This window comes from Nocardioides ultimimeridianus, from assembly GCF_054777895.1.
This window is the reverse complement of sequence record NZ_BAAHAB010000013.1, coordinates 278023-326946: the sequence shown is the minus strand read 5'-3', so window position 1 is coordinate 326946 and position 48924 is coordinate 278023. Positions and strand designations below refer to the sequence as shown.

The following is a 48924-nucleotide window of genomic DNA, read 5'->3' as shown; positions in this document are numbered from 1 at the left end:
CCGCGACGACCGCGGCGACGACGACCGCGGCGGCGACCGGCCCACCGACCGCCGAGCCTGCCGACCCCGACGAGCCCGCCGCGCCGGACGATCCCGCCGCACCCGTGCTCGCGGCGCCCCCGACCCCACCGGCCACAGCCGTGCCGCCGGCGGCCGCAGCCAGCCAGACCACGACCTTGCCGGAGGCGGGGACGATGCCGAGCAGCACCAGCGGCAGCACGTACGCCGCCAGGCGCTGGTTGACCGTGCCGACGACCAGGAAGGCCGCGGCGCAGTCGTCGCACTCGGCAACGTGCTGGTCGAGCTTGCGCTGGGCGCGGGCACTGAGGTCGCCGCGCGCCGACTTGCTCATCCGCGCATGGACCCACTGGCACTCCTCGGCCGCGGGCTCCGGGCCGGCGTGCAGGTCGAGGTAGGCCTGCTTGAGACCCTCGCGGGCGCGGTGCGCCAGGGACGAGACCGTCCGCGGCGAGAGGTCCATCAGCTCGGCGACCTCGGCCGGCTTGCGCCCCTCGACCTCGACGTGCCAGAGCACCTGCTGCCAGCGCTCGGGCAGCGTGGTCAGCGCCTCGGTCGCGACGGTCTCGTCGAGCCCGTCGACCATCTCCTCGACGGTCGGGGTCGCCTCGTCGAGCAGCCAGGGCTGGTCCGAGACCGGCGCCTCCTGGGTCGTGCGGAACGAGTCGCGGTAGCCGTTGCGGATCGTGACGTGCAGGTAGGCCCGGAAGTTCGAGGTCGGGCCGGCGCCGCCGGAGAGCGCGGAGAGGACGCGGGCGAACGACTCGGAGACGAGCTCGTCGGCACCATCACGACCGACCAGGATCCGGGCCAGCTGGAGCGCACCGTCCAGGTGCTCGTCGTACAGGTGCTGGAAGGCCCCGGGATCGCCCGCGCGGACGCGCTGGAGCAGCTGCTCCTCCTGCGCGACGCTCGCGTCGTCCGACATGGTTCTGACCCCCCGGTCCCGGTCGTGTGGTGACTCGATCTTGCCACTTCACGAGATTTTCGTGGATTCCCCGGAAAACCGCGTGATGTTCCGAAAGGTCACGCGTCTGGTCCGGTGTGAGGCCCGCACGGGGCCGATGACGAGAGGAGAACCGATGAGCACACCGGCTCACCGCGTCATCGACCTCCGCCCTCACGCGCTCGCCCGGCGGGCGAGCGCGCAGCGGGAGCTGCTGGTGGCCCGGCGACGGAGGGTGGCGCCGGGCCACCAGCGGCCCCTCACCATCGTCGCCGAGGTGCTCGACCGGGCCGCCGTCGTCCGTCCGCGCGACCTGGACGCCTGGGAGCGCCTGCTCGACGTCGTCGCCGAGCGCGACGGCGCGCACCCGATCGCGACCACCGCCGCGGCGGCCAACCTCTTCGCACTCGCGGCCTTCGACGACGTCGTGGATCACGAGGCCCTCGCGGATCTGGTGGGCCTGCTGGGCCACGACCGCCTGGCCCGGCTCCAGCACGTGTCCTCCACGCGCCTCGACCGGCACCTCGCCCTGCCGCTCACGACCCGGGCGATCCGCCGGATGATGGCGCCCCGGGTGGGGGCGCGGCTGGTCGCCGACGGATGCCCGCGCGAGGACGCGACGGCCGTCGCCCACACCGCCCTGCGCGGCGGGCACGCACTGCTGACCCAGGGCCTCGACCCGGGCTGGAGCGTGCCGCTCATCGACGCGCCCGAGGAGATCGTCGACATCGTCCGGCACGGGACCGTCGTCGAGTGGCGCCACCACATGGCGCTGCTGGTGGCCGACCCGTGGTCGGCGTACGCCGCCCGGCTGACGCTGCTCGCCGAGCGCACCGGCGACACGCACATCGCGGGGGTCGTCGCGACCCTCGTCGAGCTGTGTCGCGAACAGACCACCCGGAGCGGCCGTGGGGCGCCTCTTCGGGTCATCGAGGGCCAGCTGGTCCTCGGGGGCAGCACCGGGGTCCCTGCGGATGGGTCTGCGAGGCATCTGGGGGGTGCCACGCAGCACGGATGAGCCACTCTCGGGTTGGCTCATCGCATCCGTAGGGCCCCGGCGCTGTGTCAGCGCGCCGGGGCGAAGCCGAGCACGTGGCGGGCGACCGCCGACGGCTGCTCGAGCTGGAGGAAGTGCCCGGCGCTGGGTACGACGACGGTGCGGCTGCCCGTCGGCAGCCGGTCCGCCACCACGCCCGCCCACCGCGGGTCCAGGCACCCGTCGAACGCGCCCTGCAGGTAGAGGACCGGCACGCGCGGCGGCCGGGTCCAGGCCGGCTGCAGGTCGGCGTACGTCGCCGGCAGCCGCCAGGGCCGCGCCTGGGCGCGGTAGTAGCCGATCACGGCGCTGCGGTGGGCCCGGTCCGGGACCGACCCGGCGAGCAGCGCGAGGTCGTCGGAGACGTCGTAGTGCGGCGACCAGCGCCGCCACAGGTGCGCGACCAGGCGCTCGAAGGTCCGCTCGGGGAGCACGGGGAGCTGGTTGAACAGCGTGTACCAGCTCATCGTCGCCTGGCGGGGAAGGAGGGCGAGACCGGACCCCGACGGGGTCATGGCCGACAGCGGCGGGACCGCCAGGGCCGCGATCGCGCCGAAGGGCTGGTCCTCGAGCGCGGCGATCCCGTTGGCCGTGATCGCGCCCCAGTCGTGGCCGACGAGGAGCGCGCGGTCGTCGCCGTCGTACGCCTCGTGCAGGGCGAGCGCGTCGCTCATCAGCGCCGGTACGTGGAAGCTGCCGTCCGCCGGGATCGCCGAGGGCGCGTAGCCGCGGGTGAACGGCGCGACGACCCGGTACCCGGCCTCGACGAGCAGCGGGGCGACGTACCGCCAGGTGTGGGCGGTGTCGGGGAACCCGTGCAGCAGCAGGGCGAGCGGGCGGGCTGTGTCGTCGGTGTCGCCCCCCCCAGCAGCGAGGTGAGGACGACGGTCCCGAGGTCGGTGGTGCGCGACGGCTGGTCCACGCGGCGAGCCTAGTTGTCACGGCCCAGCCGGATGTCTTGACATCGAGAATCTTTGCTGCCGTTAGGGTTGGGCCATGCGCGACGAGGTGGACGAGCTGGTCGAGGCGTGGGAGCGCGAGCGCGCCGACCTCGACCTCGCGCCCGTCGCCGTGTTCAGCCGGATCTCACGGCTCGCGCACCACCTGGACCGCGAGCGCCGGGCCGCCTTCACCGCCCACGACATCGAGTCCTGGGAGTTCGACGTGCTGGCCGCGCTGCGCCGGGCCGGAGAGCCCTACGAGCTCTCCCCCGGGCGGCTGCTGCGCGAGACCCTGGTGACCAGCGGGACGATGACCAACCGCGTCGACCGGCTCGCCTCCCGCGGCCTGGTCGAGCGGCACCCCGATCCGACCGACCGGCGCGGCGTGCTGGTCCGGCTCACCCCGGAGGGCAAGGACGCCGTCGACGGCGCGTTCGCGGCCCTGCTCGATGCCGAGCGGGGGCTGCTCGGCGGCCTGTCGGCGGCCGACCAGAGGGCGCTGGCCGGGCTGCTGCGCCGGCTGCTGCTTCCGTACGCCGACCGGTCACCGTCCGAGTAGCCCTGCGTAGCCCTACCGCTCCACGCGCAGCGCCAGGCGGGGGCAGTCCGCCACGGCCGCCCGCACCTCCTCGGGGTCCGAGCCCGCGAGCGGGCCGACCACCGGGAAGCCCCACTCGTCCAGCGCGATCGCGGTCGGCAGGACCCGGGCACAGACCCCGTGCCCGTCGCAGCGCGTCCAGTCGACGACCAGCCGGCTCATCGGGGGCCTCCGACCGGCAGGACGCCGCGCACCGGCCGGCCGCAGTGCCCGCGGGTGTGCCGCGCCACGTCGTCGGCGAACACCTCCAGCGCCGAGGCCACGAAGCCGCTGACGCCGGTGGGGTGGTGGCAGGCACCGCGGCCCACGACCACGCCGAGCCGGACGGCGAGCCGGTCCAGGTCGAGGTGTCCGCCACCGGCCAGCGTCGCCACGTCGGCCGCGATGGACCGCAGACCGAAGACGCACGGCCCGCACTGCCCGGCCGACTCCGCGGCCAGCCAGTCGGTGACGCGCGCGAGCTCGCCGAGCGGACAGGTGTCCTCAGGTAGCACCGCGAGCACCCCGGCACCCCAGCCCAGGCCGCGCTCCCTGTTCGCGAGGCGGCCCGCCACCAGACCGGTCGCGCGGGTCCAGCTGCCGTGATAGCCGCCGACCAGGACCGGACGTCCCGCGGCCCGCAGCAGCCCGTCGAGCCGCTGGCCGTGCGCGACCTCGACGACACCGGCGGTCGGCACGTCGCCGAGGAGGGTGACCAGGCTGGTGCCCGGCTCGTCCGGCGTACCGTGCTCGCGGTAGCCGTCGGGCCCGAGCGCCGCCAGCAGGGCGAGCTGGGCGAAGGTCTCCACGTTCGAGGCGTACGTCGACCGCTCGTCCAGGCCGCGCTCGTGCGGGAGGACCCGGCGGCCGTTCGGGGTCGGGGACCCTCCGTTCACGCCGTTCGCCAACGCGCCGATCTCGCCGCCGACGAACCCGTGCCGGACCACCCGCACCTCGAGCGGCGCGCCCCGGAGCCGGGCCGCCTCGCGGAGCAGGTACGCGCAGGCGTCGTCGCTCACCGCGACCACCGTGCGCGGGCTGCGCAGCGCGCGCGCCACCAGCGTCACACCATCGACGACCAGGTCGGGGCTCTGCCGGATGAGGATCCGGTCCTTCCAGCTGGCCGGCTCGCTCTCGGTCGCGTTGACCAGGACGCGCGCGCGGCGGCGTACGGCGGACAGCTTGGTGGCCACCGGGAACGCGGCGCCACCCCGGCCGAGCAGGCCGACCTGCGCGGCCGCGGCGACCAGCCACTCCTGGCTGCGCTCGGGCACCGGCGCGTGCTGCCCGGCGAGCAGCCGTGCGACGCCGAGGGTGTAGGAGCCCGGGACCTCGCCGGCGACCCGGTCCGCGACAGTCATCGGACGGCCCTCGCGCTGAACCGGCCGTCGGCCTCACGCCGGAACGGCCGCCGGGCGACGGTCGCGCGGCGCCATCCCAGGGCGGCCGCCACGACGACGACCCCGGCGCCGTACACCGCCCACGACCAGGGCCGGCCGGCGTCGGTGCCGGACAGGATCCCGTGGCCCAGGCACAGCACCCAGCCGACGTACGCCGCCGCGTGCAGCCGGCGCCAGGCCCGCTCCGACAGCGCCGCCGCGACCGCGGTGCGGGTCCAGCCGACGATCGCGGCGAGCACGAACGAGTAGAGCGCCAGCGTGCCCAGGGCCAGGGCGAAGGGCCGGTACGTCGCCGTCATCGGCACCAGGACCTGCGATACCGAGGTGGGCACGAAGCTGTCACGCACGACGAGCAGCAGGTGCAGGAACAGGGCCACCAGCGCGAGGACCGCTACCGAGCGGTGCAGCAGCTGGCGGACGACGCGACGGTCGATCGCGGCACCGCCCGTGGCGCTGATCGCGCTCGACGCGCCCAACGCGAGGCTCAGGCTGAAGGCCAGGTAGGCGACCAGCCCGAGGGAGCGGATGAGGTACCAGGTCGTCATGACGCCAGCCCGGTGATCGGCGTACCGGCCGGCCAACCCGCCACCCGTTCGACTCCTCCGTCGCGGTGGACCAGGCGGGCGAGCGAGCCGCGGGCGAGGATGTCGGCGCGCGCCGCGACCGGATCGACGAGGGTCCAGGTGCTGAGCAGGTTCGCCGCCACCGTGGTGGGCGCCCACACGGTCGCGGTCCGGTAGGCGCCGTCCGCACAGCGTCCCGTCCGTGGATCCACGATGTGGTGTCCGCTCTCCCAGCGTCGCCCCGTCGACGACGAGGTCGCGAGGGCTCCGGCGTCGAGCGTCACCAGCTCGCCGGGCCCGTCGCGGGTCTCGGCCACCGCGATCTCCCAGCCGTCCTCGGGCGCACCGCGGACGGCGAGATCGCCACCGATCGACACCAGGACCGCGCCCTCGACCCGCTGGGCCGCCAGATCGAGCGCCTCGTCGACGGCCCACGCCTTCGCGAGGGAGCCGAGATCGAGCGCCGCGCCGGGCGGTACGCCGACCAGACCCAGGTCGGCGTCGACCCGCACGGAGCGCCAGCAGCCGCGCGGACCGACGTCGACCGGGCGGGTCGGGACCCGGTCGCGGACGACGTCGATGTCGGCGTCGTACCCGAGAGCCAGCAGGGCGGCGCCGACGGTGGGGTCGACGGCGCCGCCCGTGGCAGCCGCGGCGTCGAGCGCGATCTCGACGAGCTGGACCGTGAGCGGCTCGACCGCGACGAGACGACCGCTCGCGGCGTTGACCCGGCTCAGGTCGGAGTGCGGACGGAACCGGTCGGCGGACAGGGCCACCTCGTCCATCACCGCGCGCACGACGTCGACCGCCACGGCGAGGTCGCGGTCCCGCTCGGTGCGGACGACGACCGAGCATGACCAGTCGGTCCACTCCTGCTGGCCGGTCATGACGCGTGTGTCTGCGGCGGGGGCGGCGGCGTCGGGCTCGGCGTCGCGGTGTGGGTCGGCGACGGCGCGTGGGTCGGCGACGGGGTCGGCGCAGCGGAGTGGGTCGGAGCCGGGGCGCGCGTCGGGCTGGGAAGGGCGTGGTGCGTGGGGGCGGTCGCGGTCGGCGTACGCACCGGAGCGGGGGGTGGGGGCGTCGTACCGGCGACCGTCGGCACGGCGCTGGACGGCGTGGCGGACGGCGTGGCGGACGGGGTGGCGGACGGCACCGGAGCCGGGTGGACCGGGCGGTGCCGGCGGTGGTGCGCGGTACGGCGGGCGGGGTGCGGCGTGTCCGAGCCGGTGGTGTCGGCGGCGGTGTGCGCGGCGGCGGACTCCAGCCGCGTGAACCCGACGCCTGCGGCGATCGCCGCGCTCAATGCCAGCAGCGCGTAGGCCCGCGAACGTGCCACGAGCCCACTGCGGCCGGCGTCTCTCCCCGTCATGGATCCAGGGTGCAACGGAGAACCGCTGGATGCCTTCAACGAAGGGTCAAGGATTCGTCAAGGTTCGCGGGACGTTGGTCCCGGTGGGGGGTGGATCTGCCGGCTAGTCCAGCACCTCGGCGGCCTCGAGCCACTCCAGCTCCAGCTCGTCCTTCTGCTCGCTGAGGGCGCCCAGCCGGGTGGCGAGCTCGCCGAGCTTGGCGTGGTCCTGCGCGTGCGCGGCCATCGCGGCCTCCAGCTCGGCCTGCTCCGTGGCGATCCGGGCGAGCTGCTTCTCGATCCGCGCCACGGCCTTGCGGGCGTTGCGCTCCTCGGCACCGCCGGCCTTGGCCTTCGGTGCAGCAACCGGCGCGGGCGCGGCCGCGGCGGGCCGGGCCGAGGAGGTGTTGCTGGCCGAGGTGGCGGCGTACGGCGCCGCGCGCACGCCGGCCGCGCGGCGCTCGAGGTACTCGTCGACCCCGCGCGGCAGGTGCCGGATCTGCCCGTCGCCCATCAGGCCCCAGACGGTGTCGGTGACCCGCTCGAGGAAGTAGCGGTCGTGGGAGACCACGATCAGCGTGCCGGGCCAGCCGTCGAGGAAGTCCTCGAGGACGTTGAGGGTCTCGATGTCGAGGTCGTTGGTGGGCTCGTCGAGCAGCAGCACGTTCGGCTCGTCGAGCAGGGCGCGGAGCAGCTCGAAGCGGCGCCGCTCGCCGCCGGACAGGTCGGCCACACGGGCCGTCAACCGGTCACCCGTGAAGCCGAACCGCTCCAGCATCGAGGTCGCCGAGATCTCACCGTCGGCGGTCTTGGTGACCCGGCGGATGCCCTCGACGGTGGCGAGCACGCGCGCGTCGGGCGCGAGGTCCTCGCGGGCGGACTGGGCCAGCTGGCGCAGCGCGATGGTGCGGCCGCGGCGTACGCGACCGGCGCTGGGGGTGAGCTCCCCCGACATCAGCTTGAGCACCGAGGACTTGCCGGCGCCGTTGACACCGACGATGCCGACCCGGTCGCCCGGGCCCAGCCGCCAGGTGGCGTGCTTCAGCAGCTGCTTCTCGCCGCGGACCAGGTCGACGTCCTCGATGTCGATGACGTCCTTGCCCAGCCGCTGGGTCGCGAAGCGCTGCAGCTCGAACCGGTCGCGCGGCGGCGGGACGTCCTCGATCAGCTGGTTGGCCGCGTCGATGCGGAACTTCGGCTTCGACGTACGGGCCGGGGCGCCGCGGCGCAGCCAGGCGAGCTCCTTCTTCATCAGGTTCTGGCGGCGCGCCTCGGAGGCGGAGGCCTGGCGGGCGCGCTCGGCCTTGGCCAGGACGTACGCCGCGTAGCCACCCTCGAACGAGTCGACCTCGCCGTCGTGGACCTCCCACGTGGTCTCGACGACCTCGTCGAGGAACCACCGGTCGTGGGTGACGACGACGAGGGCGGAGGACCGGTTGCGCATGTGCTGGGCGAGCCAGGCGACCGCCTCCACGTCGAGGTGGTTGGTGGGCTCGTCGAGCACCATCAGGTCCCACTCGTCGAGCAGCAGCGCGGCCAGCGAGCAGCGGCGCCGCTCACCGCCGGACAGACCGTCGACGACCCGGTCGAGGTCCAGGCCCGCGAGCAGCACCTCGACGACCTCACGGGTGCTCTGCTCGGCGGCCCACTCGTGGTCGGCCTTCCCGCGCAGCACGGCCTCGCGGACCGAGTGGTCGTCGTGCAGGCCGTCGCCCTGGTGCAGGTAGCCGATGAGCAGGCCGCGGTTCATCGAGACGCGCCCCGTGTCGGGCTCCTCGAGGCCGGTCATCACCTCGAGCAGCGTGGTCTTGCCGCCACCGTTGCGGCCCACGATGCCGATCCGCTCTCCGGCCCCGACGCCGAGGGAGACCTCGGCGAGGAGCGGGCGGACGCCGTAGGACTTGGACACCTTCTCGAGATTCAGCAGATTAGCCATAGGTCACCTGGTGCGCCCCCGCGACCGGCCCGGTCGCGATCGCACAGTCGAGGCCCCGCTCCTGCAGCTCGGCGAGCGCGCCGCGGGCGGAGAAGCCGTTGTCGTAGAGGCCGAGCATGGTCGGGCCCGACCCGGAGAGGACTACGCCGAGGGCGCCGGTCGCCCGCAGCGCCTCCTCGGTCGCCGCGAGGTCGGGCCGCAGCGCCAGCGCGGCGGCCGCGAGGTCGTTGTCGAGGTGGCGGGCCACGGCGGCGACGTCGCCGTCAGCCAGGGCCGCGAGGAGCTCCTGGGCGATCGCCGGCTCGGGGTCCGCGTCCGGCACGACCACGTCGAAGTGGCGGTAGACCTGCGGCGTGGCCAGGCCCTCGCCGGAGAAGACCGCCACCCACCAGCACTGCGTCGCGTCGGGCACGGCCGCGACGATCTCGCCCCGCCCGATGCCGGTCGCGGTGCCGCCGAGCAGCGCGAACGGGACGTCGCTGCCGAGGGTCGCGGCGATGGCGAGGAGGTCCTCGTCGGAGGTCTCGAGGTCCCACAGCCGGTCGAGCGCGACCAGCGTCGCGGCGGCGTCGGCGGAGCCGCCGGCCATCCCGCCCGCGACCGGGATGCCCTTGGCGATGACGATCTCGGCCGCCAGCGCGGAGTCGTGGTGCGCGGTCAGGGCGCGGCCTGCCCGGATCGCGATGTTCGTGTCGTCGAGGGGGACGCCGTCGATGGGCTCGGCCAGCCGGACCGACCAGTCCTCGGCCTCGCAGACCGTCACGTCGTCGTACAGGGCGACGGCCTGGTAGATCGTGGCGAGCGGGTGGAAGCCGTCGGGGCGGGGCGCGCCCACGCTCAGCTGAAGGTTGATCTTCGCCGGTGCGCGGACCGTGACGCTCGGCTCCGGGTCGTCGAAGACGGCGGCGCTCACGAGGCGCCCGCCAGGGCCTCGGCGATGGCGACGAAGCCGTCGATGCCGAGCGACTCCCCGCGCGCCAGCGGATCGATGCCCGCGGCGATGAGGGCGGCCTCGGCGGCCTCGGCGGATCCGGCGAGCTCGCGCAGGGCGCCGCGCATCGCCTTGCGGCGGTGGGCGAACGCGGCATCGATGACCACGAAGACGGCCTCGCGGGACACCGCGGTGGTCGGCGGCTCGCGGTGCGTCCAGGCGACCAGGCCGCTGTCGACGTTGGGCGCGGGCCAGAAGACGTTGCGGCCGATCGCGCCGGCCCGGCGTACCTCGGCGTACCAGGCGGCCTTGGCCGACGGGACGCCGTAGGTCTTGGAGCCGGGGGGCGCGGCGAGCCGGTCGGCGACCTCGGACTGGACCATCACCAGGCCGTGGCGCAGGCTCGGCAGCAGCGCCATCAGGTGCAGCAGGACGGGCACCGAGACGTTGTAGGGCAGGTTCGCGACCAGGGCGGTCGGCGGTTCGCCGGGGATGTCGGTCACGCGGAGCGCGTCGGCGTGGACCACCCGGAGGCGGTCGGCGGCGTCGGGCGCGAAGTCAGCGATGGTGCCGGGCAGCGCGGCGGCGAGGGCCTCGTCGAGCTCGACCGCGGTCACGCTCGCCCCCACCTCGAGCAGGGCCAGGGTCAGCGAGCCGAGCCCGGGGCCGACCTCCAGCACGACCTCGCCCTCGCTCACCCCTGACTCGCGCACGATCCGGCGCACGGTGTTGGCGTCGATGACGAAGTTCTGGCCGCGCTGCTTGGTGGGCCGGATGTCGAACCGGGCTGCCAGCTCGCGCACCTCCGCGGGACCCAGCAGCCGAACCATGCGGGTCAGCCTAGGGCCGGCGTACTCCCGTCGAGCATCCGGAGACGCCGAATCAAGCCTTGTGGCCCGCCGAGATCATGATCTCGACGGGCCACAAGGCTTGATTCGGCGGGCCAGAGCCCTTGATTCGCGGGGTCAGGCAGCGTGCGCGCAACCCCAGGGCGAGAGGCCGCGGGTGGCGTAGATCCGGTTCGCCACGGTGATCTGCTCCTCGCGGCTGGCCAGGTCGGCGCGCGGGGCGAAGTCGCCACCGCCGGCGCCCAGCCAGGTGCCGCTGTCGAACTGCAGGCCGCCGTAGTAGCCGTTGCCGGTGTTGATCGACCAGTTGCCACCGGACTCGCACGCGGCGATCCGGTCCCACATGGCGGCGTTCGCCAGGTTGATGCCGCCGCCGGAGCTCGACTCCTTGGTGCCGACGCTGACGACCTCGGGCACGGCCGGCTTCAGCACGTTCGCGGTCACCAGCACGCGGCGGAAGACCCGGCCGTTGTGCCGGATGATGCGGTACGTCGCGTTGCGGGTGCCCGGCTTGCCCTGGCGCACCACGGTCTCGGTGCCCTTCCAGGCCGAGGAGTCGTCGTGCGTGATCGTGCCGGCGGTGTAGCGCTCGCCGTCCACCTTGACGACCTTGACGGTCACGTTGGTGAACCTGATCAGCTCGTGCTCGTGGACGCGCGTGGTCCGTCCCGGCTTCACGATGTCGCGCTTGTCGACGTGCACGCCGGCGGCCGCCAGCGCGTCGCCCACGGTCAGGGCCGGCACGTTGCGGGTGACGGCCTTGTGGCCGGCGATCGCGAAGCGCAGCTTCTTCGGGGTGATGACGTCGATCGAGGCGCCGCTGCGGTCCAGCGACATGCCACGGCTCATGGAGAGGTGGGCATCGGCGTACACGGTGCCGATCTGCTCCAGGGCGCCCTCGACGGAGGTCGCGGTGACGTAGTGGGTGGACGTCTTGCCGTCCACGGTCAGCGTGACGGGCTTGCTGAAGAGCACGGCGACCTTGGAGCCGTCGTGGACGGGCTCGTCCACGGAGGGCTGCACGAGGTCGCGGCTGCCCAGGGAGATCCCCTCGGCGGACAGCACGTCGCCGACGGTGTCGCCGAACACGCGGACCTGGCGGTCCTGGCCGTCGACGGAGAGGGTGACCGTGGTGGTCATGGCCCGGTATCCGGCCGTCACACCCGCTACGGCGACCAGCACGAAGGCGGCGGTCACGGCGAACGCGGTGCGGCTCTGGATGAGGCGCTTGAAGGTGGTGGTGGAGGTGCTGAGGATGCTCGTGGTGATGGTCCGCGGATGTCGCACGGGGCTCCAGACGTCGTACTCCCCGGGCCTCGGGCAACCAGCTGCCCTCCCCGAAGAAGGCTCCCCCTGCGCCGCGGGCGATGGGCCACGGAACGCTGGGTTGCTGGCTGGAGATGGTGCTTCCCGATCCCGGCCGATGCCTCAAGACCAGCGGAGTCGCCGCCCAAATGCAAACTCCAGCAAGCACTTTGGGGGGTCCGGGTGAGCGGAGTCACGCCCGAAAGGGCACTCCTGTCACACCGGTCACACGTTCCGGGCGCTCTCGCGTCTCACCAGGCGCCGCCGAAGGCGGCCTCGGTGTTGGCGTCCACCGCCGCGCATAGCTCGGCCAGGTCGGCGTCGCGCTCGGCGGCCATCCGGCGCATCGTCAGCGGGATCAGGTACGACGCGTTGGTACGGCCGCGGTAGGGCGTGGGCGTCAGGAACGGCGCGTCGGTCTCGACCAGGATCCGGTCCTGCGGGGCGAGCCGGAGCGCCTCGCGGATCGGCTCGGCGTTGCCGAAGGTGACCGTCCCGGAGAAGGACAGGTACGCGCCCCGGTCCAGGCACCGTCGGGCGAAGTCGGCGTCGCCGGAGAAGCAGTGCATCACCCAGCGGTCCGGTGCGCCGACCGCGTCGATCAGCTCCAGCACCTCGTCATGGGTGTCGCGGTCGTGGATGACCAGGGTCTTGTCGAGCCGCTTGGCCAGGTCGACGTGCCACGCGAAGCTCTCCCGCTGCACCGCGCGGCCGTCCTCGCCGGTCCGGAAGGCGTCCAGGCCGGTCTCGCCGACCGCGCGCACCTTGTCGTGGGTGCGGGCGAGGCGCTCGATCTCGTCGTACGCCGCCTGCAGCTCGCCCCGGGCGGCCAGCCGGGGCGCCTCGTTCGGGTGCAGGGCGACCCCCGCCACGATCGGGTCGAAGCGCGCGGCGGCGTCGACGGCCCAGCGCGCGGTCGGCAGGTCGCAGCCGATCTGCACGATGCGGGGCACCCCGACCGCGGCCGCCTCGGCGAGCACCTGCTCCGGCGGCGTGGCGGGCTCCTCGCCCCGGGCGAGGTCCATGTGGCAGTGGTTGTCGACCACCGGGTGCGGCAGCGGCTCGGGCGCCGGCGGCCGCTCGTCGCGCGACGAGCTCACCCGCGCACCCGCTCCAGGATCGCCTCCACCAGCGCCTCGGGCGCCTGCGTCGGGATCCAGTGGCTGACGCCGGCCAGCTCGACGAATTCGTACTCGGCGCTCACGTAGTCGGCGCAGTGCTCGGCGCCCCAGCGTCCGAGGGCGACGTCGTCGTCGCTCCAGACGTACGTCGTCGGCACGGTCACCTGCCCGCGGATGTAGCGCGGGTCGCCGAGCGGCAGGGCCCGGTACCAGTTGAGGGCGGTGGGGAGGGCGCCGTCGTGGACGACCTCCTCGTAGACGCGACGGATCTCGTCGTGGGTCATGCCGGCCTCACGCAGCGAGCGCCGGAAGATCGGGCCCTTGCGGGCGCTGAGCTCGGGCAGGCGCGGGAGCTGGAACAGCAGCATGTAGTACGACTTCAGGCCCTGGGTGGAGCGGACCATCGCCTTGAGGAACGCCTGCGGGTGCGGCACCGACACCGCGGTGAGCGTGCGGACCCGGTCGGGGTGGTGCAGCGCCAGCATCCACGCAGGCATGGCTCCCCAGTCGTGGCCGACCACGTGCACGCGCGCGTCGGGACCGACGAGCTCGTCGACCACGGCCAGCACGTCCGCGGTCAGCTCCGGGACCCGGTAGTCGCGACGCCGCGGCGGCCGCGCGCCGGGCGCATAGCCCCGCTGGTCCATCGCGAGGGTGCGGTAGCCGGCCGCGTTGAGGGCGGGAGCGACGTACCTCCAGCAGGTCGCGCGCTCGGGGAAGCCGTGCAGGAGCACGACCACCTCGCCGTCGCGGGGTCCCTCGTCGAGGACGTCGAAGACGAGCCCCTCGCGCTCGACCTGGATCAGCTGTGTCTCAGTCAACGTGCACCACCTGGTAGACCTCGCGCTTCGGCAGTCCGGCCCGGACCGCCACCTCGGCGATCGCGTCCTTGCGCCGCAGACCCTGGGCCTCGAGCGCGGCGACCGCCTCCTTGAGGCTATCGGGGTCGGTGGCGAGACCGGCGACGGCCTCGGCGCCGGACACGACCAGGGTGATCTCGCCCTTGACCCCGTCGGCGGCCCAGGCCGCGAGCTCGGCGAGGCCGCCGCGGCGTACCTCCTCGTAGGTCTTGGTGAGCTCGCGGCACACGGCGGCGCGGCGCTCGGCGCCGAACGCGTCGGCCAGCGCCTCGAGCGAGGCGGCCGTGCGGTGCGGCGACTCGAAGAAGACCATCGTGCGCTGCTCGGAGGCCAGGTCGGCGAGCCGCCGGGTCCGCTCCCCCGCCTTGCGCGGCAGGAACCCCTCGAAGCAGAACCGGTCGACCGGGAGGCCGGACACGGCGAGTGCGGTGAGGACCGCGGACGGGCCCGGTACGGCGGTGATCGGCAGCTCGGCCTCGACGGCGGCCGCGACCAGGCGGTAGCCGGGGTCCGACACGCTCGGCATGCCGGCGTCGGTGACCAGCACGACCCGCTGGCCCGCCTGCAACGCCTCGACCAGCTGCGGGGTGCGGGCCTGCTCGTTGCCCTCGAAGTAGGACACGATCCGCGCCGTCAGCTCCACCCCGAGGTCGCTCGCCAGCCGGCGGAGCCGCCGGGTGTCCTCCGCGGCGATCAGGTCCGCGCCCGCCAGCTCCTCGGCCAAGCGGGGCGACGCGTCGGCGGGCCGACCGATCGGGGTACCTGCGAGGACCAGCACGTGCCGATCATCGCAGCAGCGAGTTGGGGACGAAGCACGGCCGGCGGTCGTGGTCGTCGGCGCTCGGCCGCACGAACTCGAAGCCCGCCGTGTGGGTCACCCGCCACGCCGGGTCGGCGTCCGCGCCCCGCAGCAGGGCCTCGGCGCACTCCGCGTGCAGCGGTGGGGCGTGGAAGGCGTTGCGGCCGATCTCCTCGGGCGTGCCGAGGAAGGCGATCGGGCGGCCCAGCGGCCGGCCGCACTCGCCGCAGATCCGGCTCAGCGCGCACTGCGTCACCCAGGAGCGGGTGGTGATCACGAGGCCGACCGGTAGTAGCCGCCCGTCTCGGTACGCCGCGAGGGACGCTCGCTGTCCCGCTTGCGACCGTGCTCGACCTGGACGTCCTCGCTCACCTCGAGCTTGTCCGGCGAGGTGAACCGGTTGGGCAGGGAGAGCTTCATGATCGTGCGCAGGGCCTGGCCGTACTGCCGGTGCAGCGGCCCGGTCGTGTAGGGCAGGCCGTACTTCTCGCACAGCGCCCGCACCTTCACCGCGATCTCCGGGTAGCGGTTGCTCGGCAGGTCGGGGAAGAGGTGGTGCTCGATCTGGTAGCCGAGGCTGCCGGAGACGATGTGCAGCAGCCGGCCGCCCTCGAAGTTGGCCGAGCCCAGCATCTGGCGCAGGTACCACTCGGCGCGGGTCTCGTCCTCGAGCTCCTCCTCGGTGAAGACGAGGGCGCCGTCGGGGAAGTGGCCGCAGAAGATGATCACGTAGGACCAGACGTTGCGCATCAGGTTGGCGGCCGCGTCGGCGGTCATCGTGGTCCGCCAGCTGCGCCCGGACAGCGCCGGGTAGACGACGTAGTCCTTGAGCACCTGGTTGCGGCCCTTGCGCCAGATCTGCTTGAGCTGGCGCTTCATCTCCTTCGGGTCCTTCTGCCGGTGCCGGATCGCCTCGATGTCGAGGTCGTGCAGCGCGACGCCCCACTGGAACAGCGTGGCCAGCAGCGCGTTGTAGACCGGCTGGCCCAGATTGGCCGGGCTCCACCGCTGCTCGCGGGCCATCCGCAGGACGCCGTACCCGATGTCGTTGTCGTGGCCGAGCACGTTGGTGAACTGGTGGTGCACGTAGTTGTGGCTGTGCTTCCACTGCTCGGCGGGCTGGGCGGTGTCCCACTCCCAGTTCGAGGAGTGGATCTCGGGATCGTTCATCCAGTCCCACTGCCCGTGCATCACGTTGTGGCCGATCTCCATGTTCTCCAGGATCTTGGCCAGCCCGAGGGCGGCCGCGCCGCCGGTCCAGGCGAGCTTGTTGCGGCTGCGCAGCAGCAGGATCCTGCCCGCGAAGGCGAGGCCGCGCTGGACGGCGATCAGGCGCTGGATGTACGCCGCGTCGGCGGCGCCTCGTGACTCCTCGATCTCCGCCCGGATGGCGTCGAGCTCGCGTCCGAGCTGCTCGACGTCCTCGGGGGTGAGGTGGGTGTACTCCTTGACGTCCGCGATGGCCACGGCTTCCTCCAATGGGTGTCGGGTCAGATGTCCAGCACGCAGTCGCCTGCGGCTGCGGTGATGCAGGTCTGGACCTGCTCGTTGGGCTGGTCGGAGACGGCGCCGCTGCGCAGGTCGCGCACGGCGCCGGACACGAGGGTCACGGTGCAGGTGTGGCAGATGCCCATCCGGCAGCCGTAGGGCATGCCGACGCCGGCCTGCTCGCCGGCCTCGAGGACGGTGGTGGCGCCGTCGGCCTCGACGGTCTTCCCGGAGTTGCGGAAGGTGAGCGTGCCGCCTCCCTCGGCGTCGCCACCGAGGTCGAGGGAGAACCGCTCGAGGTGGAGCTGCTCCTCCAGCCCCGCGTCGGCGAAGTGCCGATCGACCGCGTCGAGCATCGGCGCGGGGCCGCACGCCCAGGTCTCGCGCTCGCGCCAGTCGGGGCAGATCCGGTCGAGGTCCGCCATCTCGAGCATGCCCTCGGTGTCGGTGTGCAGCCGGTGGAGCACGAGGCCCGGGTGCCGCTCGGCCATCGACGCGATCTCGTCGCGGAAGATCATCCGCTCCGCGGTCGGCGAGGAGTAGTGCAGGACGACGTCGGGCATCGTGCCGCGGCGGTCCAGCGTCCGCAGCATCGACATCACCGGGGTGACGCCGCTGCCGGCGACCAGGAACAGGATCTTCGCCGGCGGCGGGTCGGGGAGCACGAAGTCGCCCTGCGGCAGGGCGAGCCGGACGATCGTGCCGGGCTCCAGGCCCGAGACCAGGTGGCTGGACAGCCTCCCCTCGGGCATCGAGCGGACCGTGATCGCGATCGTGCGGCCGCTGCGGTGCGGCGGGGAGCTGATGGAGTACGAGCGCCACACGAAGCGGCCCTCGACCTGCACCCCGATGCCGACGTACTGACCCGGCCGGTGGTGGTAGCGCCAGCCCCAGCCGGGGCGGATCACCAGCGTCGCGGCGTCCTCGGTCTCCGGCACCACCTCCTCGACCCGGCCGCGCAGCTCGCGCGAGCTCCACAGCGGGTTGACCAGCTGGAGGTAGTCGTCGGGCAGCAGCGGCGTCGTGAGCTTGGCGCCTGCCTTGCGCAGCCGCTCCCACGGCACCGCCTCGAGGATCCCGGTCGCCATCATCCCGCCTTTCAGTGAACACATGTGTCCTGACCGTTACCCACATCTGGCGGACGTACACGGCACACGCATGAACACGCGCACACACGCACACAGACGCGCCGGTCTGCGTCATCCGCCCGCGGCGGTGCGGACATGCGCCCTAGGGTTGTCCACCGTGACCGTCGTCCAGGACCCCACCGCCGTGCCGGCGACGGGCCTGTCGAGCGTGCCGCCGGCCCGCGTGCGGGCGATCAACCCGATCCGGCACGCCTCCCGCCAACAGAAACTGGTGGGCTGGCTGGCCCCGATCGGCGTCGCGCTGGTCGCCTTCGGGCTGCGCCTGTGGCACCTGGGCACGCCGCGGCTGTTCGCCTTCGACGAGACCTACTACGCCAAGGACGCGTGGTCACTGCTCAACAACGGCTACATCCAGACCTACAAGGCCGACGCCGACGGGCACCCCAAGACCGACATCAACGCCGACATCCTCGCCGGGCACGTGCACAACGTGTGGACCGGCGACCCCTCCCTGGCGGTCCACCCCGACGTCGGCAAGTGGCTGATCGCGCTCGGCGAGCACTTCTGGGGCATGGACCCGTTCGGCTGGCGGATCGCCTCGGCCGTCGTCGGGTCGCTGATGGTGCTCGTGATGGCCCGGATGGCGCGGCGGATGACCGGCTCGACGCTGCTGGGCTGCGTGGCCGGCGTGCTGCTCATGGTGGACGGCCTGGAGTTCGTGCTCTCGCGCCTGGCCCTGCTCGACATCTTCCTGGCGTTCTGGCTGCTGTGCGGCGTGGCCTGCGTGATCGCCGACCGCGACTGGTACCGGGCGCGGCTGGTACGCCGGCTCGAGCCGGCGTACGACATCGCGCTGGACCCGATCGTGCCGGCCTCCGCGTTGCCGATCCGGTGGGTCCAGAGCGCCCTGCGCCGGACCTGGCTGACCGGCCGCCGGTTCAAGCGCTTCTGCCGCCGCACGATCGTCTTCCGGCCCTGGCTGATCGCCGGCGGCGTGGCGTTCGGGCTCGCGTGCGGGTCGAAGTGGGACGCGGCGTACAGCCTCGCGGCCTTCGGGGTGATGACCGTGGTGTGGAGCATCGGGGCGCGCCGCTCGCTGCGGCTGCCGCTATGGTTCCTCAAAGGCGCGCTGGACGGCATCCCGGCGTTCCTCTCGCTGGTCGTCCTCGCCTTCATCGTGTACGTCGCGACCTGGGCCGGATGGCTCGCGCACGCCGGCCAGTACGAGGAGCACCTGAGCGCGACCCAGTACCACCAGTTCACCGGCGGCGGGCACTGCGACAAGGACCACAACTTCGTCGACTACAACACCGACCCGAACAAGAAGTGGCCCACCGCGCTGACCGAGGGCGAGCAGCGGCCGGGCGGCCTCGCCGGCTTCGAGCGGTCGCTGCGCTCGCTCTGGTACTACCACCAGGACGTCTACACCTTCCACACGCACTTCCTGAACTGCGCGACGCACTTCTACCAGTCCATGCCCTCGAGCTGGCTGCTGCTCAACCGGCCGGTCGGCGTGGCCGTCACCAACGACATCAAGCCCGGCACCGACGGGTGCGATGCGGCGGCGGGCGACACCTGCATCCGCCAGGTCCTGCTGCTCGGCAACCCGGTGATCTGGTGGGGCGGCTGCCTGGCCCTGCTCGCGGCGGCGGCGATCTGGATCGGCGCGCGCGACTGGAGGTACGGCGTCGCGGTGGTCGGCGCGCTGGTCACCTGGCTGCCGTGGCTGCAGTTCGACGACCGGCCGATCTTCATCTTCTACGCCATCGCCACCCTGCCGTTCATGGTGCTCGCGCTCACCCTGCTGATCGGCCAGCTGATCGGGCCGAGCCGGCTGCCGTCGTCGCGGCGCACGACCGGGGTCGTCGTCGGTGGCGCCTACGTGATCCTGGCGATCCTGTGCTTCGCCTGGTTCTGGCCGATCTACACCAACGGGCTGATCACGCACTCGGAGTGGCTGCAGCGGATCTGGTTCTCGCGGTGGATCTGACCCGGCGGCGTACGCGCCCGGCGGTCTTCAGGAAACCTGGTACCGAAAATACCGATCGGACATCCGAAGAAAGGACTAAGGTCCTAGTAACAGCTGCCGAACGGACCCGTTGAGATCAGCAGGAAGGCCCGCCCAGGGCCTGTGCTCCACCGGGAGGAACCATGCAGCAGGTCCGCGCGACGCTGACCCCGTTCACGATCCGTAGCGGATCGCTGCGGGTCAGCCACACGGCCTCCCTCCTCTCCCGCGGCCTGGACCATGGCGAGCACGTGCTGGTGCACGACCCGGAGACCGGCATCGACCACACCGCCGTCGTCGCCGACGTCGACTTCGAGCTCGAGGACACGACCTACCGCCTGGAGCTGGGCAGCCGGATCACCGCCGAGCAGGCCGCCGAGTGGTCGCGGCCGAACGGCTCCCTGCCCTCCGAGTGGGTCACGACCAGCGACATCGTCGAGCTGCTCGGCGCTCTGCGGAAGAGCTCGGCCAGCGTCGAGACCGCCTTCGCCGAGCTCATCTGAGGCCGAACCAGGACCCGTTGAGGCCTGATTCCGACCGACCGGCCGGTCGGCATCAACCGTCCGGATCGGGCACCTAGTCCGAACGGACGATACGTAGAAAGTCATCCGCCCAGTCCTGGGCCGACCCGGGTCCAAAGGCCCGTTTCCGCAGGCAGAATCGCTGACGTGGAACCCTCAAGCGCTGTCCGTGTCTACCTGGTCGACGAGCACGAGATCGTACGTCGCGGCATCACCAGCCTCTTCGAGGCCGCCGACGACCTGGTCGTCGTCGGACAGACGGGCAGCTACGCCCGGGCCCTGCCCGAGATCCTCGAGCTGCGCCCCGACGTCGTCATCCTGGACTCCCAGCTCTCCGACGGCAGCGGCATCGACCTGTGCCGCGAGATGCGTGCGGTCGACCCGAGCATCAAGGCGCTGGTCCTCACCGCGCAGGACGACCCCGACGCCATCTCCGCAGCGATCCTCGCCGGGGCCTCGGGCTATGTGCTGAAGCGGATCGAGGGCGCCTCGCTGGTCAGCGGCGTCCGGCTGGTCGCCGGGGGCCACTCGCTCATCGACCCGACGGTGGCCGCCCGCGTGCTGGAGCAGATGGAGCTGCAGAAGCGCTCCCTGGACGTCATCTGCGAGCTCACGCCGCAGCAGCGCCGGATCTTCTTCCTCATCGCCGAGGGACTCACCAACCGGCAGATCGCCGAGAAGATGTTCCTGGCCGAGAAGACCGTCAAGAACCACGTCACCGGCCTGCTGGCCCGGCTCGGGCTCGAGCACCGCACTCAGGCCGCCCTGCTCGCCGTGCGCCTGCGCGAGTCGCAGTCGCCCGCGCCCGCCGCGTCGCAGGCGCCCATGACGCCCACGCGCAACATCGCCTCGGCGGTCTAGCTCCCGCTCCGGGCTCAGGCAGCACCGTGCCGGTGCTGCTGGTCCCTGTGCGCCTCGCCGTGCTCGTCCCGGTGCGCCTCGTACTCGGCCGCCGTGTGGACCTCGCGCGGGTGCACGTCCCGGTGGAGCTCCTCCTCGCGGTAGGCCATCGCACCCTCGACCCGCTCCGGGATGGCGTCGTGGACGTCCTTGACCCGCCGCCGGTCGATCACGAAGGCCGCCGCGAGCATCACGCCGATGAACAGGAAGGCGAACAGGCCGAACACGATCGTCGCGCTGACACTCGGATTGCTCATGAGGACCCGTACCCGGCGTACCCCCAGGCATGCGCGAAGGCCCCCGAGAGCGGACTCTCGGGGGCCTTGCTGTGCCGTGCCAGACCCCTCGGGCACGGCGGTCTCGGCCGACGACCGGACACAGTTGGGGGGTCGTGTGTGTCCGGCCGCCGGGCGTCTCAGGTCGTCACAGCTGGAAGCGGGCGACTAGGTCCTTGAGCTCGCCGGCCATGCCGGTGAGCTCGGTGGCGGAGGTGAGGGTGTCCTCGGCTCCGGAGCGGGTCTCGGCGGCCGCCGTGGCCACCTGGGTGACGTCCTCGGCGATGCCGTTGGCGCCGGCCGCCGCCTCGGTGACCGAGCGGGCGATCTCGTTGGTCGTGGCCGTCTGCTCCTCGACCGCGGAGGCGATCGTGGACTGGATGTCGTTGATCCGGGCGATCACCTCGGCGATCCGGCTGATCGCCGAGACCGCGCCCTGGGTGTCGGACTGGATCGCCTCGATCTTCTGACCGATCTCCTCGGTCGCCTTGGCGGTCTCCTTGGCCAGCTCCTTGACCTCGTTCGCGACCACCGCGAAGCCCTTGCCGGCGTCGCCGGCGCGGGCCGCCTCGATGGTGGCGTTGAGGGCCAGCAGGTTGGTCTGCTGGGCGATCGAGGTGATCACCTTGATGACCTGCCCGATCTCCGCGCTGGACTCGCCCAGCGAGGCCACGGTGCCCTGCGCCTCGGAGGCGACGGTCACGGCGTCGGTGGCCACGGTGGCCGCCTCGGTCGCGTTCTTGGCGATCTCACGGATCGACGCGGTCATCTCCTCCGCGGCGGTCGCCACGGTCTGGATGGACGCGGAGACCTGGACCGAGGCGGACGAGGCCGAGCCGGCCCGGTCCGACGTCATCGCGGCGCCCTGGCCCATCCCCTGCGCCAGCCCGGTCAGCTGGTCGGCGGCGGCGGCCAGCGTCTCCGCCGTCCCGCCGATGTTGCCCATCGACTCGCGCAGCGTGGTCATCAGGCTCCGCAGGCCGTCCGCCACCTGGCCGACTGCATCGTCGCCCTCGACGGTGAGCTCGCGGGTCAGGTCGCCGGTGGCGGCGGCCGAGACGACGTCGAGGATCATCTGGACCTTCGTCGCCAGGTCGGCGGCGGCCGCGCGGTCGTCCGCCTCGCGGCGGATCCGCTCGATCGCCTGGGACACCAGGCGCCCGACGTTGCGCAGCGCCGCGAGTCGCTGCTCGCTCGGCTGCAGGGTCTCGGTGGCGAAGAAGTCCATCGTGCCGACGACCTCGCCGTTGACCATGATCGGGAAGCAGACGCCCGACTTCACGCCGGCCGCCTGGGCGACGGGTGCGCGGACACAGTCGGTCATCTCGCCGATGTCCTGGGTGAAGTAGAGGTCGCGCTGCGCCCACGCCCGGCCGGACAGGCCGACGCCCTCGGCGAAGGTGGCGGTCAGCGTCACGGCCCGGAACTCCGGGCCGGCGTCGCCGGACTCGCGGTCGAACTTGAGCAGCCGGTCGGTCTGGTCGACGGTCCAGTACGAGCCGTAGGCCCAGCCGAACTCGCCCCGCACGGTGTCGAGCGCGGTCTGGACGGCGCTGTCGATGTCGTTGGCCGCCGAGAGACTGGACAGCAGCTTGTTGACCGCGGCGGTGTCCGCCTCGGCCTCGGCGCGGAACTGCTCGTCGCGCAGCCGGTCGGTGATGACCTCCCAGGTCGCCATCGCGCCGATGTAGGCGCCCTCGTCGTCGCGGATCGGGCTCACCAGCAGGTCGAGCGTCTCCGGGCCGACCTTGATGTTCGCGCGACGCGGGAGCTGCTTCTCGTCGGCGAGGATGCCACGCTGGTACGACGGGGTCTTGTGGAAGATGTCCAGGCTCGAGCCGACCACGTCGTCGGCCTTGACCGGCAGGTGCTGCTCGAGCTTGCGCAGCGTCTCCAGCGAGGTCGGGTTCATGTAGCGGATGACGAACTCGCGGTCCGCGAACATCATGTTCGTCGGGGAGTTCTCCATCATCGAGCTGATCCGCGCGACGCGCTTCTCGAGCTCCAGCTTCTCGGTGACGACGTCCCACGTGGCCATCGCGCCGACGTACTCCCCCGACTCGTCGCGGATCGCGGCGACGTTGAGGTCGAGGGTCTCGGGACCGACCTGGATGTAGGCGCGGCGCGGCAGGTGGTCCGCGGTCGCGAGGAGGCCGCGCTGGTAGGCGGGGTTCTTGTGGAAGATGTCCACGTTGGAGCCGACCACCGCCTCCGGAGTGACCGGCAGGAACTCCCGGAGCTTCTCCAGACCCTCCAGCGTGGCCTTGTTGGCGTAGGTGATGGTGAAGTCGCGGTCGGCCAGCATGACGCGGGTCGGGATGGACTCCAGGACGTCGGGCAGCCGGGACAGGTCCACGCCCTCCGTCACGACGGGCGCGGACTTGCCGCGCGAGGACGGCCGGGTGCCGTTCGCGGACGCCGGGCTGTTGAGGATCTCGGTCACGGTTTTCCTCCGCTGGTGTCGGGCACGGTCGAGACGTCGACCGCGCGGTCTGCGTCCAGCACCAGCAGGATCGAGTCGGTCAGGGGACGGACCCCGGAGACGACCTCCTGCAACTGGAACGGCATGTTCGAGGGGACCGGCTCGGGTTCGATGCCGGCAGTGTCGATGACGTCGCCGATGTCGTCGACGAGGATGCTGACCACCTCGCCACGACTGCGCACGATGACGTTCATCGGCGGGGTCTCTGGGTCGCGCGGCGGCAGGCCGAGCCGCACGCGCAGGTCGACCGCGGTCACGATCTGGCCGCGCAGGTTGATCAGGCCGGTCACGGCCTCGGCGGCTCGCGGGACCGGGGTCATCGGCTGGGTGCGGAGGACCTCCTGGACCTCTGCGACGGAGACCCCGAAGAACAGGTCGTCCACCCAGAACGTGCAGTATTTCTGCGCGAGGGAGTCCAGTACGGCGCTGCTCATGCCGCACCTCCCAGCGACGCCACCACGGCGGCCAGGTCGACCAGGTCGGTGACCCGCTCCTGGACGATCGCGCTGCCGAGCACTCCGCTGCGCCGGCCCACCTCGGTGGGGACCACGGAGGTGTCGACCACGTCGAGGACCCGGTCGATGACGATGCCGACCGCACCCTCGTCGCGCTCGTGCACGACGACGCTGAGCTGGTCCTGCAGGTGGCTGGTGTCGGGCAGGCCGATCGCGGAGGCCAGGCGCACCAGCGGCAGGATGCCGTCGCGGTACTGCACGACCTCGGCCGCGCCCGAGCGCTCGATCCGGTCCAGGGCGAACTCCTCGAGCCGGGCGACCGCCCCGAGGGGCAGGGCAGCACGGCGGCCGTCGGCGACCTCGAGCACCAGGAACGAGGCCAGGTCGGCCGCGACGTCGGTCCGCGCGTCGGCCGACTCGGCGACCACGCTGCCGATGCCGGCGTCCACGCCCATGCCGGCGACGTCGAGGATCAGCGCCACCCGGCCGTCGCCCATGATGGTCGCGCCGGCGTACATGCCGAGCGACTTGAGCTGGCGGCCGATCGGCTTGACCACGATCTCCTGGGTGTCGTGCACCTCGGAGACGCACAGCCCGAAGCGCGTGTCGTCGGACTGGAGCACGACCACGGTGAGGGCCTCGGCGTTGTCGACGGACCCGCCGAGCGCCTCGGCGAGATGCACCAGGGGCAACAGGCGTCCACGCAGGCGCAACACGGGCGCCCCGGCGAGCCGCTCGACCTGGCGGCGCAGGTCCTCGCCCTCGAGGCGGACCAGCTCGACCAGGTTGGCCTGCGGGATCGCGTAGCGCTCGGCCCCCTCCCCTACGACCAGCGCGGGGATGATGGCGAGGGTGAGCGGGATGCGGACCCGGACCGTCGTACCGCGCCCGGCTTCGCTCTGCAGGTCGACGCTGCCGCCGATCCGCTCGATGTTGGTGCGCACGACGTCCATGCCGACGCCACGGCCGGAGATGTTGGAGACCTCGCTGGCGGTGGAGAAGCCGGGGCGGAAGATCAGGCTGAGCACCTCGCGGGTGTCCATCCGGGCGAGCTGCTCGCGGGTGGCGACACCCTGCTGCAGCGCGACGGCGGCGATCTTCTCCGGGTCGATGCCCTTGCCGTCGTCCTTGATCTCGACGACGACCTGGCCGGACTCGTGGAAGGCCCGCAGGACCAGGGTCCCCTTGGCGGGCTTGCCGGCGGCGACGCGGTCGGCCGGGAGCTCGATGCCGTGGTCCATCGAGTTGCGGACCAGGTGCGTGAGCGGCCCCTTGAGGGCCTCCAGCAGGCTCCGGTCCAGCTCGGTCTCGTGTCCCTCCATGACCAGCTCGACCTCGCGGCCCAGCTGGTGGGCGAGGTCGCGGACGACGCGCGGCATCTTGGACCAGACCTGGCCGATGGGCTGCATGCGGGTCTTCATGACCGACTCCTGCAGCTCGCTGGCCACCAGGTCGAGCCGCTGGCTGGCGCGCACCAGCTCGACGTCACCGGCCGCGAGCGTGCGCTGCAGCAGCTGGTTGCGGGTCAGGACCAGCTCGCCGACGAGGTCGACGAGGGTGTCGAGCAGGTCCACGTCCACGCGGACCGAGGCGTCGACGACGGTACGCCGGTCCGTCCCGTCCCACGGCTCGGCGGACTCGCTGGCCTCCGGGGGCTGGACGCCGCGGCGCTCGATGCCGTCCCAGCCGGACGAGCCCTCGGGCCGCTCCGACGCCTCCGGGACGTCCGACGGCTCCGGGACGTCCGCGGTGTCGGCGTCCGCGTCCGCGTCGGCCTCGGGCGAGCCGTCCGCGTCGCTGGTGGTGGTCCCCTCCCCTGCGACCGGCGGCGCCGGAACGCTCCCGTCCGGGGACACGGTTGCCGGGGCGCCGACCTCGATGGGTTCCTCGGCGCTGCCGGTCGCAGGGGTGGGTGCAGGCTCCTCGGTCGCGGTCGCCGGCGCGGGATCTCCGGCGAGCAACCGCTCGATCACCTGCACCACGGGGTCGACCGCGACCGATGGGTCGGTGTCGGCTCCCGTGCGCTCGATCGCCTCGAGCAGCGCACGGGTCACGTCGACCATGTGCAGCAGAGCCTCCGCGATCTCCGGGGACATCTGCTCCACGCCGTCGCGCAAGCGCGACAGCAGGGTCTCGCCGACGTGCGTCAGCTGCTCGAGCCGGTTGAAGGCGAGGAACCCACTGGTCCCCTTGATCGTGTGGATCGTGCGGAAGATGCTCGAGAGCAGCTCCCGGGACCTCGGGTCGCGCTCGAGCTCGACCAGGTCGCGGTCGAGCTGGTCGAGGTTCTCGTGGGACTCCACGAGGAACTCGGCGATGATCTCCGCGTCTTCGTCGTTCTGGGTCACAGCGTCCCTCCCTTCGCAGCCTTTGATCGGCTGCAGGGAGGGACGTCTGAGGGCTAAGCCGGCACGGGTGACAGATGCTCGTGCACGGCGAGCAGCCCGTCGGTCGTCCGGGTGAACACGATCGTCTCGCGCTCGTCGGTGGCCGTCCGCTCGCCCTCCACGTCGACGACGGTGTGGACGCGGTGGCTGAACACCGCCGTGTCGCCGAGCACCTGGACCAGCCGCTCGGTGCTGGAGCACGACACGACCCGCCACCCCTCGTCGAGCCAGCCCTGCCACACGTCCTCGTAGGTCGCGCGGTCGTCGAAGCGGTGCGGCTCGGGGTGGAAGACGAAGGTGGCGTCCGGTGTGAAGCAGGAGAAGTACGCCGCCGTGTCGGTCGCCGCGAACGCCTCGACCAGCCCGTCCGCCGCCGCGAGCACCTCGCGCTCGGTCAGCGGGGCCCTCACGCGCGCCCCGGCAGGATGCTGAGCAGCTCGTAGACGGTGTGCGCGGCCGCGATGCCGGTGATCTCGGCGTGGTCGTAGGCCGGCGACACCTCGACGATGTCGGCGCCGATCACGTTGAGGCCCTCGAGTCCCCGCAGGACCTCCAGCAGTTGCATGCTGCTCAACCCGCCCGCCTCCGGCGTACCGGTGCCGGGAGCGAAGGCCGGGTCGAGCACGTCGATGTCCAGCGTGACGTAGACCGGCCGGTCGCCGAGCCGCGCGCGGACCCGGTTGATGATGTCGTCCAGCGGCTGGCGCGCGAAGTCGCGGCAGTGCACGGCGGCGAAGCCGAGCCGCTCGCTCTCGTCGAGGTCCAGGCGGCTGTACAGCGGGCCGCGCAGGCCCACGTGCATCGAGTGCTCGAGGTCGATCAGCCCCTCCTCGGAGGCCCGGCGGAACGGGGTCCCGTGCGTGTAGGGCGCCCCGAAGTAGGTGTCCCAGGTGTCGAGGTGGGCGTCGAAGTGCAGCACCGCGATCGGGCCGTGCCGCTCGGCCTGCACCCGCAGCAGCGGGAGGGCGATCGTGTGGTCGCCGCCGATCGTCACCAGGCTGCGACCGGTGCCGGACAGATCCCGTGCCGCGCCCTCGATCTGGGTGATCGCCTGGCCGATGTCGAACGGGTTGACCCCCAGGTCGCCGCCGTCGGCGACCTGCGCCCGGGCGAACGGCTCGCTGTCCTGCGCCGGGTTGTAGGGCCGCAGCAGCCGCGAGCTCTGCCGGACGTGGGCCGGCCCGAACCGGGCGCCCGGGCGGAAGCTGACGCCGGTGTCGAACGGGACGCCCCAGATCACCGTGTCGGCATCACCGACGTCGTCGAGCCGGGGCAGCCGGGCGAAGGTGGCGAACCCGCTGTAGCGCGGGTCGACGGACGCGTCGACGGGGCCGACGGGCGGGGTGGGGATGGTCATGCGGGAACCTCTCCGAGGGTGACGGGCTCCTGGGGCAGGGTGGCCTCGGCGGCCAGGTCGATGGTCCGGGCGAGCAGCAGGTAGACGACGCCGGTGACGAGCAGGCCCACCAACCACGCGAGATCCACCTCGTTGAGGGACTTCGCGACCGGGCCGAAGAAGTGGTGCTTCCCGGCCGGGTTGATCACCATGAACGGGATCTCGGCGACCAGGCCGGCGGCGTACGCCACCAGGCCGCGCCAGGACCAGATCCCGTAGACGCCGTCGACGCGGAACAGCTCGCCGATCGAGTAGTGGCCGCGGCGGACGACGAAGAAGTCGACCAGGTTGGTCGCGGTCCACGGCACCAGCAGGTAGAGCATCAGCGTGAGTGCCACGAACACGGTGTTGACGGCGTCGGCGCTGATCGAGCGGCCGACGACGTACCAGACCACGGTGAGGCCGAGGATGGCGATGATCCGGGCCCGGCGCGACGGGGTGAACGGCCGGAAGCAGTCCACGGCGGTCAGCACGGTGAGGGCTCCGCCGTAGGCGTTCATGCCCATCGTCGCGACCAGCGCGAGCGCCGACAGCGCGGCGACGATGCTGCCCAGGTGCGGGATCACGTTGTTGCCCGCGAGCTGCAGGCCGGCCAGGCCGTCCTCGGCACCGAGCCGGGTCGCCATCCACGCACCGAGCGTGATCAGCCAGATCGCCGCGCCGCTGGCGCCGACGAAGACGGACACGATGACCGCGGACGGCTTGGTGTTCGCGGGCAGGTAGCGGGAGTAGTCGGAGACGTACGGCGCGTAGGTGATGTTGTACGCCGCGGCGGCCGACAGCTGCGCCATGAACGCGACCCAGGTGAAGTGCCCCGGATCGGCGGGCGCGGCGCCGCCGCCCTGGCCGAGGATGACCCCGATGGTGAGCACCGTCGTCAGCGGGAGCAGGAGCAGCAGGATCGAGCGGAACGCCCGGTGCAGCCAGTCGTGGCCGAGGATCGCGAGCACGGCCGCGATCACCGCCGCGCCGACGGCGACCGCCTGCGCGCTCCACCCGAAGGCATCGTGCAGACCGAGGCCGACGAGCACCTGGTCGGCGATGTTGAACGCCAGGTAGGTGAACAGGGTGGCCGCGAGCGGGATGATCACGCCCCGGTAGCCGAACTGACCGCGGGACTGGATGAGCTGCGGCAGGCCGAGCTGCGGGCCCTGCGAGGCGTGGAAGGCCATGAACAGGGTGCCGATCAGGATGCCCAGCGCACCGGCGAGCGCGGTCCAGCCGAGCGGGAGACCGAGGCTTGGGCCGATGAAGCCGATCGGGATCGAGAAGTACTGGAAGTTGCCGGTGAACCACAGGGGCAGCTGGTGCCAGAGCTTGCCGCGGCGCTCGGCGTGCGGCACCCAGTCGATCGAGCGGACCTCGATCAGCGGCGCCGGAGCGAAGCCGGTGTCGGCGTTTTCAGTCTCCATCGGGCAGTCCTTCGGGTCGGGCGGGCCGGTCGCGGAGTGAGGTGGACCACAACTCCGTGTTGTCCTATGGTGGACAGAAGTGTCGTATTAGTCAACCCCCTTCCTGCGCCGCAGCGTCGCCCGCCCGTTAGGGTTCCCGCATGGTCAAGCCCGTCTCCGCCGAGCCCGGACAGCGCTCCCGCATCGGCGCGCGCCTGCGCGCCGCCCGGGTCCGCCAGGGCCTGACGCTGGACAACGTGGCCGGCGCGGCCGGGCTCACGAAGAGCTTCCTCAGCCGCCTCGAGCGCGACGAGACCTCTCCCAGCGTCGCGACGCTGCAGGTGATCTGCGAGGTGCTCTCGCTGCCGATCGGCTCGCTCTTCGAGGCGCCCGAGTACGACGTCGTCCGCGCCCAGGACGCCCCCGGCATCCTGCTGGTGGGCGACGGGGTCGACGAGCGGCTGCTCACCCCGCGCGGCCAACCGCAGCTGCAGGTGGTGCGCTCGACGGTCGAGGCCGGCGGCTCCGGTGGCGACGACCTCTACACGCTGGACTGCGACGTCGAGGTGGTCCACGTCCTCAAGGGACGGCTCGAGGTGGTCATGGTCGACACGACGGTCGAGCTCGGCACCGGTGACACGCTGACCTTCAAGGGCCGCGAGCCGCACACGTGGCGCAACCTGGACCCCAAGCGTCCGGCCGAGCTGATGTGGATCATCGCGCCGGCGGCCTGGGGCTGATCCCCGCTACTTGCGGGACTTGAGCGCCTCGGTCAGCGAGGCGACGGCATCGGGCGACGGCGAGGCCGCCTCGGCGTTGGCGTCGGCGAGCTCGGCGAGCAGCTCGGCACGGTGGACGGTCACCGAGCGCGGCGCGTCGATCCCGATGCGGACGACGTCGCCACGCACCTCCAGGACCGTGACGGTCACGTCGTCGCCGATGACGACGCTCTCCCCCACCCGACGCGAAAGAACAAGCACAGGGTCGACGTTACCCGACGATGGGCGCTGCGATGGGGAGCTCGGGGTCGTCCAGGATCACCTGGCACGCCCGGTGGTTCACCGTGTTGAGGACGATCGGCGCCCGCAGGTTGATCGTGGTGTCGGCCAGCGAGGCCCCGGCACGCACCAGCACGAACACCATCACGTCGTCGGCGTCGGTGATCGCGAGGTCCTCGACCACGTCGTCGCCGATCTCCGGCGCGTAGTCGGACCGGAAGGTCGCCGGCGGGACGACGACGAACTCCAGCCCGGACCCGCCCAGCGAGCGGAAGCCGAACAGCACGCCCTCCTCGTCCATCCGCACCAGCGCGAACCGGTCGTCGTCGGGGAACCCCGGCAGCGGTCGGACCAGGTCGATGACCGGCACCTCCACCAGGTCGGTCGGCGCTGCGGTCTCCCCTGTCACCATGGTCGTCATCATCGCGTACGTGCCCTTCAGCTCAGGAAGTCCAGCAGGCTGCGCTGGATCGTCTTGGAGGTCGCGGCGAGTGCCGCCTGGTAGGCCACCTGCTGGCTCTGCAGGTTGACCGTGGCCGACGCGAGGTCCACGTCCTCCAGCGTCGAGAGGCTGGACTTCATCTGCAGCTGCGCGGACGACGCGGCGTCGCCGGCGTTCTGCACCTGCTGGTAGACCACGCCCGCCGACGTACGCGCCGAGGTGACGGTGTCGATCCGGGCCTGCATCGCGCTGATGCCCGCCGAGATGCCGGCGTCGCTTCCCGACCGCAGCGCGGTGGAGAGGTCGGAGAGCTCCTGGAAGACCGAGCTCGCGCCGCTGCCGAACACGGCGGTGCCGTCGACGTTGACGTTGACGTTGACCCCGTCGGCGATCCGGCGCGTCACGTTGCCGGTGGTGCCGACGTAGGTCCCGCTGGTGTCGTACGCCGTGTCCCCGCTGGTCACGCCTCCGAAGACCGGCCGGTTCAGGTACGTCGCGTTCGCGTCGGCCAGCATGCTGGAGCGGATGCCGTCGATCTCGTCGGCCAGCGAGCCGAGCGCGGCCGGGCCCATGCTGCCGCTGTTGGCGCCCTTGAGCGCGAGCGTGTAGGCCCGCTGCACCGACGTCGTGACGGAGGCGAGCGTGGAGTCGATCCGGGTCAGCCAGCCGAGGCCGTCGGTGGCGTTGCGGCTGTACTGCGAGTTCGCGGCCATCGAGTCGCGCAGCCGCATCGCGGCCGTGGTGTCGGTGGGGTTGTCCGAGGGCCGGTTGAGCAGGCGGCCGGTCGCCATCTGCTCCTGGGTCTTGGCCATCCGGCCCAGGGTCTGCTGGATGGCGTCGATCGAGTGCGCCGTCGTCATCCGCTGGGTCACGCGTCCGATGACCATCGCTACCTCCCGACCAGACCGGTGTGGTTGATGAGCGTGTCGAGCATGTCGTCGATGGTCGTCATCACCCGCGCCGCCGCCTGGTAGCCGCGTTGTGCCGTCACCAGGTTCACGGTCTCCTCGTCGATGCTGACACCCGCCTGCTGCTCCCAGGACCCGTCGAGCGAGTCGGTGAGCGTGACCTGGTTGGTGGCCTGCTGGTTGATCGCGGCGACCTTGGTGCCGAAGCCGTTGACCAGCTGCTGGTAGGCGTCCTTCACCCCGGTGGTCGAGGTGCTCAGCGTGTAGGCGTTGCCCCCGTCGATGTTGCCGCCGGGGATGCCGGAGGCGGCGAGCAGGCTCGTGTCGGTGATGGCCACCGCGAGCGAGCCCGCGGGGTCGGAGGCGTTGTAGGTGAAGAAGGCGCCGCCCGGGTTGCCCGCCAGGTCGTAGCCGCTCTGGTGCACCGAGTTGATCGCCGTGGTGAGCTGCTGGGCGATCGCGTCGAGGCCGGCCTTGTAGTCGGGCAGGGTGGTCGTCAGCAGGTCCGTCACCGCACCCGCCTCGCCGCCGAGCGCGCCGCCGACCGGGGTCGACCCGGTGGCGTCGTCGATGCGGAAGGTGATCGGGTTGCCGTCGGACGCGCCGCTCGCGGTGATCCCGGTGTCGATCACCAGGGTGCCGGCGCTCTGGCCGGTCACGAGGGGCGTGCCGCCGACCGTGACGTCGTACATCCCGTTGGCCTCGGTGCTGACGGTGCCACCGGCGAGGTTCGCCAGCTTGAGGGCGAGCTGGTCGCGCTGATCCTTGAGGGTGTTCACGTCGAGGCCGGACTGCTCGCCCTGCAGGATGTGCAGGTTGAGCGTCGCGAGACCCGATGCCGCGGTGTTGATGTCGGAGACGTTCGACATCAGGTGCAGCCGCTGGTCGGCCTCCTCGCCGGTGATGTTGTTGGCCTGGGCGTTGATGGCCCGTGCCAGGGACTGCCCGTCGCCGATGACCTGCTGGCGCGAGGCGGCGTCACCCGGGTTGTTCCCGAGCGCCTGCCAGGACGCGTTGAAGGTCTGCAGCGCGGCGGCCACCCCGCTGTCGCCGGGCTCCCCGATGCCGTCCTCGATCCGGCTGAGCGCGGTCTGCTGGGTGGTCAGGTAGGTGAGGCTCGCGTGCTCGCGGCGGACGCGGGAGGTGAGCAGCGCGTCCGTCGTACGGTCGACGCTCTGGACCGCGACACCGTCGCCGTGTCCGTCGTACGTCGACCACAGCGCGACCGCGCCGGCACTGACCGAGCCGCCCTGGACGGTACGCCGGACGTAGCCGTCGGTCGAGGCGTTGGAGATGTTGTTGCCGGCGGTGTCCATGAGGACCTGGTTGTAGCGCAGGCCCGACAGCGCGGAGCCCAGCGAGGAGAAGGTGCCGGTCACTAGAGGCTCCTGTCGACGAGTCGGCGGCGGGGCGCCTCGGCCACGGAGCGGCCGTCGTGGGTGTAGCCCTCGGTCGACGTGCCGCCGATGGAGAGGAGGGCCTCCTGGGCCGAGCGGAAGCCGGCGCTGAGCAGGCCCTTGTTCTCCTCGGACAGCTCCGCGATCTCGCGGGCGGCGGAGAGGAAGGCGTCGCGGTGCTCGAGCAGGATGCCCCGCCACGGGTCGCCCACGGCCTCGGCGAGACCGGCCAGCGAGGGGTTCGGCGTCATGCCGAGCTGCTCGGCGGCCTCGTCGGCCGCGACGGCGCGCAGGACCTCGGTGGAGCGGATGTCCGACAGCGTCTCGTCGATGTCACGGGTCGCGCGGGCCAGCCACTTGGTGCGGCCGCTGGCCAGGACCAGTCGTTCGACCTCGAGCTCGTAGGCGAGGTGCTCGAGCAGCTCGCGTTCGCGCCAGAGGATCTGGGACAGCTTGTCCACGTCGTCAACCTTTCCGGTTCGTCATCGCCGGAATGATCGGCTCCGGATCGTCGGGACCTGAGCGATTCGCACGATCGTGCAGAACCCGGCGATCGGTCAGCGGCCCTGATGAACGCGGGTCGCTCGGGACTAGTCACCCCGGCACCTTCTGACTAGGACCGGCAGGGACCCATGTCCTGAATTCGCCCGAACAGGGACCCGTTGGGTCCCGAAATCGTTCCGCTACCAGGTCCGGCGGCCCCACTGTGCTACGTGTGAGCAAGCCAACCGACACCTCCGCATCCTCCCTCGGGAACGCCGTCGAGACCCTCGGCGAGGAGGAGCTGATCACCAGCCACATGCAGCTCGTCGGCCACATCGTCCGCGAGACCATGGGCCGGGTTCCGAGCCACGTGAACCGCGACGACCTCACCTCCGCGGGCCTCACCGCACTGGTCCTCGCGGCCCGTGCGTACGACGCCGAGCGGGGCGTCCCGTTCGACCGGTACGCCGCCACCCGCATCCGCGGCGCGCTGCTCGACGAGCTGCGCTCCATCGACTGGGCCTCGCGCTCGGTACGCCGCCGGGCGCGCGACCTGTCCGAGACCCGGTCGGCCCTGGCCAACGCGCTGGGTCGCACGGCGTCGCCGACAGAGGTGGCCCAGGCCGCCGGCCTCACCGTGGACGAGGTCGCCGCGAACGACGACGACGTCGCCCGCGCCCAGGTGCTGTCCCTGCAGGGATCGACCACCACCCCGATCGACGAGCTGGTCCCCCACCGGGCGCCGTCGCCGGAGGACCTGCTGGAGCAGTCGGAGAAGCTGGAGTACCTCCGCGAGGCGATCGAGGAGCTGCCCGACCGGCTGCGCATCGTCGTCCAGGACTACTTCTTCGCCGAGCGTCCGATGGCCGACATCGCGGCCGAGCTCGGCGTCACCGACTCGCGCATCTCCCAGATGCGCGCCGAGGCGCTCGTGCTGCTGCGCGACGCCCTCAACCACGCCCTCGAGCCGGGCCTGGTCAAGCCCGTCCCCGGCAAGGCCGGCGGCGTCGCACACCGTCGCCGCGAGGCCTACTTCGCCGCGGTCGCCGCCCGGCACGCGCAGGGCACGGTCCGTCCGCTGCGCGCCGTCGACCAGGTCGCCGGCTGACGAGCACGGTCATGGCCTTCGAGCACGTCTACGTCTTCTACCCGCGCGGGCTGCGCACCGGCGGCCCCGAGGCGCTGCACCAGCTCGTCGACAGCCTGCGCCGCAACGGCCAGGAGGCGACGCTGGTGACCCATCCCGGCTTCCGGGACCAGCAGCGCGTGCCCGACTACGAGAAGTACGACGCCCCCGAGTCGCCGTCGGTCGTCGACGCACCCGGCTGCGCCGTGGTCGTCCCGGAGGTCTACCTGGCCGGCCTCGGCGGCGGGCGGCACCTCGAGGTCTTCGGCTGGTGGCTGAGCATCGACAACGCGCCGTTCTTCCGGGCCGACTGGCAGTCCCGCGACCCCTGGCAGGTCACCATCAACGCACCGACCGAGAACGAGCCGCTCGACGTCGAGCGGATGCGGAGCATGCGCCACCTGACCCAGTCGCAGTACGCCTGGAGCTACCTGTTCACCCGGCTCGGCGTCACCGGCTCCACGCTCACCGACTGGACCGACGCGTCGCGCTTCGACGGCGGCCTGCCGCCGGCTGAGCGCGGCCGGACGGTGGCCTACAACCCGTCCAAGGCCGCGGTGATCACCGAGCTGGTCAAGGCCGAGCTGCCCGACGTGGAGTTCGTGCCGCTGCGTGGCATGACCCCCGACGAGGTCGCCGCGACCCTGTCGCGCTCCGCCATCTACCTCGACCTGGGCCACCACCCCGGCCGCGACCGGCTCCCGCGGGAGGCCTCGCTGGCCGGCGCCACGGTCGTGGTGGCGCGCCGCGGATCGGCGGCGTACCACGTCGACGTAGCGCTGCCGCGTGAGCACAAGGTGGACGCGACGCCGCAGCTGCCGGAGCTGGCCGCCGAGCGGATCCGGGCGGTCCTCGCCGATCCGCAGCACCACGCCGACCTGCAGAAGTCCTACCGCGCGGCCGTGGCCGACGAGCGCGACGCCTTCGACGAGCAGGTACGCCGGGTGTTCGTCGCTCACGAGTACGGCGACTGAGCGCCGCCCCGCCTCAGGCGGGGACGACGGCGTCGGCGGGGAACTTCGCCCCGTACGCCGCCCGGTAGGCCTCGATCCACCGCGGCGCCCACGCCTGGGTGGTGAAGGAGCGCGCCACCTCGCGGGCCCGCAGGCCCATCGCCCGGCGCATCTCCTCGTCCTGGGACAGCGCGCGCAGCGCCTTCATCCAGTCGCTGTCGGTGCGGCAGAGGAAGCCGGTCTCGCCGTGCACCACGAAGTCCCGGTAGGGACCGGCGTCGCTGGCGACCAGCGGGACGCCGAAGGCGCCGGCCTCGAGCGCCTTCAGCGCCGACTTCGAGCGGTTGAACGCGTCGTCGGCCAGTGGCGCGAGCGCCACGTGCCAGGTCGTCAGGGGCAGGTAGTACTCGTCGATCGACCCGGCCCACGGCAGGAACTCCGCGTCCTTGTAGCCGACCAGCCCGCGGAAGTCGGCGCCCATCATCACCAGGTGGGCACGGGCCTTGCTCAGCCCGTAGCGCACGCCGTCGGCGCACACCCGCCAGTCCAGGACGTGCGTCGCGCTCCCGGCCCAGCCGACCCGCAGCTGCTCGCCCGGCCGGCGTACCGGCTGCGGCACCTCGAGCAGGACCTCGTCGATGGTGTTCGGCAGCACGACGATGGGTGCGTCGGTGTGCTGGGCGTAGGTCTCGGCGAGGTACGGCGTCGAGACGGTCACGAGGTCGGCGCGCTCCAGCGAGCGGCGGATCTCGGGCAGCACCCGCGCGACGTACTGCTCGTGGGTGATCCTGTCGGCCGCGAACATCGGGTTGTCCGGCCGCGGGCTCAGGTAGTCGTCGTCGTGCTCGAGCACCGCGATCCTCGGGCGGGGCGCCACCGTGCTGAGCTCCTCGACCGCGTCGGCGAGCTTCTGGACCGGCCCCTGGCCGACGATCACGTCGGCCCCCACCGCAGCGCCGACACCGAGCTGGGCGCCGAAGTCGAACCGGGCGAGTCCCTGCCACGCCGCCTCGGTGAGCGGCGCGTTCACGCGGTAGTGGAAGCCGCCGTTGCCGAGGCCCGCGCGCGTCCAGACGAAGATCTTCACGGAGTGCTCATCGGCCCGGTCCGCGCGGACCTGACACCGCCCCGTCCGGAAATTCCCGGCCGCAACGGCTCAACCGCGTCGGCCGCCGACCGAATGACACCGCGACGGAGTCCACGGACGGGCTCCGAGAACCCAGGCAAATGAATCCAGGAAGGAATCACCATGAGCCTCCGCATCAACACCAACATCGACGCACTGACCGCGTACCGCAACCTCAGCACCACCCAGACGTCGATGAGCGCCTCGGTCGAGCGCCTGTCCTCCGGCCTGCGCATCAACAAGGCGGCCGACGACGCCGCCGGCCTCGCCATCAGCCAGGGCCTCACCGCCCAGATCAACGGCATCGGCCAGGCCGTCCGCAACTCCCAGGACGGCATCAACGTCGTCCAGACCGCGGACGGTGCCCTCACCGAGGTGCAGTCGATCCTGCAGCGCGTCCGCACCCTGACCGTCCAGGGCGCGAACGACAGCAACGACAGCAACGCCCGTGGCGACATCGGTACGGAGATCACGGCCCTGGGCGCCGAGCTCGACCGGATCAAGAGCACCACGAGCTTCAACGGCACCAACCTGCTCGACGGCACCGCGGACCTGAAGTTCCAGGTCGGCTCGGCCAGCGGCACGTCGAACCAGATCGAGGTCGACCTGACCTCGGGTGGCGCCAACGCGGTGGACCTGTCCAGCGGCACGCTGCTCAGCGGCGCGGCCTCCCTCGGCAGCGGCTCGACGGCGGACAACTTCAACGCCGCGCTCGGCGACCTCGACACCTCCATCCAGTCGGTGTCGACCCTCCGGGCGAACCTCGGTGCCGTGCAGAACCGCCTGCAGCACACGATCAACAACCTGTCGGTCACCCAGGAGAACCTCCAGGCGTCCAACAGCGCCATCACGGACACCGACATGGCGGCTGAGATGAGCAACTACACCCGGACCCAGATCCTGTCGCAGGCCGGCACGTCGATGCTCAAGCAGGCGAACTCGTCGGCCCAGAGCGTGCTGTCCCTGCTGCAGTGACCCCTGGTCACGCGTAGCACCTGAGTGCCGGTGGGGCCCCGGCCCCACCGGCACTCGTGCGTTCTCCCCCTGAGTCCCGACAGGAGTCGTCGATGACCACGAGTGGTACCAGCACGAGCGCCACGGGCGCCCTCCAGATCAGCGGCATCGCCAGCGGCCTGGACACCTCCGCGATCATCAGCTCGCTGATGTCGGTGGAGTCGGCGCCGCAGACCGCGATCAAGCACCGCGTCAGCTTCCAGCAGGCGCAGGTCAGCGCGCTCCAGTCGATCAACAGCGGGCTCGCGGCGATCAGCACCACCTCGGACAGCTTCAAGACCGGCAGCACCTGGACCCAGCTCACCACGACCTCGTCGAGCACGGCCGTCACCGTGGCCGCGACCAGCGCGGCGAGCCAGGGCAACCTGTCGATCACGGTCAACTCCATCGCCAGCCCCGCACAGCTCGGCTACGCGACCTCGGCCGCACTCACCGACGTCGTCGCCACCGCCGGCACCACGCTCCAGGTCACGATGAACGACGGCTCGCTCGTCACGGTCGACACCGGCGACGGCAAGCTGTCCACGCTCATCGCGAACATGAACAAGGCGACCGGAAGCGACGGCTCGAAGCTGCTGCAGGCCAGCGCCGTGAACGCCGGCAACGGCCAGGTGCGGCTGCTGATCTCGGCGGCCGCCACGGGTGCCGGCTCGCTCTCCGTCGCCACCTCCGACGGGAGCACGCTGCTCGGCGGGGCGGTCTCGGTCGCCGGCTCGGACGCCTCGGTGTCGGTCGGGGCCGGGATCACGGTGAGCTCGTCGAGCAACACGCTCACCTCGCTGCTGCCCGGCGTCACCGTGACCCTCGGCGGCGCGACGCCGATCGGGCAGCCGATCGCGGTCACCGTCGCCGACGACGGGGCCGCGCGCGCCAACGGCGTCAACCAGTTCGTCAAGCAGATCAACGAGCTGCTGTCCGACATCGCCGCGCAGACCAAGTACAGCTCGCAGCTGGGCACCAGCACGAGCGGCTCGTCCAACGACGCCGGGATCCTGGCCGGGAACCAGGACCTGGCGAGCGTCGTGAACGCGCTGCGGATGACGATCTTCCCCAAGGACGGCACCTCCATGGCGTCGTACGGGCTCGACATCGACCGCGACGGCACCCTGACCTTCGACGCCGACAAGTTCCAGACCGCCTACCAGGCCGACCCGTCCGGCGTACAGGCCGCGTTCACCGGGACCGCCGGCTGGGCCTCACGGGTCCTCAAGGTCTCCGAGGGCGCGAGCCTGCCGGCATCCGGAACCATCAGTCAGTCGATCAAGTCGCTCAACGACCGCATCGCGTCGGAGAACGACGACATCGACGCCTGGGACACCCGCCTCGCGATGAAGCAGACGGCGCTGGAGTCCATGTACACCAACCTCGAGACGACGCTGAGCAAACTCCAGTCCCAGCAGTCGTGGCTGTCCTCCGCCCTGTCCTCGCTGGACGGCGGCTGGTCGCAGAACAACAAGGGCTGAGGAGCTCGCCATGTCCAGCACACAGTTCTCCGCGCGTACGGCGTACCAAGGCAACTCGGTCGCCACCGCCACCCCCGCACGGCTCCTGGTCATGCTCTTCGAGCGACTGGTCCTCGACTGCGAGCGCGGCCTGCGGGCCCTGATCGCGCAGGACATCGAGGCCGCCCACGTGCAGCTCGTCCACGCGCAGGCGATCGTCACCGAGCTGCAGTCGTCCCTCGTCGTCGAGGGCATGCCGGCCGGTCGCGAGCTGATGGCCCTCTACGGGTTCCTGCAGCGCCGGCTGATCCAGGCCAACGTGACCCACCAGCCGACCGCCGCGAAGGACGCGCTCATCGTGGCGCGGGACCTCTGCGAGACCTGGAAGGCCGCCACGCTCAAGGCCGCCGGAGGTGCGTCATGAGCGCCGACGACCCGGTGGTGACCGGTTGGGACGCCGCGCTCGGCGACCTGGAGACCCACGTCGCCGAGGCCGAGCGGCTGGTACGAGGACGCCTGGGGGGCGCCCTCGCGACCTGGGCCCCGCCCGGCGACCTCGGCCCGGTGCCCGACGAGTTCCTGTTCCGCGCGCGGCAGCTGCTGCGCCGCCAGCAGGCGCTCATCGACGCCATCCCCGGGATGATGTCGACCACCGGCGACCAGCGGCGGGTGCTGGGCCGGATCGCCGATGCGACCGTGCGACCAACGGTGCCGGTCTACATCGACGTGGCGACCTGATCCCTCTCTTACTTCGGGGCTGGTCTGGGCGGCCGCACCGTAGCCGCCCGGTCCCCGGCGTCAAGGATGCTCGCTTCGCTCGCCCCGCTGCGCGGCGCTTCGCGTCCTTGACCCCGGGTCCTTACCGGGCGGCAGGACGGCGCGACAACGGCACGGGCTTCGCCCGCGCCGCCGCTACGCGGCCGCCACGGAGGGGGCATCCTCTTCGGGGAGTTCTCCCGGCGTGTGGTGCCCGGCGGACTCCCCCTTACCTCCCGCGGCACAACCCGGGCCCGGCCTGACCGCCCAAGAGGTACAAGATCGCCCGCACGGGTGATCTTCACGGACTCGGCAGCCCGAAAGGGCGTCACGATCGTCCGCGCGGGCGATCTTGCACCCCACCGCGACCCGCTACGAACGATGGGCCAGGTGACCCATAGTCCTTAGCGCCTCGACACCCACCCGCGCTGGCGGCCGCGCAGCGGCGGCGCGGGCGAAGTGAGCGTCCTTGACGGCGGGAGGCGCACGGCCAAGGTGCGGCCGCCCAAGACCAACCCCGAGGAGAAGCGCTCAGCCGACGGCGCTCTCCCGCCGAGCCCGCACCGCCGACGTGATGGCGCCCGGCAGCTCCGCGAGCGGCAGCACCCCGGCGGCGAGGCCGGCGCTGGCGACGGCGCCGGGCATGCCCCACACCACCGAGGTCTCGGCGTCCTGGACGAGGGTCTGCCCGCCGGCGGAGGCCACCAGCTGGGCACCGACCATCCCGTCTTGGCCCATGCCGGTGAGGACGACGGCGAGGACGCCGCCGCCCCAGACCGAGACGGCGGACCGGAAGAGCACGTCGACGGCGGGTCGGCAGAAGTTCTCCTGCGGGCCCTGGTCGAGGGCGGCGCGGACCACTCCCCCGACCGAGCTCACCTGAAGGTGGAAGTCCCCGGGTGCCAGCAGGACGGTCCCCGCGGCGACGAGGTCGCCGTCGGCGGCCTCCCGCACGGTCAGCGGCGACGCCTTGTCCAGGCGCTGCGCGAGCATCGTGGTGAAGACCGGGGGCATGTGCTGCACGATCAGGACCGGTACGCCGAGGTCCTGGGGCAGTGCCGGCAGCAGCTTCGCGAGCGCGTCCGGCCCGCCGGTCGAGCAGCCGATGACCAGCGCCCGGACCGCCGGACCGGCGAACGGGGCCGGCCGGCGGCGTACCGCGACGGGCGACGGGGTCATCTGGCGCATCCGCGCCAACGCGCGGATCCGGGGGACGAGCTGGTCGCGGATCGCGGCGATGCCGTCGGCGATCTGGCCGGTGTTGGAGGGCTTGGTGACGTAGTCGGAGGCACCGCGGGACAGCGCGTCCAGGGTCGCGGTCGCGCCCCGCTCGGTCAGCGTGGAGAACATGATGACCGGCAGCCGCGGGTGCCGGTCCCGGATCTCGCTGAGCGCGCCGAGCCCGTCCAGGCGCGGCATCTCGATGTCGAGGGTCACCACGTCCGGACGCAGCCGGTCGACCACCTCGATGGCCTCCAGCCCGTCCTGGGCCACGCCCGCGACCTCGATGTCGGGAGCGGCGCGCAGCGCGGTCGTGACGAGCCGACGTACCAGCGCTGAGTCGTCGACGACGACCACTCGGATGGGATCCACACAGCGCTCATCGGCTGACCGCTCACATCCCTGAGAGGGTCGCCGATGGAAGTCGCGTGAGCCCCACCAACGACACCTTCGCTCAGGTCGCCGCCCTCGTCCGGCGCGAGACCTCGATGGTGTACGACGACGGCAAGGAGTACCTGGTCCAGGCGCGACTCACCCCGTTGGCGAAGGCCATGGGGCTGAGCATCGACGACTACGTGCGCCGCCTGCCCGTGGACCCGGTCGAACGACGCAAGGCCGTCGACGCACTCACCATCAACGAGACCAGCTGGTTCCGCGACAACTCGCCCTACCAGGTGTTCACCGACGACCTGCTGCCCGCGATCATCGCGGCCCGCACGGCGCAGGCCGCCAACGCGATCCTGCCCAACCGGACGATCCGGATCTGGAGCGCGGCCTGCTCCAGCGGGCAGGAGGCCTACTCGATCGCGATGCTGTGCGAGGAGCGGCTGCCCCAGGGTTGGGACTACGAGATCGTCGCGACCGACATCTCCACCGAGATGGTGGACCGGGTGCGCGCGGGCCGCTACAGCCAGGTCGAGGTCAACCGCGGCCTGCCGGCCACGCGGCTGATCAGCTACTTCACCCGCGAGGGCCGTGAGTGGCAGGTCCTGGACCGGCTCCGCGAGCGGGTGCACCCCCGGCAGATGAACCTGGCGGCGCCGTACGTCGGGATGGGGACCTTCGACCTCATCCTGCTGCGCAACGTCCTGATCTACTTCGAGCCCGCCACCAAGCACGACATCGTGCGGCGGATGCTGCCGATGGTGGCCCCCCACGGCTACCTGATGCTCGGCTCGTCCGAGACGACACTCGACTTCCCACCGGACCTGGCCGCCGCCTGGCGGCGCGAGCAGTTCGGGCGGGTGCAGACCCATCAACGTGCCGATGCCCCGGTTCCTGACCGGGCGGCCGCGACCACCGTCCCCACGCTCGGGGCCCGACTGACCGCCACAGGAGCCTGAACCATGCGCGCGATGATCATCGACGACTCCCGGGCGATGCGGAGCATCCTGCGCCGCGTCGTGACCGGCCTCGACTTCGAGGCGTCCGAGGCCGGCAACGGCCGCGAGGCGCTCGACCAGCTGGAGGCGGGCGTCGTACCGGACGTGTGCCTGATCGACTGGAACATGCCGGTGATGGACGGCTACACGTTCATCACCAAGGTCCGGGAGAACCCGGCGTGGCGCAACATCACGCTGATGATGGTGACCACGGAGAGCGAGCAGTCCAACATCGTGCGGGCGCTCGCGGCGGGCGCGCACGAGTACGTCATCAAGCCGTTCACGCCCGACGCCATCGCCGAGAAGCTGGAGCTGCTCGGCCTCACCTCCGGAGGTGCGGCATGACCGCCCAGACCTACGACGCCCCCGCCCTCGACGACCTGCACTGGGTCGCCGACGAGGTCTGGCGCGCGCTGCTCGGCGAGGACGAGGAGCTCACCGCCCGCGCGGTCCCGCCGGGCACCCCCTTCGACGCCCCCGGCACCTGGTCGGCTGCGGTGTCGGTGAGCGGCGAGTGGCAGGGCACGATCACCGTCGAGCTCTCCGCGGACATCGCGGCCCGGCTGACCGCCCAGATGCTGGCGCTGCCGCCCGGCGAGGACGCCGCCGACGCGGACCTCGCGGACGCGGTCGGCGAGCTGGTCAACATGGTCGGCGGCAACGTGAAGAGCCTGATGCCCGGCCCCAGCGTGCTGTCGCTGCCGATGGTGGCGGCCGGGCGCGCGGCCCACTCCTCCGAGCTCGCCGAGGCCGTCCGGTACGACGCCTGCTGGCGCGACGAGCCGCTGCGCTTCTCGGTCCACACCCCGAGCCACTGATCCACCAGCTCCCCAGGAACGCACCAACCCACGGATGGGAAAGAACATGAAGATCCTCATCGCCGACGACTCCCGCGTGATGCGCCAGATCGTCATCCGCACCCTGCGTCAGGCCGGCCACGGCGGCCACGAGATCGTCGAGGCCGAGAACGGCCGCGAGGCCCTGGCCATGGTGGCCACCGAGGCGCCGGACCTCGTCCTCTCGGACTGGAACATGCCGGAGATGAACGGCATCGACTGCCTGTCCGCGCTGCGCGCGAGCGGCTCCCAGGTGCCGTTCGGCTTCGTGACGTCGGAGGGCTCCGAGGAGATGCGGACCCGCGCGGCGTCGGCCGGCGCGGCGTTCCTGATCGCGAAGCCGTTCACCCCGGAGGCGTTCGACGACGCCCTCCGCTCGGTCCTCTGAGGGGTACGCCGTGCCGATCCACCTGCCCCAGCCCAAGCAGCTGCGCGACCTGCTCACCGAGCTGCTCGACCGCGCGGTCACGCTCACCCCGAGCGGCCCCTACGCCCCCGGCCCGGACACGCCCGCCTCCGTCGCGGTGTACGTCGACGACAGCCTCCGCATCTCGGCCGCCATCGTGTGCGACCTGCCGCTCTCGGCGTACGCCGGTGCCGCGCTCGGCCTGGTGCCGCCCGGTGGCGCCCAGGCGGCGATCGAGGACGGCAAGCTGGACGACAACCTCAAGGACAACCTCTACGAGGTCCTCAACATCGCGGCGTCGGTCTTCAACGTCGCCGGCGCGGACCACCTGCGCCTCCACGAGCTGCACCCCGCCGGCCCGCCGCTGCCTCCGCTGGTCCGCCTGCACGCCCTCACCCTGGGCCGCCGCGAGGACCTCGCGGTGGACGTGGCCGGGTACGGGTCCGGGCTGCTCTCGGTCATCCTCGTCTGACGCGGGCCGATTTCGGCCCGAAGGGGCAGAGCTGGCGGGACCATCGTCCCGAGCGGGTCAGCCCCGCCCCCCACCGGCCGAACACCTCCCTGAGCTAGGGACAGCTCGCCACCGCCGACGGACCGGCACCGAACACCCGCCTCACGGCGGGTCGAACAAGGGGCAAGCCCGTGTCCTTCGGTACGTCCGATGCCGTCAGCTTCGTGCTGCACACCGCCATCAACGGCCTGGCCGAGCGCCAGAACGTCATCTCCGACGACATCGCGAACGTCGACACCCCCAACTTCCGGGCGCGCAGCGTGGACTTCGAGACGGCCCTCAAGGCGGCCATCGACCGCGGCGAGTCCAACGGCGACATCAGCTCCACGGTGACCCCGACCGACACCCCCGTCGGCGCCAACGGCAACAACGTCGACCTCCGCAAGGAGGAGATGGCGGCCATCCAGACCCAGTACCAGTACCAGATCGTCGGGCAGGCCTTCTCGAACCGGGCCGACATCATGCGCACCGTGGCGGCCATGTGATGGGCGCCTTCGACACGCTCGCCATCGCGAACACCGCACTCGGCGCCCACCAGACCTGGCTCGACGCGGTCGCCGACAACATCGCGAACGTCAACACGGTCCGGCCGACGAGCGGTCCCGCCTTCCAGGCGACCTACGTCGAGTTCGCGGCCGACCCGAACGGCGGCGTCGACGTGGCCGGCTACGCGCCCGGCGACGCGACCGGCCTCGTGGTCAGCCAGCCGGACAACCCGCTCGCCGACGCGCAGGGCTACGTCCGCGCCCCCGACATCGACCTCGCCGACCAGATGGGCGAGCTGGTGATGGCCCAGCGCGGCTACCAGGCCTCCGTCCAGGTCACCAAGACCGCCCAGGACACCTACTCCGCGGCCCTCCAGATCGGACAGAAGTGATGAGCATCAGCCCGATCTCCTTCCCCTCGCTCGACGCCCTCGGCTCGGCCGGCTCCGTCGCCGGTGGCAACCTCGCGCCCGCCGACCTGTCCGGCATGGGCGGCGTCCAGGGCGTGACCGGCGGCATCGACGGCCCCACCGGTACGTCGAGCACCAACGGCGCCGAGTTCGGCAACCTGGTCATCGACGGCCTGGACCGGCTCGAGGGCCTCACCGACAAGGCCGACAAGCTCTCCGTCCAGGCGGCCACCGGCGACCTGAGCAACATCCACGACTACACGATCGCCGCGAGCGAGGCGCAGGTCGCCACCCAGCTGACCGTCTCGGTCCGCAACCAGGCCCTCGACGCCTTCAACAAGATCCTGCAGATGCAGGTCTGAGCCCGGACCGACCAGGACTGATCTGACATGGACACCATGCGCGACCGGGGCATCCGGTACCTCAACCGCGGCAAGGACACCTTCCTCGGCTTCACCGCCGGGCAGAAGGCGGTCGTCGTGATCGGCACGGCCGCCCTGCTGTTGGCCGCCTTCCTCGTGTTCCGGTGGGCCTCGACCCCGACGTACGCGCCCCTGTACTCCAACCTCTCCGGCCAGGACGCGAGCGCGGTCGTCGACGAGCTGCAGTCGGAGGGCGTCCCGTACAAGCTCACCGGCGGCGGTACGACGATCATGGTGCCGCAGTCCGACGTCTACTCGAGCCGGATCACCCTGTCCGGCAAGGGCCTGCCGTCCTCGTCCGACACCGGCTACTCGATCCTCGACAGCGAAGGCCTGTCGACCTCCGAGTTCACCCAGCAGACCGACTACAAGCGGGCGATGGAGGGCGAGCTCGCGAGCACGCTGGAGGCGATCGACGGCGTGAGCACGGCGATCGTGCACCTCGCCATCCCCGAGAAGCAGGTCTTCAGCGACCAGCAGCAGCCGACCACCGCGTCGGTCCTCGTCGCCACCGACGCCGGCACCACGCTCACCCAGGACCAGGTCCAGGCGATCGTGCATCTGGTCGCCTCGAGCATCGCGGGCCTCGACCCGAAGAACGTCACCGTCTCCGACTCCTCCGGCCAGGTCCTCACCGCCCAGGACGACGGCAGCGGTACGACGACCGCGTCGAACCAGAACGCCGCCGTGGCCGCCTTCGCGAGCACCGTGAAGTCCCAGATCCAGGGCATCCTCGACCCGGTCGTCGGCCCCGGCAACTCGACCATCGCCGTGACCCCGACCCTCGACTTCGACCAGGCCAGCCAGGTCACGCGGTCCTACAAGGCGCCGCCGAAGGGCACCCCGCCGCTGTCGCAGTCGTGGACCAAGGAGCACTACAACGGCGTCGGGGCCAACGGCACCGCCAGCGGCGTGGTCGGCCCCAACGGACAGATGGGTCCCGGGGCGTCGACGAGCAGCGGCCCGTCGGCGTACCAGAACGACACCAACACCCAGGACAACCCGGTCGGCATGACCGTGGAGAACCGGGTCAAGGCGCCCGGATCGCTCAAGGACCTCCACGTCAGCGTCGTCCTCAACGCCGCGACCGCCGCGGCCATCCAGCCGGCGGTGATCAAGCAGCTCGTCGCGTCCGGCATCGGCATCAACACCAAGCGCGGCGACACGATCGACGTCTCCTCGCTGCCGTTCGACCAGACGGCCGCCAAGCAGGCAGCGGCCGAGCTCGCCGCCGCGGCCGCCGCCAAGCACAAGGCCTCGCAGAGCGCGCTCTACCGCAACGCCGGCCTCGCCGCGCTGGTCGCGATCATGCTGATCCTGGCCTGGCTGCAGGCCCGGCGCCGGGCGAAGGCCCGCGACGAGGCGACCGAGTACCTCATCGAGCAGGTCCGCGCCGGTCACGCCGAGCGGGTCGCGATCGAGACCCACGCGCCCGCCCCGGCCCTCGAGCTGCCGCCGGTCGACCCCGAGGACGACCGCATCCGCGAGGAGCTGCTCGCGCTGGTGGAGAAGCAGCCCGACGATGTCGCGGCCCTCCTGCGCGGCTGGCTGGTGGAGCCCCGATGAGCCTGATGCCCACCCCCGGCGCGCTGGCCACGCTCGGCGTCCGCAAGGCCGCCGTGCTGCTCATCCAGCTCGGCAAGGAGCGCGCCGCGCAGGTCATGGCGCACCTCTCCGACGCCGAGGTCGAGGCGATCTCGGGCGAGATCGCGCGGCTCAACGCGGTGTCCGCGAGCGAGACCGAGTCGGTGCTCACCGAGTTCCACGACATGATCACCGCGCACGCCCACATCAACCAGGGCGGGTTCGGGTTCGCGCAGCAGCTGCTCGAGCAGTCCCTCGGCCCGGAGCGGGCCAAGGAGATCATGGAGCGGCTGCACGCCGCCGCCGTACAGATGCCGTTCCAGTTCCTGCACCGCGCGGACCCCGCGCAGCTGCGGGGGTTCATCGCCGACGAGCACCCGCAGGTGATCGCGCTCGTGCTGGCGCACATGGCCGCCGACAAGGCCTCGCTGCTGCTCAGCGGGCTGCCCGCGCACCAGCAGGCCGTCGTGGCGCACCGGATCGCGGTCATGGACCGCACCTCGCCCGAGATCATCCGCACCGTCGAGAGCATCCTGGAGCGCAAGCTCTCCTCGATGCTGCAGCCCGCCGAGGTCTCGCGGGTCGGCGGCGTCGACCCCCTGGTCAACATCATCAACCGCTCGGACCGTCCCACCGAGCGGCAGATCGTCGAGGGCCTCGAGGGCCTCGACCCGGCCCTGGCCGAGGAGGTCAAGAGCCGGATGTTCATGTTCGAGGACATCGTCAACCTCGACGACCGCTCGGTGCAGCAGGTGCTGCGCCAGGTCGACACCGCCGAGCTCGCCCTCGCCCTCAAGGGCGTCAGCGACACGGTCCGCTCCAAGATCACCTCGAACCTCTCCGAGCGCGCGGCCGAGAACCTGCTCGACGAGGTCGAGATGCTCGGCGCGGTCCGCCTCGCGCAGGTCGAGGAGGCCCAGCAGAGCATCATCCGCACGATCCGCCAGCTCGAGGAGCAGGGGCAGATCATGGTCCGGCGCGGGAACGACGATGAGTTCGTCGTCTGAGGCGCGCCGGCTCGAGATGCCGGAGCTGCGCCACGGGGAGTGGACCCGGCGCGGCGGCGCGGCCGTGCTCGGCGACGCCGCCACCGAGACCATGCTCGGCGACCTCGCCCAGCGGACCCGCGAGGCCGCCCAGGCCCAGGGGTACGCCGTGGGGTGGGCCGAGGGCCGACGCGCGGCCGCCGCCGAGGCGCTGGCCGTGCGTGACCAGGTGGCCGCGGCGCGTGCCGCCGAGGACGCCGTACGCCGCCAGGAGCACGCCGCCGCGATGGCGGCCCTGGCCCAGGCGGCCGAGCAGGTGCGGGGGCTGCTCGGCGACCTGGCCGGCGCGATCGAGGCGCAGGCCACCGGGCTCGCGTGGGCGCTGACCGAGGAGCTGGTGGGCCGCGAGGTCCGCTCGGCGGACTCGGTCGACACCGTCCGCCGCGTGCTGGCGGTGCTGCCCGACTCCCCCGTCGCCACCGTCTCGCTGCACCCGTCGGTCGTGGGCGACGCGGTCGTCCAGGACCTGCTGGCGCGCGGGGTGCGGGTCGTCCCTGACCCGTCCCTGGCGCCGGTCGACGCCCTGGTCGAGGCCGACGGCGCCGTCAGCGACCTGCGCATCGACGCGGCGCTGGAGCGGGTCCGCGAGGTGCTCCGATGAGCGTGCTCACCGCCGGCGTGATCGAGCGCGCGCACGACGCCGTCGCTCCGCTGCGGCTGGGTACCGTCACCGAGCTGGTCGGCCTGCACCTGGAGGTCCGGGGGCTCCGGGTGGCGGTCGGCGACCTGGTGTCGGTCCGCACCGACGGCGGTCCGCTGCTGGCCGAGGTCGCCGCGGTCCGGCCGCGCGCGGCCATCTGCCTCCCGCTCGGGCCCACCGCCGGCGTACGCGTCGGCGACCTGGTCGAGAACACCGGCGGCCCGCTCCGGATCCGGGTGGGCGAGGCGCTCCTGGGCCGGGTCCTGGACGGCCTGGGCCGCCCGATCGACCGCGGCCCCGGGCTCGACCTGCTGCC

The 48924-nt window shown here is 72.1% G+C and carries 55 protein-coding genes (1 of these 55 only partly in view); 24 read left to right on the top strand and 31 right to left on the bottom strand.

Features of this window, described 5'->3' with window-relative positions; genetic code table 11:
* Nucleotides 1-946, bottom strand: a 946-nt coding sequence (locus ACYU8V_RS14920) for a sigma-70 family RNA polymerase sigma factor (RefSeq protein ID WP_460848450.1), incomplete at its 3' end; no start/stop codon positions are given.
* A gap of 154 nt (nt 947-1100) precedes the next feature.
* Between ACYU8V_RS14920 and ACYU8V_RS14915 the strand changes: the two genes are divergently transcribed.
* Nucleotides 1101-1982, top strand: coding sequence for a hypothetical protein (locus tag ACYU8V_RS14915; RefSeq protein ID WP_460848449.1), 882 nt, complete (start codon nt 1101-1103; stop codon nt 1980-1982).
* Between the two features lie 47 nt (nt 1983-2029).
* Here the strand turns inward: ACYU8V_RS14915 and ACYU8V_RS14910 are convergent, their stop codons facing one another.
* Entirely contained in the window at nt 2030-2821 is a 792-nt protein-coding gene (locus ACYU8V_RS14910) for an alpha/beta fold hydrolase (RefSeq protein ID WP_460848458.1), read from the bottom strand.
* A 175-nt stretch (nt 2822-2996) separates the two neighbouring features.
* On the opposite strand from ACYU8V_RS14910, the gene ACYU8V_RS14905 reads away from it, so the two are divergent.
* On the top strand, nt 2997-3500 hold the full coding sequence (locus ACYU8V_RS14905) for a MarR family winged helix-turn-helix transcriptional regulator (RefSeq protein WP_460848448.1): 504 nt from the start codon (nt 2997-2999) through the stop codon (nt 3498-3500).
* A gap of 12 nt (nt 3501-3512) precedes the next feature.
* Here the strand turns inward: ACYU8V_RS14905 and ACYU8V_RS14900 are convergent, their stop codons facing one another.
* The 15 genes from ACYU8V_RS14900 to ACYU8V_RS14830 form a co-directional block, all read right to left on the bottom strand.
* The gene (locus tag ACYU8V_RS14900; RefSeq protein ID WP_460848446.1) at nt 3513-3701 is read right to left on the bottom strand and encodes a ferredoxin; all 189 of its coding nucleotides are present in this window, start codon (nt 3699-3701) and stop codon (nt 3513-3515) included.
* The gene (locus tag ACYU8V_RS14895) at nt 3698-4879 is read right to left on the bottom strand and encodes an NADH-ubiquinone oxidoreductase-F iron-sulfur binding region domain-containing protein (RefSeq protein WP_460848445.1); all 1182 of its coding nucleotides are present in this window, start codon (nt 4877-4879) and stop codon (nt 3698-3700) included. Before ACYU8V_RS14895 ends, ACYU8V_RS14900 begins: the two co-directional genes overlap by 4 nt.
* A complete protein-coding gene (locus tag ACYU8V_RS14890) occupies nt 4876-5463 on the bottom strand; it encodes a hypothetical protein (RefSeq protein ID WP_460848444.1) in 588 nt (195 codons plus the stop codon). Before ACYU8V_RS14890 ends, ACYU8V_RS14895 begins: the two co-directional genes overlap by 4 nt.
* The gene (locus ACYU8V_RS14885; protein ID WP_460848442.1) at nt 5460-6368 is read right to left on the bottom strand and encodes an FAD:protein FMN transferase; all 909 of its coding nucleotides are present in this window, start codon (nt 6366-6368) and stop codon (nt 5460-5462) included. Before ACYU8V_RS14885 ends, ACYU8V_RS14890 begins: the two co-directional genes overlap by 4 nt.
* Nucleotides 6365-6817: a hypothetical protein gene (locus ACYU8V_RS14880; protein WP_460848441.1), complete on the bottom strand. Its 453-nt coding sequence runs from the start codon at nt 6815-6817 to the stop codon at nt 6365-6367. The genes ACYU8V_RS14885 and ACYU8V_RS14880 overlap by 4 nt, the downstream gene beginning before the upstream one ends.
* Before the next feature lie 136 nt (nt 6818-6953).
* A complete protein-coding gene (locus tag ACYU8V_RS14875) occupies nt 6954-8765 on the bottom strand; it encodes an ABC-F family ATP-binding cassette domain-containing protein (protein ID WP_460848439.1) in 1812 nt (603 codons plus the stop codon).
* Nucleotides 8758-9678, bottom strand: coding sequence for a 4-(cytidine 5'-diphospho)-2-C-methyl-D-erythritol kinase (locus tag ACYU8V_RS14870; RefSeq protein WP_460848438.1), 921 nt, complete (start codon nt 9676-9678; stop codon nt 8758-8760). The genes ACYU8V_RS14875 and ACYU8V_RS14870 overlap by 8 nt, the downstream gene beginning before the upstream one ends.
* Complete coding sequence (rsmA, locus tag ACYU8V_RS14865) at nt 9675-10526, bottom strand: 16S rRNA (adenine(1518)-N(6)/adenine(1519)-N(6))-dimethyltransferase RsmA (RefSeq protein ID WP_460848437.1); 852 nt, start codon at nt 10524-10526, stop codon at nt 9675-9677. Before rsmA ends, ACYU8V_RS14870 begins: the two co-directional genes overlap by 4 nt.
* Nucleotides 10527-10661: 135 nt before the next feature.
* Complete coding sequence (locus ACYU8V_RS14860; protein WP_460848436.1) at nt 10662-11831, bottom strand: transglycosylase family protein; 1170 nt, start codon at nt 11829-11831, stop codon at nt 10662-10664.
* 269 nt (nt 11832-12100) lie between these two features.
* Nucleotides 12101-12949 carry a TatD family hydrolase gene (locus tag ACYU8V_RS14855; protein WP_460848435.1) on the bottom strand — a complete coding sequence of 283 codons (849 nt, stop codon included), beginning with the start codon at nt 12947-12949 and terminating at the stop codon, nt 12101-12103.
* The gene (locus ACYU8V_RS14850) at nt 12946-13791 is read right to left on the bottom strand and encodes an alpha/beta fold hydrolase (protein WP_460848434.1); all 846 of its coding nucleotides are present in this window, start codon (nt 13789-13791) and stop codon (nt 12946-12948) included. The genes ACYU8V_RS14855 and ACYU8V_RS14850 overlap by 4 nt, the downstream gene beginning before the upstream one ends.
* Nucleotides 13784-14608, bottom strand: a complete 825-nt coding sequence (rsmI, locus tag ACYU8V_RS14845) for a 16S rRNA (cytidine(1402)-2'-O)-methyltransferase (RefSeq protein WP_460848432.1) — start codon at nt 14606-14608, stop codon at nt 13784-13786. The genes ACYU8V_RS14850 and rsmI overlap by 8 nt, the downstream gene beginning before the upstream one ends.
* A 7-nt stretch (nt 14609-14615) precedes the next feature.
* Nucleotides 14616-14906 (bottom strand): hypothetical protein, encoded by a 291-nt coding sequence (locus ACYU8V_RS14840; RefSeq protein WP_460848431.1) that lies wholly within the window; start codon nt 14904-14906, stop codon nt 14616-14618.
* Nucleotides 14903-16096 carry a fatty acid desaturase family protein gene (locus ACYU8V_RS14835; RefSeq protein WP_460848430.1) on the bottom strand — a complete coding sequence of 398 codons (1194 nt, stop codon included), beginning with the start codon at nt 16094-16096 and terminating at the stop codon, nt 14903-14905. Before ACYU8V_RS14835 ends, ACYU8V_RS14840 begins: the two co-directional genes overlap by 4 nt.
* 23 nt (nt 16097-16119) lie before the next feature.
* Complete coding sequence (locus ACYU8V_RS14830) at nt 16120-17205, bottom strand: ferredoxin reductase (protein ID WP_460848428.1); 1086 nt, start codon at nt 17203-17205, stop codon at nt 16120-16122.
* Between the two features lie 157 nt (nt 17206-17362).
* On the opposite strand from ACYU8V_RS14830, the gene ACYU8V_RS14825 reads away from it, so the two are divergent.
* From ACYU8V_RS14825 to ACYU8V_RS14815, 3 genes are all read left to right on the top strand, one after another.
* Nucleotides 17363-19195 (top strand): dolichyl-phosphate-mannose--protein mannosyltransferase, encoded by a 1833-nt coding sequence (locus ACYU8V_RS14825; RefSeq protein WP_460848427.1) that lies wholly within the window; start codon nt 17363-17365, stop codon nt 19193-19195.
* A gap of 161 nt (nt 19196-19356) precedes the next feature.
* The gene (locus ACYU8V_RS14820; RefSeq protein ID WP_460848425.1) at nt 19357-19716 is read left to right on the top strand and encodes a hypothetical protein; all 360 of its coding nucleotides are present in this window, start codon (nt 19357-19359) and stop codon (nt 19714-19716) included.
* A 165-nt stretch (nt 19717-19881) separates the two neighbouring features.
* On the top strand, nt 19882-20595 hold the full coding sequence (locus ACYU8V_RS14815; RefSeq protein WP_460848424.1) for a response regulator: 714 nt from the start codon (nt 19882-19884) through the stop codon (nt 20593-20595).
* A gap of 14 nt (nt 20596-20609) precedes the next feature.
* On the opposite strand, the gene ACYU8V_RS14810 is transcribed toward ACYU8V_RS14815, so the two are convergent.
* The 7 genes from ACYU8V_RS14810 to ACYU8V_RS14780 form a co-directional block, all read right to left on the bottom strand.
* Nucleotides 20610-20891 carry a hypothetical protein gene (locus ACYU8V_RS14810; protein WP_460848423.1) on the bottom strand — a complete coding sequence of 94 codons (282 nt, stop codon included), beginning with the start codon at nt 20889-20891 and terminating at the stop codon, nt 20610-20612.
* A gap of 166 nt (nt 20892-21057) precedes the next feature.
* A complete protein-coding gene (locus ACYU8V_RS14805) occupies nt 21058-23352 on the bottom strand; it encodes a methyl-accepting chemotaxis protein (protein ID WP_460848422.1) in 2295 nt (764 codons plus the stop codon).
* Entirely contained in the window at nt 23349-23825 is a 477-nt protein-coding gene (locus ACYU8V_RS14800) for a chemotaxis protein CheW (RefSeq protein ID WP_460848421.1), read from the bottom strand. The genes ACYU8V_RS14805 and ACYU8V_RS14800 overlap by 4 nt, the downstream gene beginning before the upstream one ends.
* Nucleotides 23822-26194 (bottom strand): chemotaxis protein CheW, encoded by a 2373-nt coding sequence (locus ACYU8V_RS14795; protein ID WP_460848419.1) that lies wholly within the window; start codon nt 26192-26194, stop codon nt 23822-23824. Before ACYU8V_RS14795 ends, ACYU8V_RS14800 begins: the two co-directional genes overlap by 4 nt.
* Before the next feature lie 53 nt (nt 26195-26247).
* Nucleotides 26248-26643 carry a YybH family protein gene (locus tag ACYU8V_RS14790; RefSeq protein WP_460848418.1) on the bottom strand — a complete coding sequence of 132 codons (396 nt, stop codon included), beginning with the start codon at nt 26641-26643 and terminating at the stop codon, nt 26248-26250.
* Nucleotides 26640-27590, bottom strand: a complete 951-nt coding sequence (gene speB / locus ACYU8V_RS14785; RefSeq protein WP_460848416.1) for an agmatinase — start codon at nt 27588-27590, stop codon at nt 26640-26642. Before speB ends, ACYU8V_RS14790 begins: the two co-directional genes overlap by 4 nt.
* A complete protein-coding gene (locus tag ACYU8V_RS14780) occupies nt 27587-29041 on the bottom strand; it encodes a purine-cytosine permease family protein (protein ID WP_460848414.1) in 1455 nt (484 codons plus the stop codon). Before ACYU8V_RS14780 ends, speB begins: the two co-directional genes overlap by 4 nt.
* Nucleotides 29042-29181: 140 nt before the next feature.
* Here ACYU8V_RS14780 and ACYU8V_RS14775 point away from each other — a divergent pair, with 140 nt between their 5' ends.
* A complete protein-coding gene (locus ACYU8V_RS14775; RefSeq protein ID WP_460848412.1) occupies nt 29182-29760 on the top strand; it encodes a helix-turn-helix domain-containing protein in 579 nt (192 codons plus the stop codon).
* Nucleotides 29761-29766: 6 nt separating this feature from the next.
* On the opposite strand, the gene csrA is transcribed toward ACYU8V_RS14775, so the two are convergent.
* The 5 genes from csrA to ACYU8V_RS14750 are packed head-to-tail and all read right to left on the bottom strand — an operon-like array spanning nt 29767 to nt 33226.
* Nucleotides 29767-30000 carry a carbon storage regulator CsrA gene (csrA, locus tag ACYU8V_RS14770; protein WP_460848411.1) on the bottom strand — a complete coding sequence of 78 codons (234 nt, stop codon included), beginning with the start codon at nt 29998-30000 and terminating at the stop codon, nt 29767-29769.
* Nucleotides 30001-30010: 10 nt separating this feature from the next.
* The gene (fliW, locus tag ACYU8V_RS14765; protein ID WP_460848409.1) at nt 30011-30430 is read right to left on the bottom strand and encodes a flagellar assembly protein FliW; all 420 of its coding nucleotides are present in this window, start codon (nt 30428-30430) and stop codon (nt 30011-30013) included.
* 26 nt (nt 30431-30456) lie between these two features.
* The gene (flgL, locus tag ACYU8V_RS14760) at nt 30457-31347 is read right to left on the bottom strand and encodes a flagellar hook-associated protein FlgL (protein WP_460848407.1); all 891 of its coding nucleotides are present in this window, start codon (nt 31345-31347) and stop codon (nt 30457-30459) included.
* Between the two features lie 2 nt (nt 31348-31349).
* Nucleotides 31350-32747, bottom strand: a complete 1398-nt coding sequence (gene flgK, locus ACYU8V_RS14755; protein ID WP_460848405.1) for a flagellar hook-associated protein FlgK — start codon at nt 32745-32747, stop codon at nt 31350-31352.
* A complete protein-coding gene (locus ACYU8V_RS14750) occupies nt 32747-33226 on the bottom strand; it encodes a flagellar protein FlgN (RefSeq protein WP_460848403.1) in 480 nt (159 codons plus the stop codon). Before ACYU8V_RS14750 ends, flgK begins: the two co-directional genes overlap by 1 nt.
* Before the next feature lie 254 nt (nt 33227-33480).
* Between ACYU8V_RS14750 and ACYU8V_RS14745 the strand changes: the two genes are divergently transcribed.
* Nucleotides 33481-34356, top strand: a complete 876-nt coding sequence (locus ACYU8V_RS14745) for a sigma-70 family RNA polymerase sigma factor (RefSeq protein WP_460848401.1) — start codon at nt 33481-33483, stop codon at nt 34354-34356.
* A gap of 11 nt (nt 34357-34367) precedes the next feature.
* The gene (locus ACYU8V_RS14740; protein ID WP_460848400.1) at nt 34368-35348 is read left to right on the top strand and encodes a hypothetical protein; all 981 of its coding nucleotides are present in this window, start codon (nt 34368-34370) and stop codon (nt 35346-35348) included.
* Between the two features lie 13 nt (nt 35349-35361).
* Here ACYU8V_RS14740 and ACYU8V_RS14735 read toward each other — a convergent pair whose 3' ends face one another.
* The gene (locus tag ACYU8V_RS14735) at nt 35362-36414 is read right to left on the bottom strand and encodes a glycosyltransferase (protein ID WP_460848399.1); all 1053 of its coding nucleotides are present in this window, start codon (nt 36412-36414) and stop codon (nt 35362-35364) included.
* A 162-nt stretch (nt 36415-36576) separates the two neighbouring features.
* On the opposite strand from ACYU8V_RS14735, the gene ACYU8V_RS14730 reads away from it, so the two are divergent.
* The 4 genes from ACYU8V_RS14730 (at nt 36577) to ACYU8V_RS14715 (ending at nt 39647) form a co-directional block, all read left to right on the top strand.
* Nucleotides 36577-37428 carry a flagellin N-terminal helical domain-containing protein gene (locus ACYU8V_RS14730; RefSeq protein WP_460848398.1) on the top strand — a complete coding sequence of 284 codons (852 nt, stop codon included), beginning with the start codon at nt 36577-36579 and terminating at the stop codon, nt 37426-37428.
* Between the two features lie 92 nt (nt 37429-37520).
* On the top strand, nt 37521-38930 hold the full coding sequence (gene fliD, locus ACYU8V_RS14725; protein WP_460848396.1) for a flagellar filament capping protein FliD: 1410 nt from the start codon (nt 37521-37523) through the stop codon (nt 38928-38930).
* A gap of 10 nt (nt 38931-38940) precedes the next feature.
* The gene (gene fliS, locus ACYU8V_RS14720) at nt 38941-39333 is read left to right on the top strand and encodes a flagellar export chaperone FliS (RefSeq protein ID WP_460848394.1); all 393 of its coding nucleotides are present in this window, start codon (nt 38941-38943) and stop codon (nt 39331-39333) included.
* Entirely contained in the window at nt 39330-39647 is a 318-nt protein-coding gene (locus ACYU8V_RS14715; RefSeq protein WP_460848392.1) for a hypothetical protein, read from the top strand. The genes fliS and ACYU8V_RS14715 overlap by 4 nt, the downstream gene beginning before the upstream one ends.
* Before the next feature lie 549 nt (nt 39648-40196).
* Here ACYU8V_RS14715 and ACYU8V_RS14710 read toward each other — a convergent pair.
* Complete coding sequence (locus ACYU8V_RS14710) at nt 40197-41258, bottom strand: protein-glutamate methylesterase/protein-glutamine glutaminase (RefSeq protein ID WP_460848391.1); 1062 nt, start codon at nt 41256-41258, stop codon at nt 40197-40199.
* Nucleotides 41259-41314: 56 nt separating this feature from the next.
* Here ACYU8V_RS14710 and ACYU8V_RS14705 point away from each other — a divergent pair, with 56 nt between their 5' ends.
* From ACYU8V_RS14705 to ACYU8V_RS14650, 12 genes are all read left to right on the top strand, one after another.
* A complete protein-coding gene (locus ACYU8V_RS14705; protein WP_460848389.1) occupies nt 41315-42229 on the top strand; it encodes a CheR family methyltransferase in 915 nt (304 codons plus the stop codon).
* Nucleotides 42230-42232: 3 nt separating this feature from the next.
* Nucleotides 42233-42613, top strand: a complete 381-nt coding sequence (locus tag ACYU8V_RS14700; protein ID WP_460848388.1) for a response regulator — start codon at nt 42233-42235, stop codon at nt 42611-42613.
* Nucleotides 42610-43086: a chemotaxis protein CheX gene (locus tag ACYU8V_RS14695; protein WP_460848387.1), complete on the top strand. Its 477-nt coding sequence runs from the start codon at nt 42610-42612 to the stop codon at nt 43084-43086. Before ACYU8V_RS14700 ends, ACYU8V_RS14695 begins: the two co-directional genes overlap by 4 nt.
* Before the next feature lie 46 nt (nt 43087-43132).
* On the top strand, nt 43133-43492 hold the full coding sequence (locus ACYU8V_RS14690; RefSeq protein ID WP_460848386.1) for a response regulator: 360 nt from the start codon (nt 43133-43135) through the stop codon (nt 43490-43492).
* 10 nt (nt 43493-43502) lie between these two features.
* A complete protein-coding gene (locus tag ACYU8V_RS14685; RefSeq protein WP_460848385.1) occupies nt 43503-43982 on the top strand; it encodes a hypothetical protein in 480 nt (159 codons plus the stop codon).
* Between the two features lie 170 nt (nt 43983-44152).
* Nucleotides 44153-44506 (top strand): flagellar basal body rod protein FlgB, encoded by a 354-nt coding sequence (locus ACYU8V_RS14680; protein WP_460848384.1) that lies wholly within the window; start codon nt 44153-44155, stop codon nt 44504-44506.
* A complete protein-coding gene (locus ACYU8V_RS14675) occupies nt 44506-44898 on the top strand; it encodes a flagellar basal body rod protein FlgC (protein WP_460848383.1) in 393 nt (130 codons plus the stop codon). Before ACYU8V_RS14680 ends, ACYU8V_RS14675 begins: the two co-directional genes overlap by 1 nt.
* Nucleotides 44898-45278: a flagellar hook-basal body complex protein FliE gene (locus tag ACYU8V_RS14670; RefSeq protein ID WP_460848382.1), complete on the top strand. Its 381-nt coding sequence runs from the start codon at nt 44898-44900 to the stop codon at nt 45276-45278. The genes ACYU8V_RS14675 and ACYU8V_RS14670 overlap by 1 nt, the downstream gene beginning before the upstream one ends.
* A 27-nt stretch (nt 45279-45305) precedes the next feature.
* Nucleotides 45306-46904, top strand: a complete 1599-nt coding sequence (fliF, locus tag ACYU8V_RS14665; RefSeq protein ID WP_460848380.1) for a flagellar basal-body MS-ring/collar protein FliF — start codon at nt 45306-45308, stop codon at nt 46902-46904.
* Complete coding sequence (fliG, locus tag ACYU8V_RS14660; RefSeq protein ID WP_460848379.1) at nt 46901-47929, top strand: flagellar motor switch protein FliG; 1029 nt, start codon at nt 46901-46903, stop codon at nt 47927-47929. Before fliF ends, fliG begins: the two co-directional genes overlap by 4 nt.
* Nucleotides 47913-48569, top strand: coding sequence for a FliH/SctL family protein (locus ACYU8V_RS14655; RefSeq protein WP_460848376.1), 657 nt, complete (start codon nt 47913-47915; stop codon nt 48567-48569). Before fliG ends, ACYU8V_RS14655 begins: the two co-directional genes overlap by 17 nt.
* On the top strand, nt 48566-48924 hold the 5' portion of the coding sequence (locus ACYU8V_RS14650; RefSeq protein WP_460848375.1) for a FliI/YscN family ATPase. 958 nt of this gene lie beyond the right edge of the window; the window shows 359 of its 1317 coding nt (coding positions 1-359); it begins with the start codon at nt 48566-48568; its stop codon lies beyond the right edge, outside the window. The genes ACYU8V_RS14655 and ACYU8V_RS14650 overlap by 4 nt, the downstream gene beginning before the upstream one ends.

Bases quoted from the DNA above. Each gene is read 5' to 3' on its own strand.
- ACYU8V_RS14915 (WP_460848449.1), top strand. From the start codon at position 1,101: ATGAGCACACCGGCTCACCGCGTCATCGACCTCCGCCCTCACGCGCTC.
- ACYU8V_RS14905 (WP_460848448.1), top strand. From the start codon at position 2,997: ATGCGCGACGAGGTGGACGAGCTGGTCGAGGCGTGGGAGCGCGAGCGC.
- ACYU8V_RS14900 (WP_460848446.1), bottom strand. From the start codon at position 3,701: ATGAGCCGGCTGGTCGTCGACTGGACGCGCTGCGACGGGCACGGGGTC.
- ACYU8V_RS14895 (WP_460848445.1), bottom strand. From the start codon at position 4,879: ATGACTGTCGCGGACCGGGTCGCCGGCGAGGTCCCGGGCTCCTACACC.
- ACYU8V_RS14890 (WP_460848444.1), bottom strand. From the start codon at position 5,463: ATGACGACCTGGTACCTCATCCGCTCCCTCGGGCTGGTCGCCTACCTG.
- ACYU8V_RS14885 (WP_460848442.1), bottom strand. From the start codon at position 6,368: ATGACCGGCCAGCAGGAGTGGACCGACTGGTCATGCTCGGTCGTCGTC.
- ACYU8V_RS14875 (WP_460848439.1), bottom strand. From the start codon at position 8,765: ATGGCTAATCTGCTGAATCTCGAGAAGGTGTCCAAGTCCTACGGCGTC.
- rsmA (WP_460848437.1), bottom strand. From the start codon at position 10,526: ATGGTTCGGCTGCTGGGTCCCGCGGAGGTGCGCGAGCTGGCAGCCCGG.
- ACYU8V_RS14830 (WP_460848428.1), bottom strand. From the start codon at position 17,205: ATGGCGACCGGGATCCTCGAGGCGGTGCCGTGGGAGCGGCTGCGCAAG.
- ACYU8V_RS14820 (WP_460848425.1), top strand. From the start codon at position 19,357: ATGCAGCAGGTCCGCGCGACGCTGACCCCGTTCACGATCCGTAGCGGA.
- ACYU8V_RS14810 (WP_460848423.1), bottom strand. From the start codon at position 20,891: ATGAGCAATCCGAGTGTCAGCGCGACGATCGTGTTCGGCCTGTTCGCC.
- ACYU8V_RS14800 (WP_460848421.1), bottom strand. From the start codon at position 23,825: ATGAGCAGCGCCGTACTGGACTCCCTCGCGCAGAAATACTGCACGTTC.
- speB (WP_460848416.1), bottom strand. From the start codon at position 27,590: ATGACCATCCCCACCCCGCCCGTCGGCCCCGTCGACGCGTCCGTCGAC.
- ACYU8V_RS14780 (WP_460848414.1), bottom strand. From the start codon at position 29,041: ATGGAGACTGAAAACGCCGACACCGGCTTCGCTCCGGCGCCGCTGATC.
- ACYU8V_RS14775 (WP_460848412.1), top strand. From the start codon at position 29,182: ATGGTCAAGCCCGTCTCCGCCGAGCCCGGACAGCGCTCCCGCATCGGC.
- fliW (WP_460848409.1), bottom strand. From the start codon at position 30,430: ATGGTGACAGGGGAGACCGCAGCGCCGACCGACCTGGTGGAGGTGCCG.
- flgL (WP_460848407.1), bottom strand. From the start codon at position 31,347: ATGGTCATCGGACGCGTGACCCAGCGGATGACGACGGCGCACTCGATC.
- ACYU8V_RS14740 (WP_460848400.1), top strand. From the start codon at position 34,368: ATGGCCTTCGAGCACGTCTACGTCTTCTACCCGCGCGGGCTGCGCACC.
- ACYU8V_RS14730 (WP_460848398.1), top strand. From the start codon at position 36,577: ATGAGCCTCCGCATCAACACCAACATCGACGCACTGACCGCGTACCGC.
- fliD (WP_460848396.1), top strand. From the start codon at position 37,521: ATGACCACGAGTGGTACCAGCACGAGCGCCACGGGCGCCCTCCAGATC.
- fliS (WP_460848394.1), top strand. From the start codon at position 38,941: ATGTCCAGCACACAGTTCTCCGCGCGTACGGCGTACCAAGGCAACTCG.
- ACYU8V_RS14715 (WP_460848392.1), top strand. From the start codon at position 39,330: ATGAGCGCCGACGACCCGGTGGTGACCGGTTGGGACGCCGCGCTCGGC.
- ACYU8V_RS14700 (WP_460848388.1), top strand. From the start codon at position 42,233: ATGCGCGCGATGATCATCGACGACTCCCGGGCGATGCGGAGCATCCTG.
- ACYU8V_RS14695 (WP_460848387.1), top strand. From the start codon at position 42,610: ATGACCGCCCAGACCTACGACGCCCCCGCCCTCGACGACCTGCACTGG.
- ACYU8V_RS14690 (WP_460848386.1), top strand. From the start codon at position 43,133: ATGAAGATCCTCATCGCCGACGACTCCCGCGTGATGCGCCAGATCGTC.
- ACYU8V_RS14675 (WP_460848383.1), top strand. From the start codon at position 44,506: ATGGGCGCCTTCGACACGCTCGCCATCGCGAACACCGCACTCGGCGCC.
- ACYU8V_RS14670 (WP_460848382.1), top strand. From the start codon at position 44,898: ATGAGCATCAGCCCGATCTCCTTCCCCTCGCTCGACGCCCTCGGCTCG.
- fliF (WP_460848380.1), top strand. From the start codon at position 45,306: ATGGACACCATGCGCGACCGGGGCATCCGGTACCTCAACCGCGGCAAG.
- fliG (WP_460848379.1), top strand. From the start codon at position 46,901: ATGAGCCTGATGCCCACCCCCGGCGCGCTGGCCACGCTCGGCGTCCGC.
- ACYU8V_RS14655 (WP_460848376.1), top strand. From the start codon at position 47,913: ATGAGTTCGTCGTCTGAGGCGCGCCGGCTCGAGATGCCGGAGCTGCGC.